This window comes from Amycolatopsis sp. A133 (assembly GCF_031082405.1).
GTDB lineage: Bacteria > Actinomycetota > Actinomycetes > Mycobacteriales > Pseudonocardiaceae > Amycolatopsis.
Window position 1 is genome coordinate 1 of sequence record NZ_JAVHJU010000064.1, and the last position, 55,244, is coordinate 55,244.

The window sequence follows — 55,244 nt, forward strand, 5'->3', positions numbered from 1 at the left end:
ACCCGGAAGCTAAGCCTGACAGCGCCGATGGTACTGCAACCGAAGGGTTGTGGGAGAGTAGGACACCGCCGAACTTAACCAAACGAAAGGCCCCGGTCGAGAACCCCCAGGTTCTCCCGGGGCCTTTCGCATACCCAAAACCCGCCACGCGAGTTCCGTCCCCAATCACGCCAGTCCCGGCTCCAGTCACGCGACTTCCGGCTCTGATCACGCGAGATGCCTCCCGGATCACGCGAGAAGCCCCGCCAATCACACGTGATGCCCTCCGGCACACACCGTCAGCGGGATCGCCGGCGGAACTCGCGTGATCAGACCCGTATCTCACGTGACTGAAGACGGAACTCGCGTGATTGGAGGCGGAACTCGCGTGACTGGGGAGGCATCACTCGTGATTGGGGAGGCATCTTGCGTGATTGGCGGGGCATCACGTGGACCTGGAGGGGTCGAGTTGGGTGCCCAGGGGGTTTGGGTGCGTGTCTGGAGGGTTGGTGGGGACGAAGACGGGGGTCAGGAGCGGAGCTCCTGACCCCCGTCTTCGGGTGGTGAGGTGAAGCGGGTGGTGAGGTGGCGGACAGGTGTGAGCGCGTGATGGGGGAGGGTTACTTGAGGGCGGAGCCGGCTTGCCAGTCGGGCCAGGACTTGGACCAGTCGCCGTAGAGGTCCCAGACCGGGAGCTGCGGGCCCCCTGAGTTGGTGACCTCTACGACGTCGCCCAGGCCCATGTTCTGGAAGAACCACTGGGCGTTCGCGTCGTTCAGGTTGATGCACCCGTGGGACACGTTCGAACTGCCCTGCTGGCCGACGCTGTTCGGGTTCTCGTGGACGAACTCGCCGTCGTTGGAAATGCGCTCCGACCACTTCTCGTTCGAGCGGTACGCCTTCGGGTCCGGCGGGCAGACGCCGTACGTGCACGAATCCATCGTGTAATTCGCCTGTTTGTCCGAAATGACGTGCGCGCCCAGGTGGGTCGGCGTGGCGTCCTTGCCCATCGAAATCGGCATCGACTTGACCATCGCGCCGTTGTGGAAGATCTGCATCTGCTCGGTGGTCCCGTCCGCCTTCGCGATCCAGGAATCGTGCACCTTGTACGTCTCCGTGCGGTCCTCCGCGCCGAACACCCCGCCGCCGAAGTCGACGCCGTAGATCTTCGCCGTCACCTTCAGCGTCGTGCCGGCCTTCCAGTACTCCTTCGGGCGGTAGTGGACGTTCGAGTCGTCGATCCAGTACCAGCCGCCCTCCTGCTGCGGGGTCGACTCCACCGTCAGGGCCTTCTCGACCGCCGCCTTGTTCTTGACGGCGATCTTGCCGAAGCTGAACACGATCGGCTGGCCGACGCCCACCCCCGTGCTCGCCACCGCGGACGGGGCCGGGATCAGGTTCGCGTTCGCCTGCTTCTTCGGCGACAGCGTCGTGATCTGGTTGTCCTGCTCGACCGGCTTCCCGTTGGCGCCCTGGGCGTGCGCGACGATCTTGTACGTCGCGCCGTAGCCGAGGGGCTCGCTGGACGTCCAGCTCGACCCGTCGGCCGCCAGCTTGCCGGCGACCGGCTTCCCCTTGGCCGCGTTGGTCACCGTGACGTCGAGGAGCTTCCCGTTGGCCGCCTTGACGACGATCGGCGTCGCCGGGTTCACCGCCGCGCCGCCCGCGGGTTCGAACGTCACCGCGACCGGTGTGTCGGACGCCGAAGCGGACCCCGACGCCAGTGCCCCACCGGCGGGCGAACCGCCGTCGTCACCGGACGAGCAGGCGGAAAGCAGCAGTGCTCCGGCGAGGATTCCGGCCACCGAAAGTAAAATCTTCTTGGGGAGCATATTGTCTCTTTTTGGGAATTGGGATCGGCGGGCATTCGTCATCAAAACTACGCGATAGCGATGACGTTCTTGCCGGCGGATCGGTGCATCGGCGTGACGTGGATCACGTGATGACGAGTCCCGGTGCGCCGTAAAGACCCGGTCCGCGCACCGAAAGCGCGCCGAGGTACTCGCGTGCCGCCGTGTACGCCTCTTCCGCCAGTGCTTCCGTGTGCCCGAAATCGAGCGGGTTCACCCGCACCGGCGCGGGCCCCGGCAGGTACAGCACCGGCACCTGCGCGGCGGCCAGCGGCGCCTCCAGCACGGCCTGGTTCCGCATGCTGATCATCGCGGTGAACATCATCACCTCGGCGAACGTCCGCGGCGCGCCCGGCAGCTTCCCGGGGAACGCGCAGTCGAGCACCACCAGGGACTTCGCGCCCATGGCGAGCGCCTGCCGCATCGGCACGTTCGCGACGAGCCCGCCGTCGTACAGCAGGTGCCCGTCGTGCTCGACCGGCGGGAAGATGCCGGGGATCGCGCAGCTCGCCAGGAGGGGCTCGAGCAGCCGCCCGGAGCGGATCAGCAGCGGCTCGGCCGTCTCGACCTGGGTCGTGACGACGCCGAGCGGCAGCGCCAGGTCCTCGAAACAGGTTTCGGCGCCGAGGTGGTCGGCGATGATCGCCGTCAGGCCGCTGTTGGGGAAGAGGTGCGTCTTGCTCTGCGTCAGCATCCGCACGCGGCTCAGCACGCCGCCGGGAAACGCCTCGTCGCGCGTCATGCGGGCCCAGATGCCGTGCAGCCGGGCGAGCGCGTCGCCGCCGGACCGGGCCAGGACGGCCGCGTTGAGCGAACCGACCGACGTGCCCGTCACGAGGTCCGGTGTGAGCCCGGCTTCGGTCAGGGCGCGCAGCATGCCCACCTGCATTGCGCCGAGGCTGCCGCCACCGCCGAGCACAAAGCCGACCGGGCGGGGGAGATCCGCGAGACTCATACCGCCGAATGTAGTAAAGCCGCAGGTAGAGCGGGCGGTCAGGGCACGTGTTCGGGCTCGCGCTCCGGCTCCGCGAGGACCTTGCGCTTCTTGAGCCGCAGCAGGAAGAACACCGCCGCCGCGGCGAGCACGCCGACCACGATCAGGCCGCCGGTGTTCAGGGCGCCTTCGATGCGCTTGGCGGCCTCGCCCAGCGCCGCGCCGATGCTGATGTGGACCAGCGACCAGCAGAACGCGCCCGCCGCGGCGGCCGGCAGGAACTTGCGGAACGCCAGCCCGGACGTCCCGGCCGCCGCCGGGGTCAGCGTCCGGATCACCGGCAGGAACCGGGCGAAGAACACCGCCCAGGCGCCCCGGCGTTCGAGGACCGCGGTGGCCTTGTCCCAGCCTTCCAGGCCGTACTTGCGGATCAGCTTCGTCTCGCGCAGCCGCGGCCCGAAGCGGCGGCCGATGCCGTAGCCGAGGGCGTCGCCCGCCGTCGCGCAGAGGGTGACGACCAGCCACAGGACCAGGAACCGCGGCGCGGTGTTCGCCGTCGTCGCGGCGACGAGCAGGCCGGATTCGCCGGGGGCCAGGAACCCCAGCCCGATCGTGCACTCGGCGAACACCAGGCCGCCGGTCGCGGCGACGAGCCCCGGTTCCGGGAGTCCTTGCAACCAGCTGAGGAGGTCCGAAACCAGGGCCATGCCGCCACTTTACCGATCCTTTAAGGATGGTGGGGTGACGTGGGTCACCGCGCCAGGAGCGACGCGGCTTCCTGAGCTGCGGGTCCTTCGGTCGCCAGGTGCTGCAGGTTTTCCGGCAGGACCTCGCCGCGGTGGGCCTTGGTCTGGGCGTAGAGGCGTCCGGCGCGGTAGGACGAGCGCACCAGCGGCCCGGCCATGACCCCCGCGAAACCCATCGCCTCGGCAGCCTTCGAGTGCTCCACGAACTCCTCCGGCTTCACCCAACGATCCACCGGGTGATGCCGCGCCGACGGCCGCAGATACTGCGTGATCGTCAAAATCTCACACCCCGCATCGACCAAGTCCTGCATCGCCGGCCCCACCTCATCCGGCGTCTCACCCATCCCCAGAATCAGATTCGACTTCGTCACCAACCCGGCCTCACGCGCCGCCGTGATCACCTCCAACGACCGCGCATACCGGAACCCCGGACGAATCCGCTTGAAAATCCGCGGCACCGTCTCCACGTTGTGCGCCAACACCTCCGGCCGCGACCCAAAAACCTCCGCCAACTGCGCCGGATCCGCATTGAAATCCGGAATCAACAACTCCACACCCGTACCCGGGTTCAAGTCATGGATCTGACGCACAGTCTCCGCGTAAAGCCACGCACCACCGTCAGGAAGGTCATCCCGGGCCACGCCGGTGACCGTCGAGTACCGCAACCCCATCGCCTGCACCGACTCGGCAACCTTCCGCGGCTCCGAAGTGTCCAAAGCCGCAGGCTTGCCCGTATCGATCTGACAGAAGTCACAACGGCGGGTGCACTGATCCCCACCAATAAGGAACGTGGCCTCCCGGTCTTCCCAGCATTCGTAGATGTTGGGACAACCAGCTTCTTCGCAGACCGTGTGGAGACCTTCGCGGCGCACAAGACCCTTGAGCTCGGTGAACTCCGGCCCCATCCGCACCCGCGTCTTGATCCACGACGGCTTCTTCTCGATCGGCGTCTCACTGTTGCGAACCTCGAGACGCAGCAGCTTCCGGCCTTCAGGTGCAGCACTCACGGCTTCAACCGTACGCCCGTCCGGGCTACGCGGGATCGGGGGTGACGCCGGTCAGCTTCGCCGTGACGTCCCACAACGCGGCGCCCAGCGACTCGCTGCGCGCGGCGGGCAGGGGCCGGGCCTTGACCGGGTGGCCGCGCAGCCCGCCGAGGCTGCCGGGGGCGATGTAGTCGCCGCCCGCGACGCCGTCCGCCGTCGCCGCGTACAGCTGCGGCAGGGCGCCCTGGCGGACGTTCTGCGCGAACAGGATCTCGCCGATCCGGTGACCGCCGGCGATGACCGAGCGGACGACGGGGTTGGTGTACGACCGCGCCATTCCGCTGCCCAGGCCGGTCGCGGTGTAGCCGGGGTGGGCGGCGACGCTGAGGACGTCGTCGCCGGCCGCGCGCAGCCGCCGGTCGAGTTCCAGGGCGAACACCTGGTTGGCGAGCTTCGACTGCCCGTAGGCCGTCGCCGGGTTGTAGCGGCGGTGCTCGCCGTTGGGGTCTTCGAGGTCGATCCGGGCGCCGGTGGCGGCGATGCTCGACAGCACGACGACCCTGGCGTGGTGTCCACCGCGCAGGGCGGGCAGCAGCAGCCAGGTCAGCGCCGCGTGCCCGAGGTGGTTGGTGCCGAACTGGAGCTCGAACCCGTCGGCCGTGCGGCCGCGGGCGGTCGCCATCACGCCGGCGTTGTTGACCAGCACGTCCAGCGCGTCGCCGGTGCGTTCCCGCACCGCGACGGCGGCCGCGCGCACCGAGGCGAGCTCGCTCAGGTCCAGTGGGACGAGCTCGGGTTCGGCGCCCGCGGCCGCCGCGCGGACCTGGTCCAGTGCCTTCGCGCCGCGTTCGGCGGAGCGGCAGGCGATCAGCACGCGGGCCCCCTTGCCCGCGAGCACCTCGGCGGTGCGCAGCCCCAGACCGGAGTTCGCCCCCGTGACGAGGACGGTCCGGCCGCTTTGGTCGGCGATGTCGGCTTCGCTCCAACGCGTCATGCGCTTACTTAACTCTTGTTACGCACTAGGCGCGAGCAGACGCCTCAAGTGTCCCATCACCGGACGGCGGCGAACGGATTCCTGGCGGTTCGCGCGCAGCAGCGCCTCGAGCGCGTGGCCCACCTTGACGATCTCCTCGGCCGGTTCGCGCGGGTCGGCCAGCCCGGCCGTGACGGCGAGCATCCGCAGTTCGCCTTCGTGCATCCGGCGCAGGGACGCGTGGCGGTCGTAGGCGCCGTCGAGGACCGCGCGCAGGCCGGCGTGCTCGTCGACGGCGGCGCGCCACGCGCGGGTGACGGCGTCGACGTGGTCGCCGAGGCCGTCGGCGTCGTCCGGGTCGATGACCTCGGCGCGCAGGCGGCCGCTCAGCGTCCGCGTCCACTGGTACTGCAGAGCGGTGAGGATGTTTTCTTCGGTGCCGAAGTGCTCTTCGGCACCGGGTACCTCTTCGAGCGGCAGCGGCTCGCCCGGGTTCCGGGCGGCCAGGCGGACGGCCGCTTCGAGGATTTCCTGACGCCGGTAGAAGTCGGTCCAGCTCATCGTGTGGCTCCCCTTCCGTGGCCCGGGTCATACCGCGGGTCTGCGGCATACTCCCGGTACGGACCTGACGCGCCGAACATACCATGAGTATGGAGAGCGGTTCCGGGCGTAAAGTTGTGAAGGTGGCGACAATGAGGTCCAGACGACTCGACTACTCCGAGTCGACGCGGTCCGCGCTGGTCGACAGCGCGGTCGAACTGTTCACCAAACGCGGTTACGCGGGGACCTCGCTCGACGAGATCGCCAAACGCGCCCGGGTGACCAAGGGCGCGCTGTACCACCACTTCAGCGGTAAGCAGGCCCTGTTCGAAGCCGCGTTCGAGCAGGTCGAGAGTTTCGTCTACGACCGGCTGGACAAGATCGTCAACGGCGAAGGGTCGCCGTGGGAACGGGCGCTCGGCGGGCTCAACGCGTTCATCCGCAGCTGCCTCGACCCCGCCTACCAGCGGATCGCCATCCACGAGGCGCCGGTCGTGATGGGCTGGGAACGCTGGCGCGAAGCCGAGGAGCGGTGCAGCTTCGGGCTGGTCCGCTCGGGCCTGCAGTCGCTGATCGACGCGGGCGAGGTGGAGCCGGTGCCGGTCGACGTCACCGCGCGGCTGCTGTTCGGCGCCCTGTCGAGCGCGGCGACCGAGATCGCCGGTTCGGCTGATCCGAAGAAGGTCGGCGCCGAGATCGAGGACGTCATCGTCCGCATGCTGGTACGGCTGAGGCGCACGGAGCCCGACGTCTCTATAGGCTGACTTTTGTGGACTTGAGGATCTTCACCGAGCCCCAGCAGGGGGCCAGCTACGACGACCTGCTGCGCGTGGCCAAGGCGACCGAAGCCGCCGGCTACGACGCCTTCTTCCGCAGCGACCACTACCTGAGGATGGGCTCGGCCGACGGCCTGCCCGGCCCGACCGACGCGTGGATCACCCTCGCCGGCCTGGCCAGGGAGACCAGCCGCATCCGGCTCGGCACGCTCGTCACGGCGGCGACGTTCCGGCACCCCGGGCCGCTGGCCATCTCCGTGGCGCAGGTCGACCACATGTCGGGGGGCCGCGTCGAATTCGGCCTGGGTTCCGGCTGGTACGACGCCGAGCACGAAGCGTACGGCCTGACGCTGCCGCCGCTGAAGGAGCGTTTCGACCGCTACGCCGAGCAGCTCGAGATCATCACCGGGCTGTGGAAGACGCCGGTGGGCTCGACGTACTCGTTCGACGGCCGGTACTACACGCTCAAGGATTCGCCGGGCCTGCCCAAACCGGCGCAGTCCCCGGCACCGCCGGTGATCATCGGCGGCGGGGGCAAGAAGCGCACCCCGGCACTGGCCGCGCGCTTCGCCGACGAGTTCAACCTCCCGTTCGTGGACGCCGAAACGGCGGCGGCGCAGTTCGCCCGCGTCGACGCGGCGGCGGCGGAGATCGGCCGCGACCCGAAGGAGATCCTGCGCTCGGTGGCCCTGGTCATCGGCGTGGGCCGGTCCGAGGAAGAGGTCGCACGGCGGGCCGGGGTGATCGGGCGGGACGTCGGCGAGCTGCGGGCCAACGGCCTGGCCGGCACGCCCGCCGAGGTCGTCGACCGGATCGGGCAGTGGCGGGAGAAGACCGGGATCACCCGGGTCTACCTGCAGCTGCTCGACCTTTCGGACCTGGACCAGATCGAGCTGATCGCCGCCGAGGTTGCCCCGCAGCTGGACTGAGCAGCCCCCGTTTTCCACGCTAGCGGAACGGTCCGACAGTTCCGGGGCGTCGAGACCGTGAAGGCCACCTGCTGTCCACAGGTGGCCTTCACGGTCTTCAGTTCTGCAGGGCGAATGTGACGCCGGGGGCCTTCGGGGCCTCCGGGCGCGGCAGCCAGCGGTCCTCGCTCACCGGCAGCTCGCCCTCCAACGCCGCGAGCACCGCGTCGCGGGCCAGGGGCAGCACCGCTTCCACCGTCACGTCCCGCTGGAGCTCGTACGACAGCGACGTCACGCCCGCGTCGCGGATGCCGCACGGGACGATCGTGTCGAAGGCCGCCAGGTCGGCGTTGCAGTTCAGCTCGAAGCCGTGCATCGTCACGCCTCGCTGGACGCGGATGCCGATCGCCGCGATCTTGCGCTCGATCCCGCGGTCGTCGGCCGGGATCCACACGCCGCTGCGGCCTTCCACGCGGCCGCTGGTCACGCCCAGCCGGTCGCACACGTGGATCAGGGCCTCCTCCAGGCGCCGCACGTAGTGGACGACGTCGATCGGGTCGCCGAGCTGCACGATCGGGTAGCCCACCAGCTGGCCCGGGCCGTGCCAGGTGATCTTGCCGCCGCGGTCGACGTCGATCACCGGGGTGCCGTCCGTGGGGCGGTCGGCCGGCTCGGTGCGCTTGCCCGCCGTGTACACCGACGGGTGCTGCAGCAGGAGCATCGTGTCCGGCGCCGTGCCGTCCGCGCGGGCCGTCAAAAAGCCGCGCTGGAGCTCCCAGGCTTCGGTGTAGTCGATCGTGCCCAGTTCGCGGACGTCGACGGGCTCGGTGCTGGCGCGGCAGGAAGTGCGGGAAGAACTCACCCGTCGAGGCTACGCCCGTCACCCGGGGGAAGCAGCCGCAAGGCGCACGCCGAGAGCAGCCCGACACCGGTCACCGCCAGCACTGCGCCGATCGTGTCGGTGACCCAGTGCACGCCGAGCACGACGCGGCAGGCCGCCGACAGCACCACCGCGGCCGCGACGGCCACCGCAACGCGCCGCACCAGCCGCGGCCACAGCCACGCGCACAGCAGCACCAGGACGAAGCCGGTGCTCGCCACCGACACCACGTGCCCGCTCGGATAACTCAGGTCCGGGTAGTCGCGCGGGCGTTCCCGCAGGAAGACCGGCTTGGCCGTCAGGCTGGTCAGCCGGCACAGCACCAGCACGACGGCGAGCCGCACGCACAGCCCCGCGTGCTGCCGGTGCCGCAGCGCCAGCGCGAGCAGCGCCATGCCGAGCACGAACGGCAGCACCGGGCCGAGAATGTCGCTGCCGATCTCCGCCACCCGCCCGAGCGGCTGCGTGTAGACGCCGTGGAGGGCGTTCGCCACCTGGGCGTCGAGGGTCAGCGGGTGCCGGGCGACGCCGAGCCCGAGCGCCACGAACGCCGCCGTCAGCGCAAAACCGACAACGAGCCAGCGCTTGAGCTGGACTGTCATGCCGCGGCGAGCGCGCTGTCCAGGGTCCGGTGCCGGAACTCGTACCCGGACCGTTCCAGCACGGCCGGGACGGCCCGCTGCCCGAACAGCGCCATCTCCTCACCGGCCTGGCCGAGCACGGCCTTGAGCGCGATCCCCGGCACCCACCACGGCGCGGGCCGGTGCAGCACGCGGCCGACGGCGCGGGTGAACTCGGCGTTGGTCACCGGGGCCGGGCCGGTCAGGTTCACCGGCCCGGACACCTCGTCGTGCGTCAGGACGTGGACGATCGCGCCGACTTCGTCCTCCAGCGCGATCCACGGCATGTACTGGCGGCCGTCGCCGAGCCGCCCGCCCAGGCCCAGGGCGAAGAGGGGGCGCAGCGTGCCGTACAACCCGCCCTTCGCCGACAGCACCAGCCCGGTCCGGATCTTGACGACCCGCGCGTCCCCGGCACCCGCTGTGGCGGCTTCCCAGGCTTCGCAGAGCTCGGCGAGGAAACCCGCGCCGCGCGGCGCCGTCTCGTCCACAGTGGACTCGTGCGGGTGGCCGTAGTACCCGACGGCGGAGGCGTTGACGAGCACCCCGACGCCGTGTTCGGCGACGGCTTCGGCGAGCACCTCGGTCGGCTCGACCCGGCTGTCGGTGAGCTGCTGCTTGCGCATCGCGCTCCACCGGCCGGGGAACAGCCGCTGCCCGCCCAGGTTCACGACGGCGTCCACACCCTCGAAGGCGCCGCTCGCGATGGTGCCCGACGGGGGGTCCCAGCGGAATTCGCCGCCTTCGCGCGCTTCACGCCGCACCAGACGGCGGACCTCGTGGCCCTCGCGCCGCAGGCGGTCGCCCAGCGCCGACCCGATCAAGCCGCTCGCTCCGGCGATCAGTACTCGCATGGTTCGATCGTGGCCCATCAGGGGTGCGTCCGCACGCCCAGGTCCCGCGCGAAAGCGTCGAGGTGGGACAGGATCGCCAGGCCCAGCGCGGGGAGCGGCACCTCGGGGAAGTCCGTGCCGGTGAACAGCACCGCGACGGTGCCGCCGCCGGTGGACAGGCCGAAGCCGCGGGTGCGGGGCAGGCTCCCGCCCTTGTACAGCGTGTCGCCGCCGAGCTTGCGGCGCGCGAGCGCGGCGGCGGGGGAGTCCGCCGTGGCGAGGTGGCGGTGGAAGGCGAACAGTTCCGCGGCGGTACCCCGGGCGGTCCCCTGCGTCCACGCCCACTCCGCTTCGGCGGAGATCGGCTCGCCGCGGACGCGGTCGAGGACTTCCCGCCGGAACTCCGGATCGGCGGTGAAGCGCGCGGTCAGGTCCGGGTGGCCGGGGAAGAACGAGCGGAGGGTTTCGCCGCAGAACCAGCGGAGGTCCGCGTCCGGCCAGCCGCCGTCCGCCGCCGCCGCCCGCAGCGCCTCGTCGCCGAGCCGGGCCCGGAGGTAGTCGGGGGCGGCGTTGTCGCTCAGGGAGATCATCGCCGTGGCGATCGCGTCGAGCGGGACGAGCCGCTCCGGGTCGCGGGCGACGCCGTACTCGTCGCAGGCGATGCCCAGGGAGGTCAGGGCCCGGTGGTGCGCACCGGCGCCGAGCGGGCCGTCGCCGTCGAAGGGGTGGAACGCGTCCCAGTCGCCGACCCGGACCGGCTGGTCCGGGTCGAGCCCGCCGGCCACCGCGGTCGTGTAGGCGAGCAGCGGGACGACCTTGATCGTCGAGGCCAGGACGCGCGGCACGTCCGGGAGGTGGCTCAGGCGGAGCCCGGCGCCGTCCCCGGCGACCACCGAAACATCGCCGCGGTGGCCGGCGAGCCAGGCCCCGAACGCCGCGAAGGGCTCCCCACCGGCTGGTGCGGAGCCCTTCGCGGTCATGCGGTCAGAGGCCGAGTTCGCTCTCGAAGTTGCCCTCTTCCAGGCGCTGCTTGATCGTCGTCAGGAAGCGGCCCGCGTCGGCCCCGTCCACCAGGCGGTGGTCGTAGGTCAGCGGCAGGTACGCCATCGACCGGACGGCGATCGTGTCGTTGCCGTCGGCGTCCGCGATCACGACCGGGCGCTTGACGACCGCGCCCGTGCCGAGGATGCCCGACTGCGGCTGCACGATGATCGGCGTGTCGAACAGCGCGCCGACGCTGCCGATGTTCGTGATCGAGAACGTGCCGCCCGACAGCTCGTCCGGCTTGATCTGGCCCGACCGCGCGCGGCCCGCCAGGTCGGCGATCCGGTGCGCGAGACCGGCCAGGCTCAGCTCGCCCGCGTCGTGGATCACGACCGAGAGCAGGCCGCGCTCGGTGTCCACCGCGATGCCCAGGTGCACGGCGCCGTGGTAGGTGATCTCCTTCGTGTCCTCGTTGTAGGACGCGTTGACGTTCGGGTGCTGCTTGAGCGCCTCGACCGTGGCCTTCGCGAAGAACGGCAGGAACGTCAGGTTGACGCCCTCGCGCTCCTTGAAGGCCGCCTTCGCCCGCTGCCGCAGCTTGGCGATCTTGGTGACGTCGACCTCCTGGACCTGCGTGAGCTGCGCGGCGATCTGCAGCGACTCGCGGGTCTTGGTGGCCGTGATCTGGCGGATCCGGCTGGCCTTCTGCACGGTGCCGCGCAGCGCCGCGAGCTCCGGCGACACCGCGGCCGCGGGACGCGCGGCGGGCGCCGACGGGGCAGCGGCGGCCGGAGCGGCGGCAGCGGCCGGAGCCGGTGCGGCGGCGGCCTTCTGCTTCTCCTCGGCCGCGGCCAGGACGTCCTGCTTCCGGATCCGGCCGCCGACGCCGCTGCCGGTCAGCGACGCGAGGTCGATGCCGTGCTCGGACGCGAGCTTGCGGACCAGCGGCGTGACGTACGGGCCGTCCGCCGAGCTGTCCTTCGCCGAGGCGGCCGGGGCCGCCTCGGCCGCCTTCGCCGCGGGGGCGGCCTGCGGCTCGGGCTTCGGTTCCGGCTTGGGCTCGGGCTTCGACTCCTGAACCGGCTCGGGCTTCGGCTCCGGCTTGGGTTCCGGCTTCGGCTCGGGCTTGGGTTCCGGCTTGGACTCGGCCTTCGGCGCCGCGTTCGCGTCACCGATCACGGCCAGGACGCCGCCGACCTCGACGGTCTCGTCCTCGCCCGCGCGGATCTCCAGCACCGTGCCGGCCACCGGCGACGGCACCTCGGTGTCGACCTTGTCGGTGGAGATCTCGAGCAGCGGCTCGTCGACCTCGACCGAGTCGCCGACCGCCTTCAGCCAGCGCGTGACGGTGCCCTCGGTGACGCTTTCGCCCAGCTCGGGCAGCTTCACCTCGGTGCCTTCGCCGCCCGCGGCCGGCGCGGTGTCCGGCTTGCTCGGCGCGCTGTCCTGGGCCTGCGGCTCGGACTCCGGCTCGGGCTCGGAGGCGGCGGGCTCTTCCTGCGCCGGGGCGGAGGAACCGGAGGACTCCGGCACGCCGCCGGTGCCGTCGTCGATCACGGCGAGCTCGCCGCCGACCTCGACGGTCTCGTCCTCCTGGGCGCTGATCTTCACGACCGTGCCCGCCACCGGGGAGGGCACCTCGGTGTCGACCTTGTCGGTCGAGATCTCGAGCAACGGCTCGTCGACCTCGACGGTGTCGCCCTCCTGCTTAAGCCACCGGGTGACGGTGCCTTCGGTGACGCTCTCCCCGAGCTCCGGCAGTGTGACGGAGTAGGCCATCGTTCGCTGACTCCTCTTCCAAGTTTCGCGTGGGTCTGGGTTCTGCTGGTGGGACGTCAGCTGTGCACGTGCAGCGGCTTCCCCGCGAGGGCGAGGAACGCTTCACCGAGGGCCTCGGTCTGGGTGGGGTGCGCGTGGATGAGCGGCGCGACGTCTTCGGGGAAAGCCTCCCAGCTGTAGATCAGCTGCGCTTCGCCGATCAGCTCGCCGACGCGGTCGCCGACCATGTGGACGCCCACGACCGGGCCGTCCGGGGCCTTGACCAGCTTGACCCCGCCGGAGGTCTTGAGGATCTGGCTCTTGCCGTTGCCGCCGAGGTCGTAGGTGAACGTCGTGACGTCCGAGCCGTACTTGTCCTTGGCCTGCGACTCGGTCAGCCCGACCGACGCGACCTCCGGGTGCGAGTAGGTGACCCGCGGGATGCCGCTCTCGTCGATCACGCGCGGGTTCTGCCCGGCGATCTCCTCGGCGACGAAGATGCCCTGCTGGAAGCCGCGGTGCGCGAGCTGCAGGCCGGGGACGATGTCGCCGACGGCGTAGACGTTCGGCAGGTTCGTGCGCAGCCGCTCGTCGGTGATGACGAAGCCGCGCTCGATCTTGACGCCGGCCTCCTCGTAGCCGTGGCCGGCCGAGTTCGGCCCGCGGCCGACGGCGACCAGCAGCAGGTCGGCCTCGATGGTCTCGCCGGACTCCAGCGAAACGCTCACGCCGTTGTCGTCCTGCTTCGCGCCGGTGAACTTCACGCCGGTCTTGAAGGCGATCTTGCGGCGGCGGAAAGCGCGCTCGAGCTGCTTGGACGCGAACTCGTCCTCGTTCGGGACCAGCCGCGGCAGGGCCTCGACGATGGTGACGTCGACGCCGAAGGAGGCCCAGACACTGGCGAACTCGACGCCGATGACGCCGCCGCCGAGGACCACGACCTTCTTGGGGACGTAGTCGAGGGACAGGGCCTGCTCGCTGGCGATGATGCGGCCGCCGAGCTCCAGGCCGGGCAGCGTGCGCGAGTAGGAGCCGGTGGCGAGGATGACGTTCTTGCCGGTGTAGCGGGTGCCGTCCACCTCGACGGTCGTGCCGCCGACGAACGTGCCGCTGCCCTCGACGAGGTTCACCTTGTGCGCCTTGGCCAGGCCCTGCAGGCCCTTGTACAGACGGGCGACGATCCCGTCCTTGTACTTGTTGACCCCGGCGATGTCGATGCCCTCGAAGACGGCCTTGACGCCGACCGCCTCGGCTTCACGGGTCTCGTCGGCGACCTCGGCGGCGTGCAGCAGGGCCTTGGTCGGGATGCAGCCCCGGTGGAGGCACGTCCCGCCCAGCTTGTCCTTCTCGATCAACGTGACGGAAAGGCCCAGCTCGGCCGCGCGGAACGCCGCGGCGTAGCCGCCCGATCCGCCTCCCAGGATCACGAGGTCGGCGGAGGTGTCGGTCACTTCATTAACTCCTCGGCAAGCAGTGGGGTGGTGCTCTGGTGCCGCCCGTGGCCGGTATAACCGCGCGCGCGACACCCGCCATCTTGTCACTACGCCGGACGGGGCTGCGAGCTAGCCGGGTGTGCGACGCCGACCACACGCGGAGTCCGGGATAATGAGTGGCGGAAGTCTCGTGAGGGAGGGTGGTCGAGGTGGGTCTCTTCGACTCGCTGCGCAGGCGGGCCAAGGGTGGTCAACGGGCCGGCACGCTGCGGAAAGCCAGCTCAGAGGACACCCGCCACCTCGAGGAGTGGGCGGCCACCCGGCGGGGTGTGGAGGCCTTCGTGGAGCCGAAGACCAACGTCACGGAGACCACTGTGGTGTTGATCGCCCACGACGGCGAATGGACCCGGCGGCGCATCGGCAGCCTGGAAGCCGCCCAGCAGTTCGGCCACCGCCGGTCGATCCCCGTCTACGAGGTCGCCCGCGTCGGTTACCCGAAGCGGATGCGCGAGTACACCGAGCGGAAGAAGCGCGGGCAGGTCTAAAGCTCGATCCGGCCGACGATCTCGCCGTGGTGGGTCTGCCCGGTGGGACGGAAGCCCAGCTTGAGGTAGAACTCCTCCGGACCGCCCTCGGCCGGGATCCACAGCACCGTCGCGGCCTTGTGACCGCGTCGCCGGGCCTCTTCCAGGACCGTTTCGACGGCGAACCGGCCGTAACCGCGGCCCTGGACGCCCGCGCCGACGTTGAGCCGCCAGATCCCGCAGCGGAAGAAGTCGAACTCGGCGGCCGGGTTGAAGCCGCCCATCACGAACGCGGCGGGTTCGCCGTCGGCGAGGATCAGGCGTGGCCAGGCGATCTCCGGCTGCGTGTACGCCTCGGCGAGCGAGACGGCGACAGGCGCGACGAAGGCCTTCTGATGGGGTTCGACGGCCAGCTGGCATGCCGCGGCGACGTTCCCGGGGGTGATCTTCTCCGCGGTGAGGGTGGTCACCGGGTCCAAGCTAGCCGGATTGGGCGAGCAACGTGGCGTGCCGGCCCAGCGCCGCCCGGAAGGACCGGTGGACCGTCGTGCCCAGGACCGGGTCGACCTCGACCACGTGCCCGGCCGAAAGCAGCAGCACCGGCGGCTCCGACAGGACCACGACGCCGTCCTCGGCACGCAGGTCCGCCGTACCGAGCAGGCGCGGGAACACCACGTCCGCGGGCAGGCCGTCGCAGGTGCGCAGGAACTCGCGGTGATCGGGAGGCAGCGAGACGCCCAGCCGCAGCTCCGCCGAACGGATCGCCGCCTCCGACGCCGGGGGCGGGGCCGCCGAGCCGCCGCGCAGGCGCAGGATCTCCGCGATCAGCTCGGGCCAGGTGCCCAGCTCCGGCGGGTACCGCTCGTGCAGCGCCGCGATCAGCGCGCCCGCGCACGCCGGCGCCCAGTCGTGCAGGCCGAGCGGGTCCGCACCCGCCACCAGCGCCGGGGCCAGCGCGCGGGTCGCCGCGAGCGTGGCGACGTCCGGCCGCGGCCCGGCCGGCGAGGCCCAGCGGCCGAGGTCACCGTCGGCCAGCGCCGTGCGGACGCGGTCCGGGCGCGACGGCGCCACCTGCTTCACCACCTCCGCCACCGGGCCCGGCGGGAGGACACCCTCCAGGTCCGAGACCGGACGGCGCAGGGCAGCCGAGTGCGCGCGCTCCTCGGCGTCGAGGTCCAGCGGCGGCAGGCCCTCGGCCCAGCCCGGCCGCGCCCCCCGGGCTTCGAAGAGCATCGCCCACGCGCGCGCCCGCACCGGATCGGCCGCGAGGGCGGCCACCGGCCGGTCCGTGCGGGCCTGCCAGTGCGTGACCAGCCGGTCGGCCTCGCCGGGCGCGCCGGCGACCGCGAGCAGCAGGGCGGCGTACCCCACCTGGTCGTCGACGCGCGGCTCGGGCGCGGTCAGGACGTCGCGGACCGCCGCCTCGAGGTAGTCACCGGCGTCCACACCGTGGACCCTAGCCGAGCGCCTGCTTGGCCCCCGGGTGCAGCGGCACCGGGTCGGTCTGCGTCGCCAGCTGCCGCGAGATCTCCTTCGCCGCCGGGTGCACCTTCGCCAGCTCCGCCTGCTTGTCGAAGATCAGCTTCGTGATCGCGCACGCGTTGCCCGCCGGGAAGTCTTCGCGCACCAGCAGCAGGTTGGGCACCACCACCGTCGGCACGTCCGCGGGCTGCCCGTAGGCGGCCTTCGGGATCACGGCCTGGTCGTAGACCGGGTTGACCTGCTTCAGCGCGGGCAGCAACGGCGTGATGTCGAGGAACTTCACCTTGTCCTTCAGGGACGTGGTGATGTCGGTGATCTGCGCGGTCGGCAGCCCGCCCGACCAGACGAGCCCGTCGAGGGTGCCCGCCTTCATGCCGTCCGCGGTCTTGGCCAGGTCCAGCCGCTGCGCCTGGACGTCGGCGTCGGGCTTGAGCCCGGCCGCCTGCAGGAGGCGGTTCGCGATCACTTCGGTGCCGGACTTCGGCGAGCCCGTCGAGATCCGCTTGCCCTTCATGTCCGCGACGCTGTTGATCCCCGAATCCGTGCGCACGAGCACCTGCGTCGAGTTGGGGTAGATCCGGGAGAGGGCCTGGATCTTCTGCGGCTTCCCGGCGAAGGACCCCTTGCCGTTCACCGCGTCCGCCGCGGTGTCGGCCAGCGAGAACGCGACGTCGTAGTTGCCGGCCACCAGCTGCTGGATGTTCTGCACCGAAGCCCCGGTTTCCGCGGCCGTCGCGCGCAGCTTGGTGTTGTTGCTGACCAGCTGGGCGAGCCCGCCGCCCAGCACGTAGTACACCCCGCCGCTGTTGCCGGTGGCGATGGTGATCCGGCCTTCGGCGGTTTCGCAGGACTGCGTCCCGCCGGGAGCGGCCTGGTCGGTCTGCTGCTTCCCGCCGCAGCCGGTGACGGCCAAGGCGAGCACCGCGGCGGCGGCGACTGCGCGTTTCATGCTGTCCTCCTCTTGATCACGGCATGGGTGAGCAAGGCGGCGGCACCGCACACGGCGCCGATCGCCATCGGCACCGGCTCCAGGTAGAGCAGGCACAGGGCGGCGGGGACGAACAGCAGCCGCACCGGCGTGGCGACCGGCCCGAAGAGCCAGCCGCCGGTCACCACCGCCAGCGCGGCGACGGCCAGCGCGGACACCGCCGTCACCCACAGCACGGTGAAAACGTCGGACTCCAGCAGCAGCGCGGCGCCGTTGTCGGTCAGCACGAAGGCGATCGGCACCAGGAACGCCGGGAGCGTGTACTTCCAGCACTGCCACATGGTGCCGAGCACCGAGCCGCCGGTGATCGCCGCCGAAGCCACCGCGGCGAGCGCGGTCGGCGGCGTGACCTCCGACAGCACGGCGTAGTAGAAGATGAACATCGCGCGCTCGGCGTCGGCGACCCCGAGCGTCTCCAGCGCCGGGCCGATCACCACCCAGGCGATGATGAAGCTCGCGGTGACCGGCACGGCCAGGCCCAGCACGCCGACGGCGATCGCGGAGAGCAGCACGGTCAGGATGAGGACCACCGTGCCGTTGTCGGTCAGCACGCCGGCCAATTCCACCAGCGCGTCGGCGAGTTCGAGGCCGAGCCCGGTCTTGGTGATGGTCGAGGTGATCACGCCGGCCGCCGCGCACACCGCGATCACCGGCAGCGCACCCCGGACGCCCGCCGAGAGCGCGTCGACCATGTCCTTCGCCCAGCCTTTGACATCCCGGCGCCGGGCGATCAACGCGAAGAGCGCGGCGACGCCGGTGGCGTAGACGACCGCGGCGAACGGCGGGATGTCCAGGGCGAGGAACACGACGATGACGGCCAGCGACAGGAAGTGGTAACCGCCGCGCAGCAACAGCTTCCACGGATTTTCGTGCGGCACGTCGACGGCTTCGGCCTGGAAGCGCCGGGCGTCGGCCTCCATCGCGAACACGATGCCGAGGTAGTAGAGCAGCGTCGGCACGGTCGCCCAGATCAGGACCTTCAGGTACGACGTCTGCAGGTACTCGGCGATGATGAACGCCGCGGCGCCCAGCGTCGGCGGCGAGAGGATGGCCCCGATGCCGGACGCGGCGAGCAGCCCGCCCGCGTTTTCCTTCGGGTAACGGGCTTTCTGCAGGATCGGCCAGGTGATCGAGCCGAGGCTGACCGCGGTGGCCGTGCCCGAACCCGACACCGTGCCGAGCAGGAAGCCCGACAGGACGGTGGTGCGGCCCGGCGCGGTCCGCGACCGGCGGAACGCGGCGAAGGAGATGTCCACGAAGAACTTCCCGGCGCCGGAGGCGTTGAGCACCGCGCCGTAGAGGGTGAACAGGACGATGTAGCTCGCCGCGACGTCCAGCGGGGTGCCGTAGAACCCGCTGGCGTCGTTGAAGAGCGCGTTGACGATCTGGCTGAAGTCGAGGCCGGCGTGGGCGATGCCCCAGTTCTGCGGGAGGAAGCCGCCGTAGTAGGCGTAGGCCAGGAAGAGCAGGCAGACGATCGGCAGCACCGGCCCGGTGGTGCGACGGGTGGCTTCGAGGACCAGGAGCAGCAGCAGCGCGCCCGCGACGATGTCCAGCGGCGACAGGATGCCCTGGCGGTCGAGGAAGTCGTCGTAGCCGACGAGCACGGGGTAGAGACCGACGGCGAGGGCGGCCACCGCCAGTGCCCAGTCGGTCCAGCCCGGGTCGTCACGGCCGCGCAGCCGCGGGCGGTAGCAGAGGAAGACCAGCGGCAGCGTCACGCCGAGGAAGAGCACGAGGTAGAACTGGTTGCCCTTGGCGAAGGGGAAGAACACCTGCTTGAGCACCAGGACCGCGACGGCGAGGGCGACGAAGTAGACGACGCGGTCGGGAACGCGGGACAGGGTCCGCGCCGGGCGCTCCTCGTCGTGCTCGGCGGCGATTTCGGCGGGGGAGTCGCGTTCCACCGGCTCGGTCGTCACCCGGCCACGGTACGGTGTCGCGGATCACACCGAAAGCGGCAATTCGATCACTCCGCCCACAGCGGTCGTGAGTGGTAAGGCGGGTTCTAACCCGCCTTACCACTCACGACCGGCCGCGGCAGACCCCGTTACTCGGCGCGCTCCAGCAGCGTCCGGACCGCGGTGAGGACGAGCCGGACGATGTCGTCGGGGTCGGCGCCGGCCATCGGCTGCTTGCCGGTGAGCTCGCGGACCACCCCGATGCCCATCAGCCAGGCCAGCGCGAGGTCGGCGCGCAGCTCGGCGTCCGGTGCGTCGGTCAGCGTGGCCAGGATCCGGGCGTACTCGTCGCCGATCTCCTCGCGCAGCACGGCCCCGACGTCGCCGCTGCCCGACGAGCGCAAGTAGGTCTCCAGCGTCCGGTTCCGGTCGCCCCCGGGGGCGAGCATGCTGCGCAGCGACGCGCTGAGCAGCAGCTCCGGCGGGTGGGTTTCGAGGTGCTCGCGCCCGCTGCGGGCGATGACCTCCTCGAACAGCGCTTCCTTGCTGCCGAAGTAGCGGAAGAGCAGCGACTGGTTGACCCCGGCCTCCTCGGCGATGTCCCGCACGGTCGTCCGGTCGAACCCGCGCGCGGCGAACAGCTTCGCGCCGGCGTCGAGCAGCGCCTGCCGCGTCGCGGCCGCGTCCCGTCTGCGGCCAGGCTGCGCACTCATCGGAGCAGGCTAACCGGCAAACCGGACGCGGGCGCGACGGCCCTACGCGCCGGAAAGGCGGATCGCGGCGGCCGGGCAGGTCAGTTCGGCCTGCCGGACCGCCTCCTCCGCACCGGCGGGCGGCTCGGCCGCGAGCAGGACGACCGTGCCGTCGTCTTCGTTCTGGTCGAACGCTTCCGGGGCCAGCAGCACGCACTGGCCGGACGAGACGCAGCTCCCCGTGTCGACGGTGATCTTCACGCTCACCACTCCACGGGAACGCGCTCGACCCCGCCGGCGACGCGGTTGGTGCGCACCGGGATCTCGTCGAGCCCGACGGCCAGCCGCAGGCCGGGGAAGCGGCGGAACAGCTTCGGGAACACCGTCCGCAGCTCGGTGCGGGCGAGGTTGGCGCCGATGCAGACGTGGGCGCCGGTGCCGAAAGCGAGGTGCACGTTCGGCGTCCGGTCCGGGTCGAACCCGTCCGGATCGGCGAACACCGACGCGTCCCGGTTGGCCGCGTCGCTGGAGATCAGCACGGCGTCGCCGCGCATGATCCGCGTGCCGGCGATCTCGACGTTCTCGTGCGCGTACCGCAGCAGGCCGGTGCCGCTGGTGGCGGTCAGCCGCAGGATCTCCTCGACGGTCTGGTTCACCTCACCGTCGGGGTCGGCGGCGAAGCGGTCGCGGCGGGCGGTGTCGGTGAGCAGGAACAGCGTGCCCATCGCGATGCGCGTCGACGTCGTCTCGTGGCCGGCGAACAGCAGCCCGGCGCCCATCCGGGCGAGGTCTTCGTCGGTGAAGGTGGGGTCCTCGGCCTGCACCTCGACCATGTCGGTGATGACGTCGGGCTGCGGGTTCGCGCGCTTGGCGTCGGCCAGCACCGTCATGTAGGCCATGAACTCCGCCATCGCCGCCTGGGCGTCCTCGCCGCCGTCCATCACCGCGATCCGCTCGGACAGCCCGCGGAAGTGCTCCCGGTCGGCGTACGGCACGCCGAGCAGCTCGCAGATCACCAGAACCGGCAAGGGGAACGCGAGGAAGTCGGTCAGGTCGACCGGTTCGCCGGGGTTTGCGTCCCGCGCGGCTTGCATGTCGTCGAGGCAGCGGTCGGTCAGCTCCGCGATGCGGTCGCCGAGGGCGCGCATGCGGGGCGCGGAGAACGCGGGCGCCAGCATCCGGCGCATCCGCTTGTGCTCCCGCTCTTCGTTCTCGAAGTCCCCGCTCGGGCCGTCCTGCAGCGCGGCGTGGGAAATCCGCGACGCCTGTTCCGGCGCCGGGTGTGAGCGGCCGAAGCGGCGGTCGCGGAAGACTTCCTTGGCCTCTTCGTAGGACGTCACCAGCCAGGCCGGGTCGCCGGCCGGGGTGAGCACCCGGCTCACCGGCGCCTGACGGCGGAGCACTTCGTAGTCCGGGGCGATCGCGAGCGCGTCGGCGCGGGCGAAGGGGAGGCGAGGCGTCTCTTCGGTGGTGGTCATGCGTCTTCCCTCGGATCGGTTTCGAGATCGGCGAGCCAGCGCAGTTCGGCGTCGAACTTCCCGAGCACGTGGTGCAGCGCGGCGCGGCTCCACGGATCGGCCTGCCCGGCGGCGAGCCCGGTGAGCCGGGCGCGCTCCGCGGTCAGCGCGCTCTTGCGGGTGTCGAGCACCCGCGTTCGTTCCCCCGGCCGCAGCCAGGCGAAGTTCCCCACGCGGGCCAGGAACTCCGGCTCGTTGAGCGCCAGGTCGGCCGGGAAGTCGGCGAGCATGTCGTGCAGCAGCTCCCGCCCGACTTCGGTGATCGTGTAGACGTGCCGCGGCGGTTTGGCTTCCTGTTCCTCGGCGCTGCGGCTCACCGCGCCGGCGTCGACGAACCGCCGCAGCGTCGGGTAGAGCGAGTTGTTCGACAGGGTGTGGCCCGTCGACGCCTCCACGGCTTTGCGCAGTTCATAACCGTGCATCGGCTCGACGGCCAGCTTCGACAGCAGCAGGATTTCGATCCACACCTAGGTCACCGTAACCTAGTGTTCGGTGACTGGGCAATGGCGGATCGTGACAGGTGGAGAGAAACTGTGTAGCTTTGTAAGCAGCCGCTTACAAACTCACGGGGGTTCCGCATGACCGCCACCCACACCGAACCGCTCGCCTACCCCTTCAACGAGGAGGCCGGGCTCGACCTGAACGAGGCGTACGCGGCCGCCCGGGACGCCGACGGCCTGGTCCGGGTGAAGATGACCTACGGGGAGCCGGCGTGGCTGGCCACCCGCTACGCCGACGCCCGGCTGGTGCTGGGCGACCGCCGGTTCTCGCGGGCGATGGAGAAGGAGAAGGACGCTCCGCGCCGTTCACCCGTGGTCCGGGAGGGCGGCATCCTGCAGATGGACCCGCCCGACCACACGCGGCTGCGGACGCTGGTCGCGAAGGCGTTCACCATGCGCCGCGTCGAGCTGCTCCGGCCGCGCGTCGCCGCACTGGCGACCGAGCTCATCGCGGACATGAAGGCGGCCGGTCCGCCCGCCGACCTCGTCGACGCCTACGCGTTGCCGATCCCGGTCGCGGTGATCTGCGAGCTGCTCGGCGTCCCGGTCGCCGACCGGCCGAAGTTCCGCGTGTGGAGCGACGCGGCGCTGTCGACGAGCGGGCTGACGCCCGAGGAGTTCGAGCGCAATCGCGAAGAGCTGCGCGACTACATGCGCGGTCTGATCGCCGAGCACCGTGAGCGGCCCCAGGACGACCTGATGACGGCGCTGATCGAGGCTCGCGACACCCGCGACCGGCTGACCGAGCTGGAGCTGGTCGACCTGTGCGTCGGCATCCTCGTCGCCGGGCACGAGACCACCGCGAGCCAGATCCCGAACTTCGTCTACGCGCTGCTGGACCAGCGCGGGCGGTGGGAGCGGTTGTGCGCCGACCCGGACCTGATCCCGGCCGCGGTCGAGGAACTGCTGCGGTTCGTGCCGCTGGGTGCCGGCGCGGGGTTCGCGCGGTACGCCACCGAAGACGTCGAGGTCGGCGGTGTGCTGGTCCGGGCGGGCGAGCCGGTGCTGGTGGCGATCGGCGCGGCCAACCGGGACGGGCTCCAGTTCGGCGACGCGGACGAGTTGCGCTTCGACCGCGAGGAAAACCACCACTTGGGCTTCGGCCACGGCGTCCACCACTGCCTCGGCGCGCCCCTGGCCCGGCTGGAGCTGCAGGAGGCGCTGCGCGCGTTGGTCACCGAGCTGCCGGGGTTGCACCTCGCCGGCGATATCGTGTGGAAGACGCAAATGCTCGTCCGCGGACCGCGGTCGATGCCGATCGGATGGTGACATGAGCTGGCACGTGGAAGTCGACGAACACACCTGCATCGGATCGGGGATGTGCGCGGCACTGATGCCCGAGGCGTTCACCCTCGACGGCGCGGTGGCCCGCCCGGTGACGCCGTCGGTCGAAGCGGACGAGACCGTGCTCGACGTGGCGGACTCCTGCCCGGCGATGGCGATCACGGTGACCGACGGCGGGCGGGAGATCGGCCCGCGACCCTGAGGTCCTGGCTAAGGGGTCAAGCGGCCGTGCTCGGTGACCACGGCCGTGACGAGGTCGTACGGGGTGACGTCGAACGCGGGGTTGAAGACGTCCGCGTCCGGCGGCGTGATCGGCACCCCGGCGTAATGGGTGAGCTCGCGGGCGTCGCGTTCTTCGATGGCGATGCCCGCGCCGTCCCCGAGCTTGCTATCCACTGTGGACGAAGGCGCGACGACGACGAACGGCACCCCGTGGTACCGGGCGGCGATGGCCAGGCCGTAGGTGCCGATCTTGTTGGCGACATCGCCGTTCGCGGCGATCCGGTCGGCGCCGACGAGCACGCAGTCGACCAGCCCGCGCGCCATCGCGGCGGCGGCCGCGGAGTCGGGCTGGACGCGGTAGGGGACGGCGGCCTGGGCGAGCTCCCACGCCGTCAGCCGGGCGCCTTGGAGCAGCGGGCGCGTCTCGTCGACGAGGACTTCTTCGACGAGCCCGCGTTCGTGCAGGTGCCACACGACCCCGAGCGCGGTGCCCCACCCGACGGTCGCCAGCCGCCCGGCGTTGCAGTGGCTCAGCAGCCGCAGAGGCCGTCGCGGGCACTCGGCGAGCACGATCTCAGCGGCGTGCCTGGAGGCGGTCTTGTTGAGCCGTTCGTCCTCGTCGAGCAGGGCCAGCGCTTCGGCGAGCACGGCGTCGGCGCCTTCGCCGAGCTTTCCGAGCGCCCGCTGGACGCCCCAGGCCAGGTTGACGGCGGTCGGCCGGGCGGTGGCGATGACCTCGGCGGCTTGCTCGACATCGCCGCCCCGCCGGGCGGCCAGCGCCACCCCGAGCGCCCCGGCTGCCCCGAGCGCGGGCGCCCCGCGGACGGCGAGCCGTTTGACGGCGTCGACCAGCTCGTCGACGGTCCGCAGTTCGAGCAGCCGGTATTCGCCGGGCAGCGCGGTCTGGTCGATGATGACGACGGCGCCGTCCGCCCAGTCGATGGTCCTGCGCACGCGTCCTCCCGAGAAATCCGGTTGCCGCGGTGGTGAAGATGCGGTGGTGACCATTGAACGGCAGAACCCGCCCGGTCTGCACACCCCACCGGGCTACCACCACGTGACGGTGACCTCGGCCCGCCGGACGGTGTACCTGGCGGGCCAGTGCCCGCTCACCGAAGACGGCACGGTCGTCGCCGGTGGTGTCCTGGCCCAGACCGATCAGGTGGTGGCGAACACGGCGGCCGCACTGGCCTTCGCGGGAGCTTCGCCGTTCGACGTGGTGCGCACGGTGATCTACGTGGTGACCACCGACCGTTCGACGCTGTCGTCGGTGTGGGACCGGCTGGCGGCATCGGAAATCGGCCCGGCGTTCGCCTCGGCGAGCACGCTGCTGGGGGTGGCCCAGCTGGGGTTCCCGGACCAGCTGGTCGAGCTGGAGGTGACCGCCGCGCTCGAGTAACCCGCCCAGCCAACGTGATGCCCGTCCAGTCACGCGTGATGCCCGCCCAATCACGTGAGATGCCCCTCCAGTCACGCGAGTCCGGATCTGGTCACCGTGTGCGGTGTACCGGAACGGCGAACTCGCGTGATCGGAGGGGCATCTCGCGTGACTGGAGAGGCATCTCGCGCCCCTCAACCCGCCCCTGGCCGGCCAACCGCCCCCGGCTCAGAGACCGGCCATCAGGTCCGTCTCCGTGATTCCCGGTCCTTGCCCGGCCCGGATGAACCACTCGGTCCCGAAAGCGAACGTGAACGCGTCGTCCGGCATCGCCAGCATGAACATGTCCTCGCTGATCTGGCTCGGGTGGGCCCGCATCGCCGCCCGCTTCACCGGTGCGTACTTCGACACGTCGACCGCCGCGGTGATCTCGGCTTCCGGCTTGCCGAACTCCACGTCCGGCGGTGGTGTCGGCGCCGCCTCCGGCGGCATCAGCCCTTCCTCCACCGCCGCTTCGAAGCCGCGCTGCATGAACTCGCGGTTGAACGTCGCCTGGAACACGCGGGCCGTGCCGGCCAGCTCGGCGGCCCGGATGCCGACGCGGTGGACCTGGATGTGGTCCGGGTGGCCGTAGTCGCCGTTGTCGTCGTAGACCGTCAGCACGTCGGCCGACTCTTCGCGCAGGATCGCCGCCAGCTGCTCGGCCGCTTTTTCGACGTCGGCGCGCCAAAAGCACGCCGGGTCGTCGTTCGTCGGCTCGCCCATCATCCCCGAGTCGCGGTAGCCCAGGAATTCGACGCGCTCGACGCCGAGGATCTCCGCGGCCGCGTACGCCTCCTGGACGCGCCGGTCCTCCAGTTTTTCGCCCTCGGCGAGGAATCCTTCGGGTACTTCGCCGACCTCGCCCTTGGTGGCGACGACGAGCACGACCCGGTGCCCCTCTTCGACGGCCTTGCGCATCACGCCCGCGGTGCGGAGGCACTCGTCGTCCGGGTGGGCGTGGAAGGTGACCAGTGTTGCCATGTCCGCGACGGTACCGGCTGCCACCGACAAAAACCGCCCGCGAGGATGCGCTCCCGCCCGCCGGAGCCCGGGACCGTGGCCGCCGGCGGCCACGCCGGGCCGGGGACCGACGACGGCCGGCGCCCGCGCTACCCGGCTTGTTCCTTCGAGCACCACCAGGTCGACCGGCCGCCGACCGTGCCGTGGTGCATCTCCGCGCCGCAGCGGGGGCAGTGGCCGCCCGGACGGCGGTGGCCGATGATCTCGCCGGTGTGCACGCCGCCGTGGCGGATCGCCGCGCGCAACGCCTTCCGCAGCGCCTTGTGCAGGTCCGCGAGGTCGTCGCCGTCCAATTCGTGCACCGGCCGGGCCGGGTCGAGCGCCGCTTGCCAGAGGGTTTCGTCGGCCAGCAGGTTGCCGATCCCGGCCACCACCGACTGGTCCAGCAGCCGCGCCTTCAGCGGCGCCCGCCCGCGGCCGACGCGCTCCCCGAAGTCGCGGCGCGAGATCTCGCCGGCGTCCGGGCCGAGCGCGTCGAGGTCCGGATCGAGCCGCACCCGGCTGAGCCGCCGTGTGTCGAACAGCCGCAGTTGTTCGCCGTCGGCGAAAGTGATCCCGAACCGGAACCACTCGGGTTTCTCCTCGCGGCTGCGGAACCGTTGCGGGCCGGGCGGTCCGCTTTCGCCCGCGAACCGCAGCTGCCCGGCCATCCCCAGGTGCAGACCGAGGTGGGGGCCGGGCTGCCCGTCGCCGTTTTCCGTTTCGCACCAGAGGGTCTTGCCCCGCCGGTGGGCTTCGGTGAGCCGCCCGCCGCGCAACGCGGTGGCGATGTCCCCCGGAGCGTGCGGGCGGCAGACCCAGTCGTCGTGGTCGTCGACCGCGCGGATCGCCCGGCCGAGCGCACCGGCGAGGACCTGGCGGGCGAGTTCCACTTCGGGGAGTTCGGGCACGCGACCCAGTCTCCGTCACGGACGCCGGTCACGCCGCGCCAGCAGCAGCGCGGGCAGGATCACCACGGCGGTGATGGCGAAGGTCATCGGGTACCCGGCCGAGCTGATGATCAGCCCGGCGCCCAGCGCGCCGGCCGCCATGCCGAGGTCGTAGGCCGCGTTCCAGATCGCGCTCACCGCGCTCTCGCCGCCGGCGGGCACCCGGGCGTACATCAGCGTCAGCGTCGCGTTCTGCAGCGCACCGAACCCGGCGCCGAACACGAGCGCCCCGCCGATCACCGCGGCCGGGGTGCCGGTGAAGGCGATGGCCGCCATCCCGGCCGCGGACAGCACCAGCCCCGGCACGAGCAGCCACGCCGGGCCGTGGCGGTCGCCGATCCGCCCGGCGACCCAACGCGCCGCGGTGGCCGCCGCGGGCTGGGCGAGCAACGCGCTCGCGGCGACCCAGGCGGGCTGGTCCGACGCGGCGAGCGGCAGGAAGGTGACGAGGACGCCGACCGCGGCGGCCGACACCGCGAAGAGCGTCGCGGGACGGGTCAGCACCGGGTTGCGCAGGCCGGCCAGCACGCCGTGCCCGCCGTCCTCCTTCGCCGTCACGGAGTGACGCGGCAGACCGGGCACCGACAGCAGGGCGAGCAGGGTGGCCACCGTCGTCACCACGAACACCGGCGTGTAACCCCAGTGCGCCGCCGCCCACACGCCGGCCGGCAACGCGAGCAGCCCCGGGATCCCGCCGACGATCCCGACCAGCGCGAGGCCCTCGCCCCGCCGGTCCGCCGGGATCAGCAGCGCGGTGACGGCGCCGCCGGCCACCACGGCGATGGCGAACCCGATTCCGCGCACCACGCTGACCGCGACGATCACACCGATGTCGTTGCTGAAGGTGAGGACGAGCGTCGGCGCGCCGAGCAGGACCAGCCCGATGGCCAGCGCCCACCGGTAGCCGACGCGGACGACCAGCCGCGGGGTCACCAGCTCGGCGGCCACGGTGGCCAGCAGCAACGCCACCGTCGCCAGCCCCGCGCCGGCTTCCGACCCGGCCTGCTTCGCGAACAGCGGCACCACGGAGAGCGGCAGGTAGAAGCCGATCGCCGAGCCGATGATCGAGACGAACCGCACCAGCAGGGCGCGGGACACGAGGCTGGAGCGGGCCGGTGGGGTGAGCAGCGCAGTCGTCATGAAAAGAACGTTAAGCGGCAACCGGGTCACCGGTAAGGTCCAGTTTCATGGCTGTGGAGTGGGCCGGTTCGGGTCCGGAGCTGTTGTTCACCATCGACCGGGACAGCGGTGCGGGGTTGCGCACCCAGCTGGAGGAGCAGTTCCGCGACGCGATCCGCGGCGGACGCCTCGCGGGCGGGGAGAAGCTGCCCTCGTCCCGCGAGCTCGCCGGTGCCCTCGGCCTGTCCCGCGGTCTTGTCCAGGACTGCTACGCCCAGCTCCAGGCCGAGGGCTACCTGACCAGCCGTCCTGGATCGGCGACGCGCGTGGCGGCGGCCGCCGGTCTCCCGCGGCCCACGCCACCGCCGCCCAGCCCGCCGACCCGGCCCCGGCCCGCGATCGCCGACTTCCGCCACGGCGTCCCCGATCTCCGCCTGGCTCCCCGCGAGGATTGGGCGTGGGCGATCCGCGAGGTCTGCCGCACCGCGCCGAACACCGCGTTCGACTACGGCGACCCGATCGGCGACCAGCACCTGCGGGAGGTGCTCGCGGCGTACCTGCGGCGGGTGCGGGCGGTCGCGGCCACGGCCGGGCAGGTCGTCGTCTGCACCGGGATGGCGCAGGCGTTCGGGCTGGTGCTGCGGGCGCTCGCTGCCGGGGGAGTGGACACGCTCGCCTTCGAGGACCCCGGCACCGCCGGGTCGACGACCGGCCAGGCGAACGCCGCCGGCCTGGCCGCGGTGCCCGTTCCGGTCGACGAAGCCGGCCTGGACGTCGAGGCGCTGGACCGCAGCGGAGCGCGGGCCGTGCTGGTGACGCCCGCGCACCAGTGGCCGACGGGGGTGGTGCTCGCCGGGCACCGCCGTCAGGAGCTGCTCGCGTGGGCGCGACGGCGCGACGGCGTCGTGATCGAGGACGACTACGACGCGGAATTCCGGTACGACCGCGACCCGGTCGGCTCGCTGCAGGGCCTCGACCCCGACCGCGTCGTCTCGCTCGGCACGGTCAGCAAGTCGCTCGCGCCGGCCCTGCGCCTGGGCTGGCTGGTCGCCCCCGAACGGCTGGTGCCCGCGCTGGCCCGGGACAAGCTCGTCACCGACCGCGGGAGTCCCGGCCTCGACCAGCTGGCGCTGGCGCTGCTCATCGAATCCGGGCGCTACGACCGGCACCTGCGCCGCGCCCGCACCGAGTACGCCGCCCGGCGCCGGACGCTCGTCGACGCGCTGGCCGCGCACGCCCCCGGCCTCCGCGTCACCGGGCTCGCCGCCGGGTTCCACGCGATCCTGCACCTGCCGCCGGGGGCCGTCGAACAGGAGGTGATCGACCAGGCCCGGCAGCGGGGCGTCGGCCTGTACGGGCTGGCCCGGATGCACCAGGTGCCGGGGCCGCACCCGCCACGGCTGATCCTCGGCTTCGGCGACACCCCGGAGCACACGATCGCCCCCGGCATCGTCGCCGTCGCCGACCTGCTGCGCGGCTGATCAGGAGAGGTTCGCGGCGGCGGTGGTCTCCCAGGCGAACCCGTCCGGGTCGGTGAACGGCTCGGCCGCGCCGCCGAGGGCGATCCGGTGCGAGCCGCTGCCCTCGGCGGCGACCCCGGCGTCCTTCGCGAGCGCCTTGCGCCGGTACAGCGCCAGCTTGACGGGGCTCTCCCCGGCCTCGAACTCGACGTACACCCGGCCGAAGCTCTTGCCGGCGGTCAGGCCGCGGTCGAGGTAGAACTTCTTGCTCGCGGCCACGTCGGCGACGCCCAGCAGCAGCACGACGGCGTTGATCTTGCGGGTGGCCGGGCCGGTGTTCTTCTTGGCGGAGGTCGCGAGCTTCCAGATGGTGCCGTCCGGGGCCCGGACGGTGCCGCCGTAGCCCCACATGGACTTCGTGGCCGGCTTGATGGTCGTGGCCCCGGCCGCGAGAGCGGTCTCGACGAGGGAGTCGACGTCGGCGGGCTGCGGCACGGTGAGGGAGAGGGTGAACCCGCGGAAGCCGTCGGCCGGCGCGTCCGAGACCCGGAAACGCAGCTGCGTGGTGAGCCCGAAGGCGTCGGCGTAGAAGCGCTCGGCGGCGGCGGTGTCGGCGACTTCGAGGGTGATGGTTTTGATGTTCGTCATGCCGGTAACGCTAGGTCCGGGCCGCTGACCGGCGCTTCTCGATTCCTGATCGGTCCGCGCCGGAAAAAGGGGTGGGCGGGGCGCGCGGCGGTCTGATAGCTTGCCGCAGTCCGTGACCCGGCTTCAGGAGGTGAGACCCGTGAACGCTGCAACGCTGTGGGTGCTCCCCCTCGTCGTCACGGGCGGGCCGGCCTAGCTGTCGCCGGGAGCGCCTGGATCAGGTCCTCCCGAAAGGCGACACCATGAACTTCCTGCACCACCGGCCGGTGATCACCCGCGTCGCACCGCGGCACTGGCACGCACTCGACGACGACCGGGTGGTCGGCCGCGGCGAAGCAACCCCACGGCCCGACGGCCGGCTCTTCCTCAGCATCGACACGTGGCACGACGCGGACTTCGCGCCCCTGGCCGCCGCGATGCTGCCCGAGCTGCCGAGGCCGCTGTACACAGTGGTCGACGAAGCGGACACGGATCTCAAGTGCCGCTGGGAATCCGCCGGCTTCACGACGCGACGCCGCGAGTGGGAGTACGCCGTCCCCACGGCCCCGGGATCCCCGCCACCGGGGGTGACGATCATGCCCGCGTCGGACCAGGCCGCGCTGCGCGCGCTGGACGAGCTGATCCGCGCCGAAGTCGAGGCGACGATCGGCTGGGCGGAGATGCCCGCGGAGGTACTGACCCGCCCGGACGACGCCATGGACCTCACGAAGTACGTGGTGGCAGCGGAACCGGACGGTTACGTCGGCCTGGCGCGGGTGGTGGCGGTGACCCGGCAGCCGCGGATCGGCCTGCTCGCGGTCCGCGCGGACCACCGGCGCCGCGGAATCGCCGGCGCGTTGCTCACTCATGTGTTGTCTTCCCTGTACGACAGGGGAATCGAGACGGCCACGGCGGAAGTGAACGAGGCGAACCCGGCGGCATCGGCGTTGTTCGAGGGTGTCGGAGCCCGCCGGGTGAGCAGCAACCTCGAGCTGGTGCTGCGCTGATGGCGGGCAATACCGGCGGCATCGAAGTGGAGGGCACGGTCGTCGAGTGCCTCCGGAACGCGACGTTCCGGGTGGAGCTGGAGAACGGGCACAAGGTCCTCGCGCACATCAGCGGCAAGATCCGGAAGAACTTCATCAAGATCCTGCCGTTCGACCGGGTCCTGGTGGAGCTGAGTCCTTATGACTTGAGCAGGGGGCGGATTTTGTTCCGTTACCGGACGTAGTTGCTTGTCGGCCGTCGCCGGGTCTCCGGACCTGGCGACGGCGTAACGGCGGGGCCGGCGTAAGCGACTGGATCGGACGCGAGCCGCGTCTGCCAACCACGAGGAGCTGCGCCGAATGTCGAACATCGCCCGGGCGACGAGGACCGCGAGCCACCGGACGGTCCGGTTCGTCGTCGACTTCCGGTGGACGCTTCTGGGCTTGGCCGTGGTGACCGTCGGCATCGTCTCGATGTTCGCCACGATTTCGCAGTGGGTCCTCGTCGTGGAGGCGGTCTTTTCGGTGGTTCTGCTGGCGCTGGAGGTCCGGAAGAACCTCCGGGAGTCGCGGCGGACCACTTTCCTGCAACGGCCGAACGAACGCTTCGAAGATGTCGTGGAACGCCTGGCGGGTGCCGAGAACGTGCGCGTGCTGGAGATGAGATCCGGCGTCTTCGTCCGCGACCGGCTCGTCAGCGACCGGATGCGGTCGCCGGAGCAGTTCGTGCGATTGTCCAAGCAGCCGTACGTCGTCCCCGAGCAACTGCGTCCGCAGGCCAGGCGCTTCCTCAAGTATGTACTGGCGAACCATCCGGGCCGGTTCAACGGACCCTGCATCGGCTGGAACACCGACTTCTCGGATCCGAACTGGGGTGCGGGAGACGTCGAGGCGGTCGTCGGCGACCACTTCCGGTTCGTGCAGTCGGACGAACTGGCGATGTGGGACGTGGAGCTGGATGGGCGCGTGCTCCCTGAATTCGGCCGCTCGCTGTTCGTCCGGCGCGGTGGTGACGTCCGGAACTTCCGGGACAGCTGGTTGTTCAACCTCATCGGCGCCTCGACCGTCGCCATCACCACGGACGGCCGGCTGGTGGTCACGCAGCAGTCCGCGGCGAACATGGCGAGTCGGAACATGCTGGCGCCGAGTGGTTCCGGCAGCGCGGAACCGAAGGACTTCCGCGGGGCGGATCGCCTGGTGTTGGCGCAGTTGGCCATCAACACGGCAACCCGGGAGCTGACCGAGGAGACCGGCATCGCGGCCGGCGAGGTGGAATGGTCCTCCTTGCTGGGTTTCGGGCGGTGGCTCGACAAGGCGGCGCGCGGCGAGCTCCTCTGTGTGACGTTCCTGAACATCGACTCGCACACCGTTGAGCGCAAGCGGATCCACCGCGCCGAGCGGATCTACACCACGCGCTCGAGAGCTGTCCGTTTTGCGCAACGCGTCGGCGAGTGGAGCCCCGCAAGGCCGGAAAAGCTGCTGCCCGAGGAGTACCGGTCACGCATGTCGGTACCACTCGGCGCAGCCCTCAGCCTCCTTGCCGAGGAGGCCGGTCTTCCGGACTCGCCGGTGCGGGAACGTATCACCCGGCTGCCGATCGGCCCGTAACCACGCCACCCGGCTGGATTTGCGATCACCGCGATCACGTCATTCTTTTCGAGCATTTTGTCGCGTATCTGACGTCGATTTGTCCTATGGTGAACGGCCGTTTCATGAATGAAGCGACCCGGTTGTATGCTCGATGCTTGGGCCTAACACGCGAGGTGGCGTATGAACGTCGTCCAGGTTCGACTCGATCAAGCCGGAACGGTTGCGGTGCGCGGAGCGGCGGAAAAACTGGTGCGCCAGGTCGATCGGTTGGACACCGTTGCCGCGCTCGAAAAAGCAGTCACGCTGACGCGTCTGCTGCCGGTGGCCTTGTGCGATGCGGTCGCGCGTTTGCGCGCACGGGACGACGAAACCATTGCGGTGGTCGTCTCCGGTGTCGATTTGGGACTCATGGCGCAGAAGCGGACACCCGGGTCGTTCGGCGAGTACGAAGGTGAACCGTGGAGCCGGCTGGCCGACGGTGCGCTCTTCTTGATCGGCGCAGCCCTCGGCGTGCCGTACTGCTTCGCTTCCCAGCAGCGCGGCCGGCTCGTTCTCGACGTGTTCCCGTTGCCGAGTCACGAGGAAGACCAGCTGGGCTGCAGTTCGACCGTCGCTCTCGAATGGCACAACGAAGACGCCTTCCACCCGCTTCGGGCGGCTTACACGATGTTGCTCTGCGTGCGTAACGAGCAGCGCGCGGCGACGCGGTTCGTGGCGGCGCGCGAATTGGAGCTGAGCAGCGAGGTGCTCGACGAGCTGCGCAAACCGCAGTTCACGATCGTTCCGGACCTGTCGCACAGCATCGGGTACAACCTGACCACCTCCGGAGTCGCCGCCGGGAGTGATCCGGCGTTCGCGCGGATCGCGGAGCTGGGCGACGAACTGGTCGCGGCCCCGGTGCTCGAAGGAGACGCCCAAGATCCGCAGATCCGCGTCGACTTCGCCTACATGCCAACGGATTCGCACAGCGAATCGGCCAACGCCGCACTGCTGGAACTGTGGACCGAGGTCGAACGGACGAGCAGATCGGTCGTGCTCGGGGCCGGTGACGTCCTGGTGCTCGACAACCGCCGTTGCATCCACGGGAGGGACAGCTTCGAGCCGCGTTACGACGGGACCGACCGGTGGCTTCGGCGGCTCAACGTCCACCGGCACCTGACCGACGTGACGGAGCACCAGCTGGAGCCGGGCGTGCTGAGCATCGTCTAGGAGCAGCCACCGGACCCGGCCGGTGGACACCGGCCGGGTCCCGGCCACGACCTCCGGTGTCAGTCCTGAGCCGTCGTGGACTGGCCGGGCTCCGCGTCCGAGCCGGCGAGCAGCGCGGCGAACGCCCGCTGCCGGACAAAACCGATCCGGTGGTAGATCGCGCCCGCCCGGTTCAGGAAGTCGCGTGCCGATTCGGTTTCGCCGCGCAGCCGGGAACATTGGCTCAGACCTTCGAGCGCCCGCGCCTCCTCGAGCGGGCTGTGGACGTCACGAGCGCGGTCGAGCGCGATGCGGTAGCGCGCCGCCGCGTCGTCGATTTCGTTCCGGTCGAGGAGCAGCGCCCCGTAGTGGTTGGCGGCTTCGGATTCGCCGCGCCGGTGCTCCAGCTCGCCGTAGATCTCCAAGGCCTGCGTCAGTGCTTCCTCCGCGCCGGGGTAGTCGGCTTCGAGGCGCAGGAGGTTGCCGAAGTTGGCCAGCACGTTCGCCTGGCCGAAGCGATCCCCGAGTTCGCGGCAGATTTCGAGGGCCTGCGCCAACGCCTCACGTGACGGGCCGCGATCTGCCTCGTCTTCGTTCACGGAGCCGAGAGTGCCGAGGTACCTGAGGGCATCGGCCTCGCCGAGCCGGCTGCCGATATCCCGGTAGATGCGCAACGCTTCGGTGGAGGCGGCCCGCGCCGCGTCGTAGTCCCCCGTGAGCTGCTTGACCAGCCCTAGTTCGTTGAGCGCGTACGCCTCCGCGAACCGGTCGCCGAGATCGCGGGAGATGTCCCGGGCCGCGGCCAGCGATTCGGCGGCCCCGGAATAGTCGCCGACGAAGTGCCGCATGGTCCCCAGCTCGTTGAGCGCGTACGCCTCGGCGAGACGGTCGTCGAGGGTGCGGGCGATCTCGAGCGCACTCGCGAGCGCGTCGCCGGCACCGGGGTAGTCGCCGATCATCGGCCTGACCGCGCCCAGCTCGGTCAAGGCATAAACCTGACCCGGGCGGTCGTCGAATTCGCGGTAGATCTCCAACGCGCGGGTCTGCGCTTCGATGGCGTCGCGGTAGTCCCCGGTGAGGCGCTGGAACGTGCCGAGATCGGTGAGCGACCGGGCCTGGCCGGCCCGGTCGCCGAGGGTCTGGTAGAGGGAAAGGGATCCGGAGAGCGCTTCCCTCGCCCGGCTGTAGTCCCCGCGCAGGAAGGAAATGACGCCGAGGTTCAGCAACGCGCCCGCCTGCCCGGGCCGGTCGCCGCTCGAGACCGCCGCCGTCACGGCCAGCTCGTGCGCCCGCACCGCTCCGTCCCACGGACCGACGTGACGCAGCAACGGCGCTATCGCCGAAGCGAGCCGGACGACCCGCACGTGCTCTTGTTCTTGAGCGGCGAAGTCGATGCAGGCCAGCAATGAGGTCCGCTCCGCCCCGAACCAGTCGATGGCGGTCTCTTGGTGGGCGATCTCGGGAACCGCGGTTCGCGGGGGCGCAATGGCTGCGTCGGGCCGTTCGGCGGCTCGAGCCACGTGCGCTCCGGCCACGGCCGCCACGTACTGGTAGTAGTCGAGCAGGCGTTTCACCGCATCGTCGAGATCGCTCGGATCGGTGCCCCTGGCGAGCGAGCCCGCGTATTCCCGGACGAGGTCGTGCATCTGGAAACGGCCGCGGACCGGCTCGTCGAGCAGGTGATCGACGTAGAGGGCGTCGAGACCCCTGCGGGCGCCGGAGAGGGAGAGGTCGCCGAGTGCTGCGGCACCGTAGGCGTCGAATTCGACGCCCGGGTGGAGGCTGAGGCGCTGGAACAGTTGTTTCTGCCCGGCGTCCAGTTCTTGGTAGGACGTTTCGAACGCCCCGGCCACCGCAACGTCCTCGGCGTGCATCTGCGGCAACCGCTCCTGGACGGATCTGAGGTCGGCAGCCAGGTCGGCAACGGTCCACGAAGAGTGGTGACGGAGTTTTGCGGCGAGGAGCCCGATCGCGAGCGGGAGGTAGCCGCAGAGGCGGACTATCTCCAAGGTGTCGCCGTGCTCCGCGGCAGCGTTGGCTCGGCCGGACAGGTGAGCGAACAGTTCGACGGCGGCTTCCGGCCGGAGGACGTCGAGCGGGACCGTGACGGCGTCGTCGAGCGCGGTCAGGCGTCGACGGCTGGTGATCATCACGAGACACTCTTTGGTGCCGGGCAACAGCGGCTCCACCTGGTGGTGGCCCGAAGCGTCGTCCAGGATGAGCAGAACGCGCTTGCCCGCAACGCGATCCCGCCACATCGCGGCCTTGGCGTCGAGATCGGCGGGTATCTCCTGCGGCGACAGGCCCTGGACGGTCAGCAAGGACGTCAGCGCGTCCGCCGGCTCCACCGGCGTCTTCCCGGGGGTGTTCCCGTGCAGCCGGAGGAAGTGCTGGCCGTCCGGGAAGCGGGTCGCCAGGAGGTGCCCCGCGTGAATGGCGAGCGCGGTTTTGCCGATCCCGGCCATGCCGTCGATCGCGTGGATGGCGATCACGCTTCGCGCCACACTGGCCTGGACCACCGAGTTGACCAAGGCGTCGAGCTCGGTGCTGCGGCCGATGAACGCGGTGATGTCGCGGGGGAGCGTGTGCATTACGGCCGCCAATGCCCTGATGTTCGTCTCGTGAATGTGTACGTCCCTCGCTGCCTGGTACACCCGTGCGCTGTCGTAGGCACGGCCGCGCAACTCCGTGGCAGGACGAGGTGCTTCCGCCTCGGAGCTGTCGGCGTTCCGATGAAGATGTGGCGCTACCGGTTCTTCGGTCATGTCAGCGCCGACCGGTGGCGGATGGCATCTTAAGGGACCTGATTTTCCGAGACATCTGCGGCTCCTCCCAGCTCCGCTCTCGTCAGGGCTGCTGCGTTTCGGGCGCGAGTCCTGAGCAGGCTCAGCCAAAGATGGTAGCCCGATCGCGTTGACGAGGTTCCGCCGAATGGAGAAGGAGTTTTTTGTCCAGTTATTGTCAAGAATTCACCGGCGAGCGGCCAGTGCCGCAGCCAAGCCCTCTTGCAGGTCCTCGACGAAATAACCGGGTACCTCCAGCGACGGGAAATGCCCTCCGGTTTCGGGCGTCCGCCACCGGACGATCTGCCGGAATCGCTGTTGTGCCCAGGCGCGCGGGCACTTCTCGATGTCGCGGGGATACACCGTGAGGGCCGACGGGACGTCGACGCGGAGTTCGGGGTCGAGCGAGTTGTGGCTTTCGTGGTAGATGCGGGCGGCCGATGCTCCGGTGCGCGTCAGCCAGTACAGGGTGACGTCGTCGAGGATGCGGTCTCGGGGAATCGTCTCGAACGGGCTGTCTTCGGTGTCGGTCCACTCGGCGAACTTGTCGAGGATCCAGGCGAGGAGCCCGGCCGGTGAGTCGACGAGCGAGTAGCCGATGGTTTGCGGCCGGGTTGCCTGCTGCTTCGCGTACGCCGCGCGGTTGCGCCAGAAATCGCGGGTTTCCTCGGTCCAGGTGCGCTCGGCCGCGGTCAGCCCGTCCGTCGAGAGCCCGGGCGGTGCCTGCGGGGTCGTGGTGTGGATGCCGAGGACGTGTTCCGGGAACCGGCCGCCGAGGATCGTGGTGATCACGCCTCCCCAGTCGCCGCCGTGGGCGGCGAATTCGCGGTAGCCGAGCCGATCCATCAGCTCGACCCAAGCGGCCGCGATCTTTTCCGTTCCCCACCCGGTGGTGGCCGGCTTGTCGCTGTAACCGAAGCCCGGCAACGACGGGGCCACTACGTGGAACGCCGGCGCGGCCGCGTCTTCCGGGTCGGCGAGCCCGTCCAGCACGTCGGTGAACTCGGCGATGCTGCCCGGCCAGCCGTGCGTCAGGAGCAACGGCGTGGCATCGGCGCGCGCGGATCGGCGGTGCAGGAAGTGGATGCCCAGGCCATCGATGGTCGTGTGGAACTGGCCGAGCCGGTCGAGGCGCGCTTCGAACGACCGCCAGTCGTACCCGGTGCGCCAGTGGTCCACGAGCTCGACGAGGTCGGCGAGCGGAACGCCCTGATCCCAGCGGGGCGGGCCGTGGACCGTCTCGGCTTCCGGCGGCCGCACCGCGGCCAGCCGCGCGCGCAGATCGTCGAGGTCGGCTTCGCTTGCGTGGGCTTCGAATGCTTGCACGTCGCTGGTGGGGTGATCCATGAGACCTCCTGGTCCGCGGAGAACCGGCTAAGACGGTTCTAACACGGCCCGAGGCCGACGAGCAACCTGCTAAGGTGGTTCCATGCCTGCTGGGTTCCCGGACTTCCGGCTGGGCAATGTGCTGGCGACCAGCTTCACGGGGACGCTGTCGGAGCGTCGTGGCGACGCGGTGGAGCGCATTCCCACGCCGCAACGGCTCGTCGACTGGCTGGGGGTGAACGGCCTCGCCGTGGCGTCCTGCACGGGCGCCCAGCTCGAACTCGCCCGGGAGCTGCGGGAATCGATCCACGCCGCCGCGACAGCGGCCGCGATCCAAGACCCGCTTCCGGCGTCGGCGATCCGGGTCATCAATGCCCGCAGCGCTCAGGGTCGCGCCGCGGCGGTCCTGACACCCGATGGGCAACGGCGATGGCAGCTCAGTTCGGCGTCGTGCGTAGAAGACGCCCTGGGCGTGATCGCCGCGGACGCGATCAGCATCATCTCGGGCGAACGCGACGGAAAACTGGCTTTGTGCGCGTCACCCACGTGCCAAGCCGCTTTCTTCGACACCAGCCAGAGCCGCACCCGCCGGTGGTGTGACATGAACACGTGCGGGAATCGCCAGAAGAAGGCACGCTTCAACGCCAGCCACCGCAAAGCCGCGACCTAGCGGGCAGGGCGGCGGTGCCGGCTCAGGCCGGGAGGTTCCGCCGCAGGAACGCCATCGTCAGTTCCCAAGCCCGCGCCGCGGCCTGCGGGTGGTGGAACATCGGGGCCACGTTGTTGTGGAACGCGTGCCCGGCTTCCTCCTGCACGTGGATCTCCGCCCCCGGGTGCGAAGCGACGGCAGACTCCACCACGGCCACGTCCGACCGCGGGATGAACGGGTCCTGCCCGCCGAAGTGGAACTGGATCGGGCACTCGATCCGGGAAAGGTTCCCGATCTGCTCCGCGACCGTCGAGCCGTAGAACGACACCGCCACGTCGGGGTCGCCTTCGGCCGCCGCCGCGAACGCCAGGGATCCGCCCAGGCAGAAACCCAGAACGCCGACACCGCCCGTCACCGACGGCAGGGCGCGGAGGTGGGCCACCGTGGCCAGGACGTCCGAAAGCCCCAGCGCCGGGTCGAACGAGGCCGCCACCTCCATCGAGGCCGCGACCCCCGCTTCGTCGTGCGTCGACGACCAGCCCGGGGCCGTGCGCCGGAACAGCTCCGGGATCGCCACCACGTAGCCCGCCGCCGCCAGGTCCGCGGCGACCGAGCGCAGGTAGTCGTCCAGGCCGAAGATCTCCTGGATCAGCACCAGGCCCGGCCCGCGGCCGGACGGTGGGAGCCACGTCGGGAGGTCGGCCGGCATCGCGTTCGTCACCCGATCACCGTACTGGTTCCGGGGCCGGGTGCGGCCTAAGTTGGGGTGCCGACCAAGGAGGCGTGATGGCTGAGCAGACCAAATACGTCCTGGACGAAGCCGATCTCCCCACCCAGTGGTACAACGTCATCCCCGACCTGCCCGAGCCGCCGCCACCGCCGCTGCACCCCGGCACCCGCGAGCCGGTCGGCCCGGACGACCTCGCTCCGCTGTTCCCGCAGGCGCTCATCGCCCAGGAAGTGACGACGGATCGCTATGTCGACATCCCGGAGGAGGTCCGGGAGGTCTACCGGCTCTGGCGCCCGTCGCCGCTGTTCCGCGCGCGACGGCTGGAGAAGGCGCTGGGCACCCCGGCGCGGATCTACTACAAATACGAGGGCGTCAGCCCGGTCGGTTCCCACAAGCCGAACACCGCCGTGCCGCAGGCGTTCTACAACGCGGCGGAAGGCGTCACGCGGCTGACCACCGAGACCGGCGCCGGCCAGTGGGGCAGCGCGCTCGCCTTCGCGTGCGCCCAGTACGGCCTCGAGTGCGAGGTCTGGCAGGTGCGGGCGTCCTACGACCAGAAGCCCTACCGCAAGCTGATGATGGAGACGTTCGGCGCGACCGTCCACCCGAGCCCATCCGAGCTGACCGAGTCCGGCCGGGCGATCCTCAAGCAGCACCCCGACTCCACCGGCAGCCTCGGCATCGCGATCAGCGAGGCCGTCGAGCAGGCCGCGCAGGACCCGGATGCGCGGTACGCGCTGGGCAGCGTGCTCAACCACGTGCTGCTGCACCAGACGGTCATCGGCGAGGAGGCGCTGAAGCAATTCGAATTGGCCGGCGACACCCCGGACGTCCTGGTCGGCTGCACCGGCGGCGGTTCGAACTTCGGCGGGCTCGCCTTCCCGTTCCTGCGGGAGAAGCTGGCTGGCCGGATGGACCCGGTGATCCGCGCGGTCGAGCCGGCGGCGTGCCCGTCGCTGACGCGCGGCAAGTACGCCTACGACTTCGGCGACACGGCGGGGCTGACCCCGCTGCTGAAGATGCACACGCTCGGCCACGAGTTCATCCCGGACCCGATCCACGCGGGCGGCCTGCGCTACCACGGGATGTCGCCGCTCATCTCGCACATCTACGAACTCGGCCTGATCGAGGCGATCGCCATCGGGCAGCAGGAGTGCTTCTCGGCGGGCGTGCGGTTCGCGCGGTCCGAAGGCATCATCCCGGCCCCGGAGCCGACGCACGCGCTCGCGGCGTGCATCCAGGAAGCGTTGCGGTGCAAGGAAAGTGGGGAGGAAAAGGTGATCCTCACGGCGTTGTGCGGCCACGCCCACCTCGACCTGCCCGCGTACGGCGCCTACCTGGCCGGGGACATGGTGGACAACGAACTGTCCGCGGCCACCCTCGAGGAGTCCTTGGCGACCTTGCCCTGACCTGAGCGTTCCAAGGTGGCCTTGGGTGCGTTGAGTCAGCACTGCGGCGCGCAGCGTCTCCGTTGAGGGTGGTGGCGGGGGCATGGATGGAGCAACCAAGGCCACCTTGGGGCGGTCAGGTTTGCCCTGAGTTCCTGAACTTCGGCAGTGTCGCCTCCGTCCCAGAAGCCGCCCTGGAGGCCATACAAGTAATTGCAGATTCCGCTGTCGTCAAATCCCGATCTTCAGCGAGAGGCTCAAGAGCTCCCCGGACTCCCCAGACATCCTGGCACTGCCGGATTTCAGATTTTCGACTATCTCATCGTGCGTAAGCTCTTTTGGCCCGTAGACATAGACGAAGCCGATCTTTTCCAATGCCGTTTCACGTGCGTGCATCGCTGCTGACAACGCTTGGTCGAGACCGGCGAGGAAGTCCCCGAAGGCAGCCAGCTTGCGCTCGCGCCAATCGAGCTGGAACTCGTGTCTCCTCTGGTCATCGAGTCGGTTTCGCTCGCGCTGCCACCGAACTTCCTCGCGATCACGTTCTCGGTCCCAACGCCGGTCTTCACGACGTGAGGCGATCAGTTGCCCGCCCCAACTGCCTGCCAACGCACCGACAAAGCCCAAGACTGCGGCCCACCATGTCATGACGGCAAGCCTACGAGGTGATTCCTTCGCCGGCACAACGCTCAAATCACCGCGCTGGAGCTGAAGCCGGTCAGAGCACGTCCGGGATCTCCGGGCGGATCAGCTCCGAGCGGGCGGTCGCCAGGATCACGCGGTCGCGGCCGCCGGCCTTGGCTTCGAACACCGCGTCGTCCGCTGCCTGCAGGAGGATTGTGTACTCCGTGGCCGTTTCCGGGTACACCGCTGCGCCGATCGAGGCCGTCAGTCCGCGGATCACCTCGGGCTTGCCCGGGCGGATCACCGGGACCGGCACCTCGAGCCGGGCGATCGCCGTCCGGATGCGGTCCGCGACCGAAACGATCTCCGTGGTGGTCGTGCCCGGGAGCAGGACCACGAACTCGTCGCCGCCGAAGCGGCCGACGTAGTCGCCGCCGCGGACCGATTGCTGGATCGCCGCCGCGACCGCGCGCAGCACCTCGTCGCCCGCCAGGTGACCGTTGCCGTCGTCGATGGCCTTGAAGTGGTCGATGTCGATCATGAGCACGCCCGCCGTCGAGGACAGCTCGGCCGCGCGAGCGAGTTCGTTGTGGGCCAGCTGGACCCAGAACTCCGGGGCGAGCAGCGCGGTCTTGGAATCCGTGCGCGCGGCCGCCTGGAACTGGGGGAGCAGCAGGCCGATGTGGAGCGCCACCGGCGTCACCATGAGCACCGGCAGCAGCCACGGCCGGACCGTCATCACCAGTGCGATGCCGCAGCCGACGCCGACCGCGGCCAGCACGATCAGCACGTCGGACGGGTTGCCGAACGCCTGCCGCGGCGGCTTGCCCGGGTTGCTCATCAGGATCGCGAAGATCACGAGCACGTAGTTCAGGCCGAAGTAGACGATCCCGGACACGAGCAGCGCGCTCATCCCGCCGAAACCGTCCAGGTAGGGCACGTACGGCGCCACGTGCCCGGTGCCCACCGAAAGCACGGCGCCCGCGGCGGCACAGGCGAGGATCACCGTGGCGCCGGAGAACACTTTCCGGTGAATCACACCGCGTCGTTTGTAGACGCGGACCCACGAATGGGCGTAGCTGACAACGATGACCACGGCGGCCAGGGGCGGCGGCAGGAGAAGGAGCCCGGCGAAGATCCAGATCGACTGCAGGTGCATGTGCGGGCGGCCGTCGGCAGCCAGCTCGCGGATCCGCTCGATGCGTTGCGCCGCTTCGAGGTGCACGACTTCGCCGGCCAGGATCAGCCCGCACCACAACAGCGACTGGGCCGTGACCGGCACCAGTGCGGCCGTGGCGGCGACCACGGTCAGCGCCAGCGCGTCGACGACGAGGACGTAGCCGAGCACCGGAGTGCCCAGCTTCCACATCGCCCACGTTCGGATACCTGATCGTGGACGTTCTGAGCTGGGCTTTCGCCCTTGGGACCCGGACAATCCCACGAAACGCCCTTCTGCTCAGGATGGATACCCTGCGCGGAAATCGTCACTGTAATCGAATGAACGCGGTGTGTCACTAGGCCGGTCAGGCTACGGTTCGGTCACGCACCGTGCATCACCCCTCACAAAACAGGAGAGATCATGTCGCACTTCCTGCCCAACAGCAACATCGTCCCGTCCCGCCGCCGCCGCGCGCAGCGGCCGACCGACTGGACCCGGCAGCTCCCCACCGACTGGACCCGCGCGATCCCGACCGACTGGACCCCGCGGCAGCTGCCGACGGACTGGACCGCCCGCGAACTGCCCACCGACTGGACCGTGCGCGAGCTGCCGACCGATTGGGCCCGCTCCGGCGTCGCCGCACCACTGCCCGAGTGCCCGACCGACTGGACCCCGCGGGAGCTGCCCACCGACTGGACCCCGCGCGAACTGCCGACCGACTGGACCCCGCGCCGGCTCCCCACCGACTGGACGCGGTCCTGACCAGTGCCCGGTGACCGGCCACGCGCCGGTCACCGGGGGTCCGGTTGGGCCCGCCGCCACAGCCGGGCCGCGCCGAGCGCCGCCACCACGCCGATCGCCCCCGCGCCGGCGACCACGGTGTGCGGGGCCGCCCGTTCGGCGGCCAGTCCGGCCAGCACCACCCCCAGGCCCTGCGACACCCGCAGCGCCGTCAGCGCGAAGCCGAACGCCTGGGCGCGCTGGGCGTCCGGCGTCAGCTGCACGAACGTCGTGTTCGCGATCAAGTTGTACGAACTGGCCACCCCGGACAGCGTGAACAGCGCCAAAGTGGCCGCCAGGTCCGGTTGCAGGGCGCAGCCCAGCAGCGCCGCGCACGCCAGCACCGCGAGCGGCCCCAGCAACCGGCCCCGCCGCGCGGGCGGGATCCGCGACAGCACCGCCATGCCGAGCACGCTCCCCAGCGCGTACGCCCCGAGCAGCAGGCCGACCACCACCGCGCCCCCGCCGAGCTCGGCGGCGTACGGCGCGGCGATGGCTTCGCCCGCGATGTAGATCCCGGAGACGCAGCCGAGCGCGACCAGTGCCAGCCGGCGCCGGTCGCCGACGACCACCGTCCAGCCCGCCCGCACGTGCCGCCACCACCGGACCCCCGGCTCGGCCCGCGGTGGCCGCGACCGCACGCCGGCGACCAGGAACACCGCCGACACCGCGAAGCTCGCCGCGTCGGCGAGCAGGGCGCCGGCGGTGCCGAGGGCCGCCACGAGCAGCCCGCCGAGCGCGAAGCCGGCGACCTGGCCCGCCTGCACGAGCATCATCAGCAGGCCCATCCCCGGCACGAACGTCTCGCCGGGCAGCACCTGCGGCAGCAGGGCCGCCCGCGCGGAGTTCCACACGGGGTTGAACAGCTGGACCCCGACCAGCAGGGCCGCCACCACCGGCAGCGGCAGGCCGGGCGCGGCCATCGCGGTCACCGCGACCGCGCGCAGGACGTCGGCGGCGATCATCACCGTCCGCGGCGGGTGCCGGTCGGCCAGCCCGGACAGCAATGGCCCGCCGACGAGGTCGGGCAGGAACGTCAGCGCGTAGGTCAGCGCGGCCCAGCCCGGCGAGTTCGTGCGGTCGTAAACCAGGATCGACAGCGCGACCCGGGCCAGCTGGTCACCGGTGACCGAGACCAGCTGGGCGGAGAACAGCGCCCGGAACTCGGTCACGCCGAGAACGTCCCGGAACCCCGCCGGTCGTGCCGTCATGGGCGCTCAGGGTACCGCCGCGAACGCCCAGCGTGAACGGCCGTTAGGAGGTCACTGGCCTTCGCCGCAGACGATTTTCGGCTGCGGGTTGTAGTGGACGGTCCGGGTCGACCGGCTGACCTCGCGCCCGGTGGCGACGTCCTTGAGCACGCGGGTGTTGCTGGTGGTGAACCCCTGGGCGCCGTTCGAGGCGTGGCAGTTCTCCGCCGGGCCCGGCTTGGTCGGCGGGTCGCTCTGGTTGGTCTGGGCGCCTTCGATCGACTCGACGGTGTAGCGCTTGGTGCCCCACAGCTTCACGGTGATCGACGACGGCGTCCAGATCGTCTGGATCGCGATGCCGGTCGGCGAGTCGTTGGTGAACTTGAGGTCGATGACGCTGGAGCCGTTGGGGTTCTGGAACACCGTCGCTTCGCGCGCGGCGGGGTAGCGGCTGATGTAGTAGCTGTGCTCCTTGTGCCCCGCGTCCTTCAGGCCCGCGAAGTACGCCGCGTTGTAGAGCGTGGTCGCGAACTGCGAGATGCCGCCGCCGACCTCGCGCCCGGGAGCGCCGTCCTTGATCACGCCCGCCTCGACGTAGCCCTGGGCCGTGCCGCGCGGACCGGTGAAGCCGTTGAGGCTGAAGGTTTCCCCGGGCTTGACGATGGCGCCGTTCACCTTCTGGGCGACGACGCGGATGTTCACCCCGGAGTCGGCCGCGAACTTCTGGGTCGTGAACTCGCCGACGACCTCCTTGACGCCCAGCTGGTTCGCCTGCTCGGTGGTGATCTTCGCCGGGCTGTCCTTGTAGATCGCCGGGACCTCGCGGCCCTCGGTCTTCTTCAGCACGTCGGGCAGTGGCTTGAGGCTGGGGCCCCAGTCGATGGTCCGGCCGTCGGTGGAGGGGTCGACCGCGGGCTTGCCGCCCTCGAAGACGACGGTCGCGTCCTTGCCCTCCTTTTCGGTGGACTTCAGCTGCGGCCCGGCGGCTTCGGCGATCTTCTTGTTGTCGATCTTCGGCGTCAGCCCGCCGCCGTCGGCCGGTTCGAAGCTGATCGCCGCGGCGATCGCCTCCGGCTTCACGGTGGCGTCCTTGCCCTCGCCCTTGACCACCAGCGGGCCGGAGACGGCGGGGCGCGCGAACTGGTCGAGCGCGGCCTGGACGCCTTCGGGGGTGGTGCGGACCGGCGTGCCGGTCACCGGCAGCGCCAGGGTTCCCCCGCTCGCCCACTTCTCGACGACGGCGGCGGTCGCGCCCGCCACGTCGAGCTTCTGCCCGGCCTTCGGCGGCACGGCGACCGGCTCGGCGCCGTCGAACTTCACGGTGCCTTCGACCGGGTCGCGGTCGACCTTGCCGCGCAGCGCCTCGAGCGCGGCGGTGAGCTTGGCGTCGTCGGCGTGGCTGACGACGCCGACCTCGCGGCTGGAGAACAGCGACGACAGGCGCGTGAAGGGGTTCAGCGGCTGCTCGCCGGCCTGGTCGAGGGTCTGCGGCCAGTCGAGCCTCAGCCCGGCGAGCGTCGGCGACAGCGTGCTCTGGACGTCGCCCGCGGTGACGGCGAGCGGGCGCGTGAGCCGCGGCTCGATCTGCCCGCGCAGTTCCTGCTCGGCGGCCTCGCGGCCCATCCCGCCGACGTCGACGCCGGCCACGGTCACCCCGCGCGGGACGCTGCCCTGGCTGATCAGCAGGTCGACGCCGTAGACCGCGACGAGCAGCCCGAACACCCCGCCCGCGATGAAGCCGGCTTTGCGGAAGGAGCGTTTCGGACGGGCGGCGTCCGGGTGCGGCTCGGGCCGGACGGCCGGCAGGACGTCGGTCTGCTCACCGTGTGAGTCGGGCCAGCGCGGTTCGTACGGCAACTCTCCACCCCTTCAACGCGGCACCGGGTCGCGCCGGTGACGGGAACAAGCGTACGGGGCACCTGGACAAGCCGTACGACTCGCCCTAACGGGGGATGAACCGGTCACGGATCGGTGAATGGAGGCAACCTCAGCGCGCGTCGGGTTCCGGATTCTGCCCGGCGCGGGCCAGAAAGTCGAAGTCACAGCCTTCGTCGGCCTGCGTGATGTGTTCGCTGTAGAGCGCGCCGTAACCGCGTTCGAAGCGGGGTGCCGGCGCCGTCCACCCGGCACGCCGGCGCGCCAGTTCCTCATCGGACACCTCGAGCCGCAGGACCCGCGAAGGGACGTCCAAAGTGATCAGGTCGCCGTCGCGGACCAGGGCGAGCGGGCCGCCGACGTGCGACTCCGGGGCCACGTGCAGGACGCAGGCGCCGTAGCTGGTCCCGCTCATCCGCGCGTCGGAGATCCGGACCATGTCCCGGACCCCCTGTTCGAGCAGGTGCGCCGGGATCGGCAGCATCCCGTATTCCGGCATGCCGGGGCCGCCGAGCGGGCCGGACCCGCGCAGCACCAGCACCGAGTCCGCGGTGATCGACGGGTCGTCGATCCGCTTCTTGAGATCGGGGTAGTTCTCGAACACCACGGCCGGGCCGGTGTGCGTCAGCAGGTGCTCCTCGGCCGCGATGTGCTTGATGACCGCCCCCGACGGCGCCAGGTTCCCGTGCAGCACGGCGACCCCGCCCTCGGCGGCGACCGGGTTGTCCCGCGGCCGGATGACGTCGTTGTTGTGCACGCTCGCCTGCGCGAGGTTCTCACCGAGGGTGCGGCCGGTGACGGTGAGGCGGTCGGGGTGCAGCAGGTCGGTCAGCCGCGACAGCAGGCCGGGCAGGCCGCCGGCGTAGTAGAAGTCCTCCATCAGCCAGTCGCCGCCGGGCCGGACGTTAGCCAGCACGGGCACTCGGCGCGCAATGGCGTCGAAGTCGGCCAGCGAAAGCGGGATCCCGCTGCGGCCGGCCATCGCGATCAGGTGGATCACGGCGTTGGTCGAGCCGCCGAGCGCGAGCACGGTGGTGATCGCGTCGGCGTAGGCGCGTTTGTCGAGGACCTGCGTGATGGTGAGGTCTTCCCAGACCATGCCGACGATCCGCGCGCCGCTGGCCGCGGCCATCCGGTGGTGCGCCGAGTCGACGGCGGGGATCGACGCGGCGCCCGGCAGGGTCACGCCGAGCACCTCGGCGGCCGAGGTCATGGTCGACGCCGTCCCCATCGTCATGCAGTGCCCCGGGGAGCGGGCGAGCCCGCGCTCCAGTTCGGACATTTCGGCGTCGCCGATCAGCCCGGCGCGCTTGTCGTCCCAGTACTTCCACATGTCGGTGCCGCTGCCGAGGACCTCGTTGCGCCAGTGCCCGCGCAGCATCGGGCCGGCCGGGACGAAGATGGCGGGCAGACCGGCGCTGGCCGCGCCCATCAGCAGCGCCGGCGTCGTCTTGTCGCAACCGCCCATGAGGACGGCGCCGTCGATCGGGTAGGACCGGAGGATCTCCTCGGTCTCCATGGCCAGCAGGTTGCGGTAGAGCATGGGGGTCGGCTTCTGGTAGGTCTCCGACAGCGTGGCGACGGGGAACTCCAGCGGGAAGCCGCCGGCCTGCCAGACGCCCCGCTTGACCTGCTCGGCGCGTTCGCGCAGGTGCATGTGGCAGGGGTTGATGTCCGACCAGGTGTTGAGGATGCCGATGACCGGCTTGCCGAGGTGCTCTTCCGGGTTGTAGCCGAGCTGACGGCTGCGGGCGCGGTGGCTGAAGTTGCGCAGTTCGTCGCCGCCGAACCACCGGTGGCTGCGGAGTTCCTCGGGTGCTTTCATGCGGCTCAGTATGGCATCTGATATATGATCTGCCGGGCCTGGTTGAATGGGGCTCACCGAGCGAGGAGCGCACGATGACCGGGACCTTCAGCCTGCCCGCCTCCCGGACCGAAGTGGTCCTGGAGGAGATCCGCCGCGGCATCCTGACCCGGGAACTGGTCCCCGGTCAACCGCTGGTCGAGGCCGAGCTGGCCGCGCGGCTCGGGGTGTCGAAGACGCCGGTGCGCGAAGCGCTGAAGGTGCTGTCCAACTCCGGTCTGGTCACGTTCAGCCCGTACAAGGGCGCTTCCGTCGTCAAGGTCGACGCCGAGCTCGCGAAGTCCGTCTACGACGTGCGGATGGTGCTCGAGCCCGAAGCCGTCCGGCGGACCGTCGGGCAGCGCGACCCCGAGCTGCTGGAAGACGCGGCCGAGGCGCTGAAGGAGGCGTCGACGGCCATCGCGGACAAGGACCAGGCCGCGCTGAGCCTGCTGAACCGCCGGTTCCACCGCGCCCTCTACCGCGGCTGCGGCAACCCGCTGCTGGTCAGCATCCTCGACGACCTGAAGGACCGCGCGGCGCTGATCAGCGTCGTCGGCTGGGAGGCCAACCCCAGCTGGAAGAAGGAGTGGACCGAGCACCGGGCGGTGCTGGCCGCGGCGAAGAAGGGGGACGCCGAAGGCGCGGCCGCGCTGCTGCGCGACCACATCGGCGGGTTCCTGGAACGGGTCCTCAAGGCCATCGGATGAGGCTGCTGCTGATTTCGGACACCCACCTGCCGGCCCGTGCCCGCGTGCTGCCGCCGCAGGTGTGGGACGAGGTCGCGGCCGCGGACGTCGTCGTGCACGCGGGGGACTGGATCGACGTCGCCCTGCTGGACGAGCTGGAAGAGCGCAGCAAGCGGCTCATCGGCGTGTACGGCAACAACGACGGGCCGGTGCTGCGGGCCCGGCTGCCGGAGATCGCGCGGGCGGAGCTCGGCGGCGTGCGCCTGGCCGTGATCCACGAGACGGGCGCCAAGCAGGGCCGCGAGCAGCGGTGCGACGCGCGGTTCCCGGACACCGACGTGCTGGTCTTCGGGCACAGCCACATCCCGTGGGAAACGGTGACCCCGGCCGGGATGCGGCTGCTCAACCCGGGTTCGCCGACCGATCGCCGCCGTCAGCCGTACTGCACCTACCAGACCTGCCGCATCGAAGGCGGTGCCCTGGTGGACGTCGAGCTGCACCAACTGCCCCGGAGGGGGTAGACAGGTCCCATGGATCCGGCATGGGCGTTGCGGGAGATCGCGTTCCAGCTCGAACGCGCGGGGGAACCGACCTACCGCGTGCGGGCGTTCCGCAACGCGGCCGCGACCGTCGACAAGACCGGCGCCGAGCAGCTGGCCAAGATGGCGGAGAACGGCACGCTGACGTCGTTGCCCGGGATCGGGAAGGCCACCGCCGGCGTCATCGAGGACGCGCTGGCCGGCCGCGATCCGGCGTACCGGTCGAAGATCGTCGAGAAGGAGCTGCCGGACGGTGAGCCGCTGCGTTCGGCGCTGCGGGGCGACTGCCACACGCACTCGGACTGGTCGGACGGCGGCAGCTCGATCGGGGAGATGGCCGTCGCGGGCCGCGACCTCGGTCACGAGTGGATGGTGCTGACCGACCACTCGCCGCGGCTGACCGTCGCGAACGGGTTGTCCCCGGACCGGCTCCGGACGCAGATGCAGATCGTGGCGAAGGCCAACGAACTGATGGCGCCGTTCCGCCTGCTGCAGGGGATCGAGGTCGACATCCTCGACGACGGTTCCCTCGACCAGGAAGAGGAACTGCTGGGGCAGCTGGACTTCGTGGTGGCGAGCGTGCACTCGAAGCTGCGGATGCCGTCCCGCGACATGACGCGCCGGATGGTGGCGGCGGTGCGCAACCCGCACGTGCGGGTGCTGGGCCACTGCACCGGACGGCTGGTGGTCGGCCGGGGCCGGCCGGAGTCGGAGTTCGACGCGGAAGCGGTGTTCACGGCGTGCCGCGAGAACGGCGTCGCGGTGGAGATCAATTCCCGCCCGGAGCGGCTCGACCCGCCGATGCGGCTGCTGCGGCTGGCGGCGGAAATCGGCTGCGACTTCGCCATCGACAGCGACGCGCACGCACCGGGTCAGCTGGACTGGCAGGGGTTCGGCTGCGAGCGGGCGATCAAAGCGGGGATCGGGCCGGAGCGCATCCTCAACACCCGCACGGCGGATGCGCTCCTGACCCGTTAGCCCGGCTCAGTTGATCGTGTACGAGTCCCCGTAGACCTTCCACTTCAGCGGGGTGTGCAGGTCGAAGTTGCCTTCGTTGAGGAACTTCAGCTGCGCGGTGTCCACGCGCGAAGTGTCGGAGTGCGCGTCCTCCTGCTTCATGATCACCTTGCGGGCGTCGAGGAACGCCTTCAGGTACGTCGTCTCGTTGCCGCCCTGGGCCGGGGTTTTCGCCTTCTTCATCGCCGTTTTGCGGATGCCGCCGAAGCTGTCGGAGCTCTCGCCGGGGCCGTGCATCACGATCGCGTCGTAGTAGATGAACTGGCCGAGCGTGCTCAGGCCGTCCGACTTACCCTGGTTCACCGACGGGTTGAAGTAGACGCGGTCGCGCTCGTTGTTCTGCGCCGTCTGGAACGCCGTGGTGGCCGCGGCCTGCTTCCACGCGCTTTCGAACGCCGAGCCGAGGCCGGCGTGGGAGTCCGTGCCGTTCACCTTGCGCAGCGCCGGGAGGTACTTCGCCAGCGGGTTGCCCGGCACGGCATCCGTGTACGCCTCGACCAGTTCGAGCATGTCGCCGGTGCCGGAGCAGAAGCCGATGATGCCCGCGGTGTAGCCGCGGCCGTCGCCGATGTCCTCGATGTACTTGTACTGCGCCTTCCAGTCCAGCGAGGAGTTCTCCGCGCTGGAGACCAGCTTCATCGCGATTTCCTTCTTGGCCGGCGCCGAAAGGTCGCCGGCGGCGAGGACCGACGCGCCGGCCACCGGCGCCGGGGCGGCCGCGGAGAACGCGGGCGTGGTGATCACGAGGGCCGCGACGGAGGCGGCGCCGAGCGTGCCGATGAGAACCGGCCGCAACTTCTTGCTCATGGGGAGGGGACCCTTTCCGCGGGATGCGCCGTCGGAGCACGGCGGCTACGGGTGATGCGGGTGGAGCTGCGGCGTAGCGACACGGTAGCGAAGAGTCAGCGAGCTCCACAAGAGGCGGATTTTGTTCATGTTCGTGAACGGTCCAGACCACTGCGCGCTGTCCGTAAAGGACGGTCACCGGCCCCCGGCGAAGAGGCGGATGACGTCGGGCAGCACGCTCACCGGGATCGTCGGGTCGATCGCGCGCTGGACACCGAGCCCGATGCCCAGGCTGAGCAGCGCCGTCGCGGCGTCGTCGGCCGACATCGGGAGCGTGATCCCGAACCGCTCCGCATAGGCGCCGAGCAGGCCGGCGATGGTGTCGCGGATGGCCTTGTCCCGCGCCGCCAGCTCGGCACGCACGTGCGGGTCGCGCCGGGCGTTCGTGGCGAACTCGACCTCCAGTGCCGTCCACGCCTCGTCGCCGATGCTGCGCTCGGCCCAGGTCTGGAACGCCGCCAGCAGCCCCTCCACCCCCTCGGCGCCGGCCAGCGCCTCGGCGACCAGGGCGACCTGCTCGTCGTGGATCCGGTCGAGCACCGTGAGGCAGAGCTCGTCCTTGCTGCGGAAGTTCGAGTACACCGCGCCCTTCGAGTACCCGGCCTCGTCGGCGACCTTCTCCAGCGACGTCACCGAGTAGCCGTCGCGGAGGAAGAGCAGCTTGGCGGTCTCGATCAGCTGCTCGCGGGTGCGCGCCTGGCTTTCCGCGCGGGTGAGTCGGGCCATGCGGGCACTCTAGCGAGCCACGGAATCGGGGTACCGGTGGTTTTTGGATACTGCTAGTCTCCGAAAATGGAACAACGTCACTTCGCGGTCCTCGTCGTCGGTGCCGGGGCGTCCGGGCTGGGCGCCGCCATCCGCCTTTCCCGAGCCGGGGCCGGCGATCTCGCCGTGCTGGAGAAGGCCGACGCGCTCGGCGGGACCTGGCGCGACAACACCTATCCCGGCTGCGCCTGCGACGTCCCGTCCGCGCTGTACTCGTACTCGTTCGCCCCCAATCCGGAGTGGACGCGCGCCTTCGCCGGCCAGGCCGAGATCCGGGCGTACCTGCGGGACACGGCCGCGCGGTTCGGTGTCACCGGGAAGATCCGGTACGGCGTCGAGGTGACGCGCGCCCAGTGGAACGACCGCGACGCGCGTTGGGAGCTGGAGACGTCCCGGGGGCCCTACAGCGCGCGGATCCTGGTCGCCGGCACCGGCCCCTGGCACGAACCGCTGATCCCGGACCTGCCGGGGCTCGACGGTTTCCCCGGCGAGGTGTTCCACTCCGCGCGCTGGAACCACGGCTACGACCTGACGGGCAAACGCGTCGCGGTGATCGGCACCGGCGCGTCCGCGGTCCAGTTCGTCCCGGAGATCGTGCCCCGCGTGGAGCGGCTGCACCTGTTCCAGCGCACCGCGCAGTGGGTCCTGCCGAAGCCGGATCACCCGGTGCCGGCGGTCGAACGCTTACTCCTGCGCCGGTTCCCGGTGCTGCAGCGGGCCCTGCGCGCCGCCGAATACGGCTTGCTGGAGACGCTCGGGTTCGGCTTCCGGCACCCTTGGCTGCTGCGGCAGGTGCAGAAGATCGGGCTCGCCCACCTCCGCCGGTCCGTGCGGGATCCCGTGCTGCGCAGGAAGCTCACCCCGGACTACACACTCGGGTGCAAGCGCCTGCTCATGTCAAACACCTACTACCGCGCCCTGACGGAGTCCACTGTGGACGTCCACGGTACGGCGGTGCGGGCGGTGGCGGGCTCGCGCGTGCTGGGCGCGGACGGCTCGGCCGCCGAGGTCGACGCGATCATCTTCGGCACCGGCTTCCACATCCTCGACATGCCGGTGTCGGCGCGGGTGTTCGACGCCGGTGGCCGCAGCCTCGACGACCACTGGAAGGGCAGCCCCCAGGCGTACGCCGGGACGACCGTGGCCGGGTTCCCGAACCTCTACCTGCTGCTCGGCCCCAGCCTCGGCACCGGGCACTCGTCGGCGTTCACGATCGTCGAGGCGCAGCTGCGGCACACGGTGGCGGCGGTGACCCGGACGCTGCGCTCGGAGCGGACGTCGCTGGCGGTCCGCCCGGAAGCGCAAGCGGCGTTCAACGCCGACGTCCAAGCGGCGCTGCCGGGCACGGTCTACCAGTCCGGCGGCTGCTCCAGCTACTACACCGACGTCAACGGCCGCAACAGCTTCAGCTGGCCGTTCTCCACCGGACGGCTCCGGGCGCAGGTGGGCGAGTTCCGCGAAGCCGACTACGAGGTCACAACGTCCTGAAGCCGATCCCCGCCTTGGTGAGCCGGTCCACGAGCGCGCCGCCCATCGCGGTCGCCGTGGTCACCTGGCCCGCCGTTTCCGGGAGCTCGTCGGTGGCCAGGCACAACGCCGACTCCGCGAGCATCTTGGCCGTCTCGTCGTAGCCCGGGTCGCCGCCGGACACCTCCGTCACCACCCGTGAGCCGCCGCCCTCGCCGACGAACCGCACCGAGAACCACGACCTCGCGCGCCGCTGGGGGCTCGGTCCGCTGCCCGGTGCGAGCAGCCGGGACAGCGCCCGCCGGGCCGGCGGGACCTGGGCCGCGGCGAACAGGGCACCGGCCCCGGCCACCCCGCCGGCCAGCACCGGCAGGTGTTTCACGGCGGCGAAGTGCCGGTAGGTGAAGTCCGGCCCGTATCGCTCGGACGCGGCCGCCGAGCGGCGGACGACCTGCGCGTCGATCGTCGGCAGCGGCACCGCCCACCAGCCCGGGCCGGCGAGCCGGTGCGGGCGGCCGAGCGGGGCGTGCGTGGAGCGGCCGGCGGGCCGGGGCTCGGCGGCCGCCCGCTCGCGGGCCACCCGGGCCCCGGCCGGCAGCCGGGACATGATGGTCAGCGCGCTCAGGAACGTGCCGCCCGAGGGCATCCCGCCGGCCCGCACGTAGCCGTCGACCTTCAGCGGCACGCCTTCGGGCAGCTGCTGCACGGTGAACCAGGCGCCGAGGTCGTGCGGGATCGAGTCGAACCCGCACGCGTGGACCAGCCGCGCCCCGGTCTCGCGGGCGCGCCGGTCGTGCGCCAGGTACATCCGGTCGACGAACTCGGGTTCGCCGGTCAGGTCGACGTAGTCGGTGCCCGCGGCCGCGCACGCGGCCACCAGCGGCTCGCCGTGCGCCAGGTACGGGCCGACGGTCGTGATCACCACCTTGGCGGCCTCCGCGACGGCCCGCAGCGACGCCGGATCGCCGGAGTCGGCGACGAGCAGGTCGAGCGAGCCGAACCGGTCGTCGATCTCCGCCAGCCGCGCCCGGACGGCCTCGAGCTTGCCGCGGTTGCGCCCGGCCAGCGCCCAGCGCAGGCCGGAGGGTGCGTGGCGGGCCAGGTACCCGGCGGTCAGGCCGCCGGTGAACCCGGTGGCGCCGAACAGGACCACGTCGTAGGCGCGCATGTCTTCTCCTCCGGGAGGTCGGCGGGCTCAGGTTACCCGGCGGTCACTTCCCGGTGCCGGGTGAAAGTACCGGCGGGTACAGTGCCCCCTCGAACGCGAGGAGGCAACCGTGACCGAACGCTTCGGCAGCTACCAGAACGAGATCTACCTGCAGGGACTCGGTGGTCAGCTGCCCCCGTGCTCGACCGACGCGACGAAGCTCGAGGCGTCGGCCCGCGAGGTCATGGCACCCGGGCCGTTCTCCTACGTCGCGGGCGCGGCGGGCTCGGGTGCGACCGCGCGTGCGAACCGCGAGGCGTTCGACCGCTGGCGCGTCGTGCCGCGGATGCTGACCGGCGCCACCGACCGCGACCTGGCCACGACGGTGCTCGGCACCCGGCTGTCCGCCCCGGTCGCCGTCGCGCCGGTCGGCGTCCAGTCGATCGTCCACCCGGACGCCGAGTCCGCGACGGCCCGCGCCGCCGCCTCGGTCGGGCTGCCGTTCATCCTGTCCACGGCGTCGTCGACGGGCATCGAGGACGTCGCCGCGGCCAACGGCGACGGCCCGCGCTGGTTCCAGCTGTACTGGCCCGGTGACAACGACGTCTGCGCGAGCCTGCTGACGCGGGCGAAGCAGGCCGGCTACACGGCGCTGGTCGTCACGCTCGACACGTGGACGCTGGCCTGGCGACCGTCCGATCTGGACCAGGCGTACCTGCCGTTCCTGAAGGGCGAGGGGTGCGCGGTCCCGTTCACCGACCCGGTGTTCCGCGGGCTG

The 55,244-nt window shown here is 70.9% G+C and carries 55 protein-coding genes (1 of these 55 running past the window's edge); 19 read left to right on the forward strand and 36 right to left on the reverse strand.

The features are described from left to right. Positions 1–599: 599 nt before the first annotated feature. From Q5425_RS38195 to Q5425_RS38220, 6 genes are all read right to left on the reverse strand, one after another. Positions 600–1,811 carry an Ig-like domain-containing protein gene (locus Q5425_RS38195; protein WP_308677282.1) on the reverse strand — a complete coding sequence of 404 codons (1,212 nt, stop codon included), beginning with the start codon at positions 1,809–1,811 and terminating at the stop codon, positions 600–602. 103 nt (positions 1,812–1,914) lie between these two features. After that, positions 1,915–2,784 (reverse strand): patatin-like phospholipase family protein, encoded by an 870-nt coding sequence (locus Q5425_RS38200; protein WP_308677283.1) that lies wholly within the window; start codon positions 2,782–2,784, stop codon positions 1,915–1,917. Between the two features lie 38 nt (positions 2,785–2,822). Next, entirely contained in the window at positions 2,823–3,470 is a 648-nt protein-coding gene (locus Q5425_RS38205; protein ID WP_308677284.1) for a DedA family protein, read from the reverse strand. Positions 3,471–3,514: 44 nt separating this feature from the next. Then, positions 3,515–4,516, reverse strand: coding sequence for a lipoyl synthase (gene lipA / locus Q5425_RS38210; protein ID WP_308677285.1), 1,002 nt, complete (start codon positions 4,514–4,516; stop codon positions 3,515–3,517). Positions 4,517–4,541: 25 nt separating this feature from the next. Next, a complete protein-coding gene (locus Q5425_RS38215) occupies positions 4,542–5,489 on the reverse strand; it encodes an oxidoreductase (RefSeq protein ID WP_308677286.1) in 948 nt (315 codons plus the stop codon). An 18-nt stretch (positions 5,490–5,507) separates the two neighbouring features. Beyond that, positions 5,508–6,029, reverse strand: coding sequence for a hypothetical protein (locus Q5425_RS38220; protein WP_308677287.1), 522 nt, complete (start codon positions 6,027–6,029; stop codon positions 5,508–5,510). A gap of 131 nt (positions 6,030–6,160) precedes the next feature. Here Q5425_RS38220 and Q5425_RS38225 point away from each other — a divergent pair, with 131 nt between their 5' ends. Both Q5425_RS38225 and Q5425_RS38230 read left to right on the forward strand, forming a co-directional pair. Next, a complete protein-coding gene (locus tag Q5425_RS38225; RefSeq protein ID WP_308677288.1) occupies positions 6,161–6,772 on the forward strand; it encodes a TetR/AcrR family transcriptional regulator in 612 nt (203 codons plus the stop codon). 5 nt (positions 6,773–6,777) lie between these two features. Then, positions 6,778–7,713: an LLM class F420-dependent oxidoreductase gene (locus Q5425_RS38230; RefSeq protein ID WP_308677289.1), complete on the forward strand. Its 936-nt coding sequence runs from the start codon at positions 6,778–6,780 to the stop codon at positions 7,711–7,713. A 97-nt stretch (positions 7,714–7,810) separates the two neighbouring features. Here Q5425_RS38230 and lipB read toward each other — a convergent pair whose 3' ends face one another. From lipB to lpdA, 6 genes are read right to left on the reverse strand one after another with little or no spacing between them, the layout of a single operon-like run. Then, complete coding sequence (gene lipB, locus Q5425_RS38235) at positions 7,811–8,554, reverse strand: lipoyl(octanoyl) transferase LipB (protein WP_308677291.1); 744 nt, start codon at positions 8,552–8,554, stop codon at positions 7,811–7,813. Beyond that, complete coding sequence (locus Q5425_RS38240; RefSeq protein WP_308677292.1) at positions 8,551–9,174, reverse strand: phosphatase PAP2 family protein; 624 nt, start codon at positions 9,172–9,174, stop codon at positions 8,551–8,553. Before Q5425_RS38240 ends, lipB begins: the two co-directional genes overlap by 4 nt. Beyond that, on the reverse strand, positions 9,171–10,046 hold the full coding sequence (locus Q5425_RS38245) for a TIGR01777 family oxidoreductase (RefSeq protein WP_308677293.1): 876 nt from the start codon (positions 10,044–10,046) through the stop codon (positions 9,171–9,173). Before Q5425_RS38245 ends, Q5425_RS38240 begins: the two co-directional genes overlap by 4 nt. Positions 10,047–10,063: 17 nt before the next feature. After that, positions 10,064–11,005, reverse strand: a complete 942-nt coding sequence (locus tag Q5425_RS38250) for a serine hydrolase (RefSeq protein ID WP_308677294.1) — start codon at positions 11,003–11,005, stop codon at positions 10,064–10,066. Positions 11,006–11,009: 4 nt separating this feature from the next. Continuing rightward, positions 11,010–12,788: a 2-oxoglutarate dehydrogenase, E2 component, dihydrolipoamide succinyltransferase gene (gene sucB / locus Q5425_RS38255; RefSeq protein WP_308677295.1), complete on the reverse strand. Its 1,779-nt coding sequence runs from the start codon at positions 12,786–12,788 to the stop codon at positions 11,010–11,012. A 56-nt stretch (positions 12,789–12,844) separates the two neighbouring features. Beyond that, complete coding sequence (lpdA, locus tag Q5425_RS38260) at positions 12,845–14,218, reverse strand: dihydrolipoyl dehydrogenase (RefSeq protein ID WP_308677296.1); 1,374 nt, start codon at positions 14,216–14,218, stop codon at positions 12,845–12,847. A gap of 182 nt (positions 14,219–14,400) precedes the next feature. Here lpdA and Q5425_RS38265 point away from each other — a divergent pair, with 182 nt between their 5' ends. Beyond that, complete coding sequence (locus Q5425_RS38265) at positions 14,401–14,745, forward strand: oxidoreductase (RefSeq protein ID WP_308677297.1); 345 nt, start codon at positions 14,401–14,403, stop codon at positions 14,743–14,745. Here Q5425_RS38265 and Q5425_RS38270 read toward each other — a convergent pair. From Q5425_RS38270 to Q5425_RS38305, 8 genes are all read right to left on the reverse strand, one after another. Continuing rightward, a complete protein-coding gene (locus Q5425_RS38270; protein WP_308677298.1) occupies positions 14,742–15,194 on the reverse strand; it encodes a GNAT family N-acetyltransferase in 453 nt (150 codons plus the stop codon). The genes Q5425_RS38265 and Q5425_RS38270 overlap by 4 nt on opposite strands. A 10-nt stretch (positions 15,195–15,204) precedes the next feature. Further along, complete coding sequence (locus tag Q5425_RS38275; protein ID WP_308677299.1) at positions 15,205–16,170, reverse strand: SMI1/KNR4 family protein; 966 nt, start codon at positions 16,168–16,170, stop codon at positions 15,205–15,207. A 10-nt stretch (positions 16,171–16,180) separates the two neighbouring features. Continuing rightward, positions 16,181–17,155 (reverse strand): TAXI family TRAP transporter solute-binding subunit, encoded by a 975-nt coding sequence (locus tag Q5425_RS38280; RefSeq protein ID WP_308677300.1) that lies wholly within the window; start codon positions 17,153–17,155, stop codon positions 16,181–16,183. Then, positions 17,152–19,116 carry a TRAP transporter fused permease subunit gene (locus Q5425_RS38285; protein ID WP_308677301.1) on the reverse strand — a complete coding sequence of 655 codons (1,965 nt, stop codon included), beginning with the start codon at positions 19,114–19,116 and terminating at the stop codon, positions 17,152–17,154. The genes Q5425_RS38280 and Q5425_RS38285 overlap by 4 nt, the downstream gene beginning before the upstream one ends. A gap of 128 nt (positions 19,117–19,244) precedes the next feature. Beyond that, positions 19,245–19,808, reverse strand: coding sequence for a TetR family transcriptional regulator (locus Q5425_RS38290; protein ID WP_308677302.1), 564 nt, complete (start codon positions 19,806–19,808; stop codon positions 19,245–19,247). A 42-nt stretch (positions 19,809–19,850) separates the two neighbouring features. Beyond that, entirely contained in the window at positions 19,851–20,048 is a 198-nt protein-coding gene (locus Q5425_RS38295) for a ferredoxin (protein WP_308677303.1), read from the reverse strand. Positions 20,049–20,050: 2 nt separating this feature from the next. Then, a complete protein-coding gene (locus tag Q5425_RS38300) occupies positions 20,051–21,265 on the reverse strand; it encodes a cytochrome P450 (RefSeq protein WP_308677304.1) in 1,215 nt (404 codons plus the stop codon). Further along, positions 21,262–21,771 carry a PadR family transcriptional regulator gene (locus Q5425_RS38305; RefSeq protein ID WP_308677305.1) on the reverse strand — a complete coding sequence of 170 codons (510 nt, stop codon included), beginning with the start codon at positions 21,769–21,771 and terminating at the stop codon, positions 21,262–21,264. The genes Q5425_RS38300 and Q5425_RS38305 overlap by 4 nt, the downstream gene beginning before the upstream one ends. Positions 21,772–21,882: 111 nt before the next feature. Between Q5425_RS38305 and Q5425_RS38310 the strand changes: the two genes are divergently transcribed. Both Q5425_RS38310 and Q5425_RS38315 read left to right on the forward strand, forming a co-directional pair. Beyond that, a complete protein-coding gene (locus tag Q5425_RS38310) occupies positions 21,883–23,073 on the forward strand; it encodes a cytochrome P450 (RefSeq protein ID WP_308677306.1) in 1,191 nt (396 codons plus the stop codon). Between the two features lies 1 nt (position 23,074). Then, the gene (locus Q5425_RS38315; RefSeq protein WP_308677308.1) at positions 23,075–23,290 is read left to right on the forward strand and encodes a ferredoxin; all 216 of its coding nucleotides are present in this window, start codon (positions 23,075–23,077) and stop codon (positions 23,288–23,290) included. A gap of 8 nt (positions 23,291–23,298) precedes the next feature. Here the strand turns inward: Q5425_RS38315 and mtnA are convergent, their stop codons facing one another. Next, positions 23,299–24,264 (reverse strand): S-methyl-5-thioribose-1-phosphate isomerase, encoded by a 966-nt coding sequence (gene mtnA / locus Q5425_RS38320; protein ID WP_308677309.1) that lies wholly within the window; start codon positions 24,262–24,264, stop codon positions 23,299–23,301. A gap of 46 nt (positions 24,265–24,310) precedes the next feature. On the opposite strand from mtnA, the gene Q5425_RS38325 reads away from it, so the two are divergent. Beyond that, positions 24,311–24,709 (forward strand): RidA family protein, encoded by a 399-nt coding sequence (locus Q5425_RS38325; RefSeq protein WP_308677310.1) that lies wholly within the window; start codon positions 24,311–24,313, stop codon positions 24,707–24,709. A 207-nt stretch (positions 24,710–24,916) separates the two neighbouring features. Here the strand turns inward: Q5425_RS38325 and Q5425_RS38330 are convergent, their stop codons facing one another. The 3 genes from Q5425_RS38330 to Q5425_RS38340 all read right to left on the reverse strand — a co-directional run bounded on the left by Q5425_RS38330 (position 24,917) and on the right by Q5425_RS38340 (position 27,819). After that, positions 24,917–25,711, reverse strand: a complete 795-nt coding sequence (locus Q5425_RS38330) for a PIG-L family deacetylase (protein ID WP_308677311.1) — start codon at positions 25,709–25,711, stop codon at positions 24,917–24,919. A gap of 128 nt (positions 25,712–25,839) precedes the next feature. Further along, positions 25,840–26,640, reverse strand: a complete 801-nt coding sequence (locus Q5425_RS38335; RefSeq protein WP_308677312.1) for a DNA-formamidopyrimidine glycosylase family protein — start codon at positions 26,638–26,640, stop codon at positions 25,840–25,842. A gap of 15 nt (positions 26,641–26,655) precedes the next feature. Next, positions 26,656–27,819, reverse strand: coding sequence for an MFS transporter (locus Q5425_RS38340; RefSeq protein ID WP_308677313.1), 1,164 nt, complete (start codon positions 27,817–27,819; stop codon positions 26,656–26,658). Positions 27,820–27,866: 47 nt separating this feature from the next. Between Q5425_RS38340 and Q5425_RS38345 the strand changes: the two genes are divergently transcribed. After that, on the forward strand, positions 27,867–29,279 hold the full coding sequence (locus Q5425_RS38345; RefSeq protein WP_308677314.1) for a PLP-dependent aminotransferase family protein: 1,413 nt from the start codon (positions 27,867–27,869) through the stop codon (positions 29,277–29,279). On the opposite strand, the gene Q5425_RS38350 is transcribed toward Q5425_RS38345, so the two are convergent. Beyond that, positions 29,280–29,906: a glyoxalase gene (locus Q5425_RS38350; protein ID WP_308677315.1), complete on the reverse strand. Its 627-nt coding sequence runs from the start codon at positions 29,904–29,906 to the stop codon at positions 29,280–29,282. A gap of 242 nt (positions 29,907–30,148) precedes the next feature. On the opposite strand from Q5425_RS38350, the gene Q5425_RS38355 reads away from it, so the two are divergent. The 4 genes from Q5425_RS38355 (at position 30,149) to Q5425_RS38370 (ending at position 33,670) form a co-directional block, all read left to right on the forward strand. Further along, a complete protein-coding gene (locus Q5425_RS38355) occupies positions 30,149–30,892 on the forward strand; it encodes a GNAT family N-acetyltransferase (RefSeq protein ID WP_308677316.1) in 744 nt (247 codons plus the stop codon). Next, positions 30,892–31,116, forward strand: coding sequence for a translation initiation factor IF-1 (gene infA, locus Q5425_RS38360; RefSeq protein WP_308677317.1), 225 nt, complete (start codon positions 30,892–30,894; stop codon positions 31,114–31,116). The genes Q5425_RS38355 and infA overlap by 1 nt, the downstream gene beginning before the upstream one ends. A gap of 115 nt (positions 31,117–31,231) precedes the next feature. Continuing rightward, positions 31,232–32,479 (forward strand): hypothetical protein, encoded by a 1,248-nt coding sequence (locus Q5425_RS38365; protein WP_308677318.1) that lies wholly within the window; start codon positions 31,232–31,234, stop codon positions 32,477–32,479. A 162-nt stretch (positions 32,480–32,641) separates the two neighbouring features. Beyond that, a complete protein-coding gene (locus Q5425_RS38370; protein ID WP_308677319.1) occupies positions 32,642–33,670 on the forward strand; it encodes a TauD/TfdA family dioxygenase in 1,029 nt (342 codons plus the stop codon). Positions 33,671–33,729: 59 nt separating this feature from the next. Here the strand turns inward: Q5425_RS38370 and Q5425_RS38375 are convergent, their stop codons facing one another. Further along, positions 33,730–36,240, reverse strand: coding sequence for a tetratricopeptide repeat protein (locus Q5425_RS38375; RefSeq protein ID WP_308677320.1), 2,511 nt, complete (start codon positions 36,238–36,240; stop codon positions 33,730–33,732). A 378-nt stretch (positions 36,241–36,618) separates the two neighbouring features. Then, positions 36,619–37,779 (reverse strand): alpha/beta fold hydrolase, encoded by a 1,161-nt coding sequence (locus tag Q5425_RS38380; protein WP_308677321.1) that lies wholly within the window; start codon positions 37,777–37,779, stop codon positions 36,619–36,621. Positions 37,780–37,861: 82 nt separating this feature from the next. Between Q5425_RS38380 and Q5425_RS38385 the strand changes: the two genes are divergently transcribed. Next, positions 37,862–38,428 carry a CGNR zinc finger domain-containing protein gene (locus Q5425_RS38385; RefSeq protein ID WP_308677322.1) on the forward strand — a complete coding sequence of 189 codons (567 nt, stop codon included), beginning with the start codon at positions 37,862–37,864 and terminating at the stop codon, positions 38,426–38,428. Positions 38,429–38,450: 22 nt separating this feature from the next. On the opposite strand, the gene Q5425_RS38390 is transcribed toward Q5425_RS38385, so the two are convergent. Next, positions 38,451–39,116: a dienelactone hydrolase family protein gene (locus tag Q5425_RS38390; protein WP_396135347.1), complete on the reverse strand. Its 666-nt coding sequence runs from the start codon at positions 39,114–39,116 to the stop codon at positions 38,451–38,453. A 77-nt stretch (positions 39,117–39,193) separates the two neighbouring features. Between Q5425_RS38390 and Q5425_RS38395 the strand changes: the two genes are divergently transcribed. After that, entirely contained in the window at positions 39,194–40,546 is a 1,353-nt protein-coding gene (locus Q5425_RS38395; RefSeq protein ID WP_308677324.1) for a TrpB-like pyridoxal phosphate-dependent enzyme, read from the forward strand. Between the two features lie 210 nt (positions 40,547–40,756). Here Q5425_RS38395 and Q5425_RS38400 read toward each other — a convergent pair whose 3' ends face one another. Further along, entirely contained in the window at positions 40,757–41,173 is a 417-nt protein-coding gene (locus tag Q5425_RS38400) for a hypothetical protein (RefSeq protein ID WP_308677325.1), read from the reverse strand. Positions 41,174–41,243: 70 nt separating this feature from the next. Further along, positions 41,244–42,518: a diguanylate cyclase gene (locus Q5425_RS38405; RefSeq protein WP_308677326.1), complete on the reverse strand. Its 1,275-nt coding sequence runs from the start codon at positions 42,516–42,518 to the stop codon at positions 41,244–41,246. Between the two features lie 210 nt (positions 42,519–42,728). Between Q5425_RS38405 and Q5425_RS38410 the strand changes: the two genes are divergently transcribed. Further along, positions 42,729–43,070, forward strand: a complete 342-nt coding sequence (locus tag Q5425_RS38410) for a hypothetical protein (RefSeq protein ID WP_308677327.1) — start codon at positions 42,729–42,731, stop codon at positions 43,068–43,070. A 29-nt stretch (positions 43,071–43,099) separates the two neighbouring features. On the opposite strand, the gene Q5425_RS38415 is transcribed toward Q5425_RS38410, so the two are convergent. The 3 genes from Q5425_RS38415 to araD form a co-directional block, all read right to left on the reverse strand. Beyond that, positions 43,100–44,299: an MFS transporter gene (locus Q5425_RS38415; RefSeq protein WP_308677328.1), complete on the reverse strand. Its 1,200-nt coding sequence runs from the start codon at positions 44,297–44,299 to the stop codon at positions 43,100–43,102. Positions 44,300–44,350: 51 nt separating this feature from the next. Then, entirely contained in the window at positions 44,351–46,135 is a 1,785-nt protein-coding gene (locus Q5425_RS38420; protein WP_308677329.1) for a VanW family protein, read from the reverse strand. Between the two features lie 130 nt (positions 46,136–46,265). Next, positions 46,266–47,978, reverse strand: coding sequence for an L-arabinonate dehydratase (araD, locus tag Q5425_RS38425; RefSeq protein WP_308677330.1), 1,713 nt, complete (start codon positions 47,976–47,978; stop codon positions 46,266–46,268). A 74-nt stretch (positions 47,979–48,052) separates the two neighbouring features. On the opposite strand from araD, the gene Q5425_RS38430 reads away from it, so the two are divergent. From Q5425_RS38430 to Q5425_RS38440, 3 genes are read left to right on the forward strand one after another with little or no spacing between them, the layout of a single operon-like run. Next, positions 48,053–48,706, forward strand: coding sequence for a GntR family transcriptional regulator (locus Q5425_RS38430; RefSeq protein WP_308677331.1), 654 nt, complete (start codon positions 48,053–48,055; stop codon positions 48,704–48,706). Next, positions 48,703–49,206, forward strand: a complete 504-nt coding sequence (locus tag Q5425_RS38435) for a YfcE family phosphodiesterase (protein ID WP_308677332.1) — start codon at positions 48,703–48,705, stop codon at positions 49,204–49,206. The genes Q5425_RS38430 and Q5425_RS38435 overlap by 4 nt, the downstream gene beginning before the upstream one ends. Positions 49,207–49,215: 9 nt before the next feature. After that, positions 49,216–50,202 (forward strand): PHP domain-containing protein, encoded by a 987-nt coding sequence (locus tag Q5425_RS38440; RefSeq protein ID WP_308677333.1) that lies wholly within the window; start codon positions 49,216–49,218, stop codon positions 50,200–50,202. 6 nt (positions 50,203–50,208) lie between these two features. Here Q5425_RS38440 and Q5425_RS38445 read toward each other — a convergent pair whose 3' ends face one another. Beyond that, positions 50,209–51,048, reverse strand: coding sequence for a chitosanase (locus Q5425_RS38445; protein ID WP_308677334.1), 840 nt, complete (start codon positions 51,046–51,048; stop codon positions 50,209–50,211). Between the two features lie 174 nt (positions 51,049–51,222). Further along, on the reverse strand, positions 51,223–51,813 hold the full coding sequence (locus tag Q5425_RS38450; RefSeq protein WP_308677336.1) for a TetR/AcrR family transcriptional regulator: 591 nt from the start codon (positions 51,811–51,813) through the stop codon (positions 51,223–51,225). Positions 51,814–51,879: 66 nt separating this feature from the next. On the opposite strand from Q5425_RS38450, the gene Q5425_RS38455 reads away from it, so the two are divergent. Next, positions 51,880–53,340, forward strand: a complete 1,461-nt coding sequence (locus Q5425_RS38455) for an NAD(P)/FAD-dependent oxidoreductase (RefSeq protein WP_308677337.1) — start codon at positions 51,880–51,882, stop codon at positions 53,338–53,340. Here the strand turns inward: Q5425_RS38455 and Q5425_RS38460 are convergent. Beyond that, complete coding sequence (locus Q5425_RS38460) at positions 53,327–54,487, reverse strand: saccharopine dehydrogenase NADP-binding domain-containing protein (protein WP_308677338.1); 1,161 nt, start codon at positions 54,485–54,487, stop codon at positions 53,327–53,329. The genes Q5425_RS38455 and Q5425_RS38460 overlap by 14 nt on opposite strands. 109 nt (positions 54,488–54,596) lie before the next feature. Between Q5425_RS38460 and Q5425_RS38465 the strand changes: the two genes are divergently transcribed. Then, a protein-coding gene (locus Q5425_RS38465; RefSeq protein WP_308677339.1) for a lactate 2-monooxygenase crosses the window boundary here: on the forward strand, positions 54,597–55,244 show its 5' portion. The gene runs 516 nt beyond the window's last position; only the first 648 of its 1,164 coding nucleotides appear in the window; its start codon is at positions 54,597–54,599; its stop codon lies off the right edge, out of view.

Excerpts from the sequence above, each read along its gene's own strand:
- Q5425_RS38395 (WP_308677324.1), top strand. The coding sequence starts at position 39,194 with ATGGCTGAGCAGACCAAATACGTCCTGGACGAAGCCGATCTCCCCACC.
- Q5425_RS38250 (WP_308677294.1), bottom strand. The coding sequence starts at position 11,005 with ATGACCGCGAAGGGCTCCGCACCAGCCGGTGGGGAGCCCTTCGCGGCG.
- Q5425_RS38345 (WP_308677314.1), top strand. The coding sequence starts at position 27,867 with ATGGCTGTGGAGTGGGCCGGTTCGGGTCCGGAGCTGTTGTTCACCATC.
- Q5425_RS38340 (WP_308677313.1), bottom strand. The coding sequence starts at position 27,819 with ATGACGACTGCGCTGCTCACCCCACCGGCCCGCTCCAGCCTCGTGTCC.
- araD (WP_308677330.1), bottom strand. The coding sequence starts at position 47,978 with ATGAAAGCACCCGAGGAACTCCGCAGCCACCGGTGGTTCGGCGGCGAC.
- infA (WP_308677317.1), top strand. The coding sequence starts at position 30,892 with ATGGCGGGCAATACCGGCGGCATCGAAGTGGAGGGCACGGTCGTCGAG.
- Q5425_RS38280 (WP_308677300.1), bottom strand. The coding sequence starts at position 17,155 with ATGAAACGCGCAGTCGCCGCCGCCGCGGTGCTCGCCTTGGCCGTCACC.
- Q5425_RS38205 (WP_308677284.1), bottom strand. The coding sequence starts at position 3,470 with ATGGCCCTGGTTTCGGACCTCCTCAGCTGGTTGCAAGGACTCCCGGAA.
- Q5425_RS38310 (WP_308677306.1), top strand. The coding sequence starts at position 21,883 with ATGACCGCCACCCACACCGAACCGCTCGCCTACCCCTTCAACGAGGAG.
- Q5425_RS38365 (WP_308677318.1), top strand. The coding sequence starts at position 31,232 with ATGTCGAACATCGCCCGGGCGACGAGGACCGCGAGCCACCGGACGGTC.
- Q5425_RS38455 (WP_308677337.1), top strand. The coding sequence starts at position 51,880 with ATGGAACAACGTCACTTCGCGGTCCTCGTCGTCGGTGCCGGGGCGTCC.
- Q5425_RS38390 (WP_396135347.1), bottom strand. The coding sequence starts at position 39,116 with ATGCCGGCCGACCTCCCGACGTGGCTCCCACCGTCCGGCCGCGGGCCG.
- Q5425_RS38445 (WP_308677334.1), bottom strand. The coding sequence starts at position 51,048 with ATGAGCAAGAAGTTGCGGCCGGTTCTCATCGGCACGCTCGGCGCCGCC.
- Q5425_RS38405 (WP_308677326.1), bottom strand. The coding sequence starts at position 42,518 with ATGTGGAAGCTGGGCACTCCGGTGCTCGGCTACGTCCTCGTCGTCGAC.
- Q5425_RS38195 (WP_308677282.1), bottom strand. The coding sequence starts at position 1,811 with ATGCTCCCCAAGAAGATTTTACTTTCGGTGGCCGGAATCCTCGCCGGA.
- Q5425_RS38350 (WP_308677315.1), bottom strand. The coding sequence starts at position 29,906 with ATGACGAACATCAAAACCATCACCCTCGAAGTCGCCGACACCGCCGCC.
- Q5425_RS38375 (WP_308677320.1), bottom strand. The coding sequence starts at position 36,240 with ATGCACACGCTCCCCCGCGACATCACCGCGTTCATCGGCCGCAGCACC.
- Q5425_RS38315 (WP_308677308.1), top strand. The coding sequence starts at position 23,075 with ATGAGCTGGCACGTGGAAGTCGACGAACACACCTGCATCGGATCGGGG.
- Q5425_RS38410 (WP_308677327.1), top strand. The coding sequence starts at position 42,729 with ATGTCGCACTTCCTGCCCAACAGCAACATCGTCCCGTCCCGCCGCCGC.
- Q5425_RS38215 (WP_308677286.1), bottom strand. The coding sequence starts at position 5,489 with ATGACGCGTTGGAGCGAAGCCGACATCGCCGACCAAAGCGGCCGGACC.
- Q5425_RS38300 (WP_308677304.1), bottom strand. The coding sequence starts at position 21,265 with ATGACCACCACCGAAGAGACGCCTCGCCTCCCCTTCGCCCGCGCCGAC.
- Q5425_RS38450 (WP_308677336.1), bottom strand. The coding sequence starts at position 51,813 with ATGGCCCGACTCACCCGCGCGGAAAGCCAGGCGCGCACCCGCGAGCAG.
- Q5425_RS38225 (WP_308677288.1), top strand. The coding sequence starts at position 6,161 with ATGAGGTCCAGACGACTCGACTACTCCGAGTCGACGCGGTCCGCGCTG.
- Q5425_RS38290 (WP_308677302.1), bottom strand. The coding sequence starts at position 19,808 with ATGAGTGCGCAGCCTGGCCGCAGACGGGACGCGGCCGCGACGCGGCAG.
- Q5425_RS38435 (WP_308677332.1), top strand. The coding sequence starts at position 48,703 with ATGAGGCTGCTGCTGATTTCGGACACCCACCTGCCGGCCCGTGCCCGC.
- Q5425_RS38240 (WP_308677292.1), bottom strand. The coding sequence starts at position 9,174 with ATGACAGTCCAGCTCAAGCGCTGGCTCGTTGTCGGTTTTGCGCTGACG.
- Q5425_RS38430 (WP_308677331.1), top strand. The coding sequence starts at position 48,053 with ATGACCGGGACCTTCAGCCTGCCCGCCTCCCGGACCGAAGTGGTCCTG.
- Q5425_RS38370 (WP_308677319.1), top strand. The coding sequence starts at position 32,642 with ATGAACGTCGTCCAGGTTCGACTCGATCAAGCCGGAACGGTTGCGGTG.
- Q5425_RS38245 (WP_308677293.1), bottom strand. The coding sequence starts at position 10,046 with ATGCGAGTACTGATCGCCGGAGCGAGCGGCTTGATCGGGTCGGCGCTG.
- Q5425_RS38220 (WP_308677287.1), bottom strand. The coding sequence starts at position 6,029 with ATGAGCTGGACCGACTTCTACCGGCGTCAGGAAATCCTCGAAGCGGCC.
- Q5425_RS38385 (WP_308677322.1), top strand. The coding sequence starts at position 37,862 with ATGCCTGCTGGGTTCCCGGACTTCCGGCTGGGCAATGTGCTGGCGACC.
- Q5425_RS38330 (WP_308677311.1), bottom strand. The coding sequence starts at position 25,711 with ATGGCAACACTGGTCACCTTCCACGCCCACCCGGACGACGAGTGCCTC.
- Q5425_RS38355 (WP_308677316.1), top strand. The coding sequence starts at position 30,149 with ATGAACTTCCTGCACCACCGGCCGGTGATCACCCGCGTCGCACCGCGG.
- Q5425_RS38460 (WP_308677338.1), bottom strand. The coding sequence starts at position 54,487 with ATGCGCGCCTACGACGTGGTCCTGTTCGGCGCCACCGGGTTCACCGGC.
- sucB (WP_308677295.1), bottom strand. The coding sequence starts at position 12,788 with ATGGCCTACTCCGTCACACTGCCGGAGCTCGGGGAGAGCGTCACCGAA.
- Q5425_RS38415 (WP_308677328.1), bottom strand. The coding sequence starts at position 44,299 with ATGACGGCACGACCGGCGGGGTTCCGGGACGTTCTCGGCGTGACCGAG.
- Q5425_RS38440 (WP_308677333.1), top strand. The coding sequence starts at position 49,216 with ATGGATCCGGCATGGGCGTTGCGGGAGATCGCGTTCCAGCTCGAACGC.
- Q5425_RS38400 (WP_308677325.1), bottom strand. The coding sequence starts at position 41,173 with ATGACATGGTGGGCCGCAGTCTTGGGCTTTGTCGGTGCGTTGGCAGGC.
- Q5425_RS38380 (WP_308677321.1), bottom strand. The coding sequence starts at position 37,779 with ATGGATCACCCCACCAGCGACGTGCAAGCATTCGAAGCCCACGCAAGC.
- Q5425_RS38200 (WP_308677283.1), bottom strand. The coding sequence starts at position 2,784 with ATGAGTCTCGCGGATCTCCCCCGCCCGGTCGGCTTTGTGCTCGGCGGT.